The organism is Nocardioides mangrovicus (genome assembly GCF_003674065.1).
Classification (GTDB): Bacteria; Actinomycetota; Actinomycetes; order Propionibacteriales; family Nocardioidaceae; genus Marmoricola; species Marmoricola mangrovicus.
This window is the reverse complement of the sequence record NZ_RDBE01000006.1, coordinates 224,249-281,919: the sequence shown is the minus strand read 5'-3', so window position 1 is coordinate 281,919 and position 57,671 is coordinate 224,249. Positions and strand designations below refer to the sequence as shown.

Annotated in this window: 51 protein-coding genes and 1 tRNA gene (2 of these 52 running past the window's edge); 40 read left to right on the top strand and 12 right to left on the bottom strand. The window is 70.5% G+C overall.

The features are described from left to right. A protein-coding gene (gene clpX / locus D9V37_RS07260; protein WP_121805471.1) for an ATP-dependent Clp protease ATP-binding subunit ClpX crosses the window boundary here: on the top strand, positions 1-1,049 show its 3' portion. The gene continues 235 nt to the left of window position 1, outside the view; 1,049 of the gene's 1,284 nt are visible here — the last part of the coding sequence; its start codon lies beyond the left edge, outside the window; it ends in the stop codon at positions 1,047-1,049. 137 nt (positions 1,050-1,186) lie between these two features. Further along, positions 1,187-2,098 (top strand): hypothetical protein, encoded by a 912-nt coding sequence (locus D9V37_RS07255; protein WP_121805470.1) that lies wholly within the window; start codon positions 1,187-1,189, stop codon positions 2,096-2,098. Between the two features lie 116 nt (positions 2,099-2,214). Here D9V37_RS07255 and valS read toward each other — a convergent pair whose 3' ends face one another. Next, entirely contained in the window at positions 2,215-4,803 is a 2,589-nt protein-coding gene (gene valS / locus D9V37_RS07250; RefSeq protein WP_121805469.1) for a valine--tRNA ligase, read from the bottom strand. 80 nt (positions 4,804-4,883) lie between these two features. On the opposite strand from valS, the gene D9V37_RS07245 reads away from it, so the two are divergent. Then, positions 4,884-5,750: a GNAT family N-acetyltransferase gene (locus D9V37_RS07245; protein ID WP_121805468.1), complete on the top strand. Its 867-nt coding sequence runs from the start codon at positions 4,884-4,886 to the stop codon at positions 5,748-5,750. Between the two features lie 30 nt (positions 5,751-5,780). On the opposite strand, the gene D9V37_RS07240 is transcribed toward D9V37_RS07245, so the two are convergent. Continuing rightward, on the bottom strand, positions 5,781-6,209 hold the full coding sequence (locus D9V37_RS07240; protein WP_198412429.1) for a DUF2000 domain-containing protein: 429 nt from the start codon (positions 6,207-6,209) through the stop codon (positions 5,781-5,783). Between the two features lie 50 nt (positions 6,210-6,259). Between D9V37_RS07240 and D9V37_RS07235 the strand changes: the two genes are divergently transcribed. Genes D9V37_RS07235 through D9V37_RS07225 form a run of 3 tightly spaced genes read left to right on the top strand, consistent with a single transcriptional unit; the run spans position 6,260 to position 8,790 of the window. Further along, positions 6,260-7,042: a helix-turn-helix domain-containing protein gene (locus tag D9V37_RS07235; RefSeq protein ID WP_121805467.1), complete on the top strand. Its 783-nt coding sequence runs from the start codon at positions 6,260-6,262 to the stop codon at positions 7,040-7,042. 30 nt (positions 7,043-7,072) lie between these two features. Next, a complete protein-coding gene (locus D9V37_RS07230) occupies positions 7,073-8,434 on the top strand; it encodes a bifunctional folylpolyglutamate synthase/dihydrofolate synthase (RefSeq protein WP_408636187.1) in 1,362 nt (453 codons plus the stop codon). Then, entirely contained in the window at positions 8,431-8,790 is a 360-nt protein-coding gene (locus tag D9V37_RS07225; protein ID WP_121805465.1) for a DUF4233 domain-containing protein, read from the top strand. The genes D9V37_RS07230 and D9V37_RS07225 overlap by 4 nt, the downstream gene beginning before the upstream one ends. On the opposite strand, the gene D9V37_RS07220 is transcribed toward D9V37_RS07225, so the two are convergent. Further along, the gene (locus D9V37_RS07220) at positions 8,759-9,676 is read right to left on the bottom strand and encodes an NADP-dependent oxidoreductase (protein WP_121805464.1); all 918 of its coding nucleotides are present in this window, start codon (positions 9,674-9,676) and stop codon (positions 8,759-8,761) included. The genes D9V37_RS07225 and D9V37_RS07220 overlap by 32 nt on opposite strands. 49 nt (positions 9,677-9,725) lie before the next feature. Between D9V37_RS07220 and ndk the strand changes: the two genes are divergently transcribed. The 11 genes from ndk to D9V37_RS07165 all read left to right on the top strand — a co-directional run bounded on the left by ndk (position 9,726) and on the right by D9V37_RS07165 (position 22,869). Next, complete coding sequence (ndk, locus tag D9V37_RS07215) at positions 9,726-10,139, top strand: nucleoside-diphosphate kinase (RefSeq protein WP_121805463.1); 414 nt, start codon at positions 9,726-9,728, stop codon at positions 10,137-10,139. 115 nt (positions 10,140-10,254) lie between these two features. After that, positions 10,255-11,382 carry a hypothetical protein gene (locus D9V37_RS07210; protein ID WP_147455888.1) on the top strand — a complete coding sequence of 376 codons (1,128 nt, stop codon included), beginning with the start codon at positions 10,255-10,257 and terminating at the stop codon, positions 11,380-11,382. Positions 11,383-11,528: 146 nt separating this feature from the next. Next, positions 11,529-12,551 (top strand): rod shape-determining protein, encoded by a 1,023-nt coding sequence (gene mreB / locus D9V37_RS07205; RefSeq protein WP_121805461.1) that lies wholly within the window; start codon positions 11,529-11,531, stop codon positions 12,549-12,551. A gap of 7 nt (positions 12,552-12,558) precedes the next feature. After that, positions 12,559-13,488: a rod shape-determining protein MreC gene (mreC, locus tag D9V37_RS07200; protein WP_121805460.1), complete on the top strand. Its 930-nt coding sequence runs from the start codon at positions 12,559-12,561 to the stop codon at positions 13,486-13,488. Beyond that, on the top strand, positions 13,488-14,018 hold the full coding sequence (gene mreD, locus D9V37_RS07195) for a rod shape-determining protein MreD (protein ID WP_121805459.1): 531 nt from the start codon (positions 13,488-13,490) through the stop codon (positions 14,016-14,018). The genes mreC and mreD overlap by 1 nt, the downstream gene beginning before the upstream one ends. Continuing rightward, positions 14,018-16,150 (top strand): penicillin-binding protein 2, encoded by a 2,133-nt coding sequence (gene mrdA / locus D9V37_RS07190; RefSeq protein WP_121805458.1) that lies wholly within the window; start codon positions 14,018-14,020, stop codon positions 16,148-16,150. Before mreD ends, mrdA begins: the two co-directional genes overlap by 1 nt. Beyond that, a complete protein-coding gene (locus tag D9V37_RS07185) occupies positions 16,147-17,403 on the top strand; it encodes an FtsW/RodA/SpoVE family cell cycle protein (RefSeq protein WP_121805457.1) in 1,257 nt (418 codons plus the stop codon). Before mrdA ends, D9V37_RS07185 begins: the two co-directional genes overlap by 4 nt. A gap of 52 nt (positions 17,404-17,455) precedes the next feature. Then, complete coding sequence (locus D9V37_RS07180; protein ID WP_121805456.1) at positions 17,456-18,142, top strand: class I SAM-dependent methyltransferase; 687 nt, start codon at positions 17,456-17,458, stop codon at positions 18,140-18,142. Between the two features lie 168 nt (positions 18,143-18,310). Continuing rightward, positions 18,311-20,182, top strand: a complete 1,872-nt coding sequence (locus D9V37_RS07175) for a hypothetical protein (RefSeq protein WP_147455887.1) — start codon at positions 18,311-18,313, stop codon at positions 20,180-20,182. A 33-nt stretch (positions 20,183-20,215) separates the two neighbouring features. Beyond that, the gene (locus D9V37_RS07170; RefSeq protein ID WP_147455886.1) at positions 20,216-21,226 is read left to right on the top strand and encodes a class I SAM-dependent methyltransferase; all 1,011 of its coding nucleotides are present in this window, start codon (positions 20,216-20,218) and stop codon (positions 21,224-21,226) included. After that, positions 21,226-22,869 carry a glycosyltransferase family 2 protein gene (locus tag D9V37_RS07165; protein ID WP_121805453.1) on the top strand — a complete coding sequence of 548 codons (1,644 nt, stop codon included), beginning with the start codon at positions 21,226-21,228 and terminating at the stop codon, positions 22,867-22,869. The genes D9V37_RS07170 and D9V37_RS07165 overlap by 1 nt, the downstream gene beginning before the upstream one ends. 9 nt (positions 22,870-22,878) lie before the next feature. Here the strand turns inward: D9V37_RS07165 and D9V37_RS07160 are convergent, their stop codons facing one another. Both D9V37_RS07160 and ppc read right to left on the bottom strand, forming a co-directional pair. Continuing rightward, a complete protein-coding gene (locus tag D9V37_RS07160) occupies positions 22,879-23,970 on the bottom strand; it encodes a calcium:proton antiporter (RefSeq protein WP_121805452.1) in 1,092 nt (363 codons plus the stop codon). A gap of 78 nt (positions 23,971-24,048) precedes the next feature. Next, positions 24,049-26,883: a phosphoenolpyruvate carboxylase gene (gene ppc, locus D9V37_RS07155; protein WP_232524796.1), complete on the bottom strand. Its 2,835-nt coding sequence runs from the start codon at positions 26,881-26,883 to the stop codon at positions 24,049-24,051. Positions 26,884-26,921: 38 nt separating this feature from the next. Between ppc and D9V37_RS07150 the strand changes: the two genes are divergently transcribed. Continuing rightward, positions 26,922-28,850 carry a TIGR03960 family B12-binding radical SAM protein gene (locus tag D9V37_RS07150; RefSeq protein WP_121805451.1) on the top strand — a complete coding sequence of 643 codons (1,929 nt, stop codon included), beginning with the start codon at positions 26,922-26,924 and terminating at the stop codon, positions 28,848-28,850. Here the strand turns inward: D9V37_RS07150 and D9V37_RS07145 are convergent. Beyond that, the gene (locus tag D9V37_RS07145) at positions 28,837-30,018 is read right to left on the bottom strand and encodes a hypothetical protein (RefSeq protein ID WP_147455885.1); all 1,182 of its coding nucleotides are present in this window, start codon (positions 30,016-30,018) and stop codon (positions 28,837-28,839) included. The genes D9V37_RS07150 and D9V37_RS07145 overlap by 14 nt on opposite strands. 101 nt (positions 30,019-30,119) lie before the next feature. Then, the gene (locus D9V37_RS07140; RefSeq protein ID WP_232524795.1) at positions 30,120-31,325 is read right to left on the bottom strand and encodes a CynX/NimT family MFS transporter; all 1,206 of its coding nucleotides are present in this window, start codon (positions 31,323-31,325) and stop codon (positions 30,120-30,122) included. A 44-nt stretch (positions 31,326-31,369) separates the two neighbouring features. On the opposite strand from D9V37_RS07140, the gene D9V37_RS07135 reads away from it, so the two are divergent. Continuing rightward, a complete protein-coding gene (locus D9V37_RS07135; protein WP_121805449.1) occupies positions 31,370-32,551 on the top strand; it encodes a winged helix DNA-binding domain-containing protein in 1,182 nt (393 codons plus the stop codon). Positions 32,552-32,613: 62 nt separating this feature from the next. Here the strand turns inward: D9V37_RS07135 and D9V37_RS07130 are convergent, their stop codons facing one another. Further along, positions 32,614-33,708 carry a class I SAM-dependent methyltransferase gene (locus tag D9V37_RS07130; protein WP_121805448.1) on the bottom strand — a complete coding sequence of 365 codons (1,095 nt, stop codon included), beginning with the start codon at positions 33,706-33,708 and terminating at the stop codon, positions 32,614-32,616. 764 nt (positions 33,709-34,472) lie between these two features. Here D9V37_RS07130 and D9V37_RS07125 point away from each other — a divergent pair. The 6 genes from D9V37_RS07125 (at position 34,473) to D9V37_RS20030 (ending at position 42,350) form a co-directional block, all read left to right on the top strand. Next, entirely contained in the window at positions 34,473-35,723 is a 1,251-nt protein-coding gene (locus D9V37_RS07125) for a hypothetical protein (protein ID WP_147455884.1), read from the top strand. A 119-nt stretch (positions 35,724-35,842) separates the two neighbouring features. Continuing rightward, a complete protein-coding gene (locus D9V37_RS07120; protein WP_121805446.1) occupies positions 35,843-37,048 on the top strand; it encodes a nucleotide sugar dehydrogenase in 1,206 nt (401 codons plus the stop codon). Then, positions 37,045-37,827, top strand: coding sequence for a glycosyltransferase (locus D9V37_RS07115; protein ID WP_121805445.1), 783 nt, complete (start codon positions 37,045-37,047; stop codon positions 37,825-37,827). The genes D9V37_RS07120 and D9V37_RS07115 overlap by 4 nt, the downstream gene beginning before the upstream one ends. Continuing rightward, a complete protein-coding gene (locus D9V37_RS07110; RefSeq protein ID WP_121805444.1) occupies positions 37,824-38,861 on the top strand; it encodes an NAD-dependent epimerase/dehydratase family protein in 1,038 nt (345 codons plus the stop codon). The genes D9V37_RS07115 and D9V37_RS07110 overlap by 4 nt, the downstream gene beginning before the upstream one ends. A gap of 20 nt (positions 38,862-38,881) precedes the next feature. Continuing rightward, entirely contained in the window at positions 38,882-40,516 is a 1,635-nt protein-coding gene (locus tag D9V37_RS07105; RefSeq protein WP_147455883.1) for a hypothetical protein, read from the top strand. A 154-nt stretch (positions 40,517-40,670) separates the two neighbouring features. Beyond that, complete coding sequence (locus tag D9V37_RS20030; protein ID WP_158604402.1) at positions 40,671-42,350, top strand: ABC transporter permease family protein; 1,680 nt, start codon at positions 40,671-40,673, stop codon at positions 42,348-42,350. Here D9V37_RS20030 and D9V37_RS07090 read toward each other — a convergent pair. Continuing rightward, positions 42,233-43,120, bottom strand: coding sequence for a serine hydrolase (locus D9V37_RS07090; protein ID WP_121805440.1), 888 nt, complete (start codon positions 43,118-43,120; stop codon positions 42,233-42,235). The two genes, D9V37_RS20030 and D9V37_RS07090, sit on opposite strands and share 118 nt — an antisense overlap. 23 nt (positions 43,121-43,143) lie before the next feature. Here D9V37_RS07090 and D9V37_RS07085 point away from each other — a divergent pair, with 23 nt between their 5' ends. The 3 genes from D9V37_RS07085 to D9V37_RS07075 all read left to right on the top strand — a co-directional run bounded on the left by D9V37_RS07085 (position 43,144) and on the right by D9V37_RS07075 (position 47,736). Next, positions 43,144-43,758, top strand: a complete 615-nt coding sequence (locus D9V37_RS07085) for a class I SAM-dependent methyltransferase (RefSeq protein ID WP_121805439.1) — start codon at positions 43,144-43,146, stop codon at positions 43,756-43,758. An 11-nt stretch (positions 43,759-43,769) separates the two neighbouring features. Next, positions 43,770-44,549, top strand: coding sequence for a TIGR03936 family radical SAM-associated protein (locus D9V37_RS07080; protein WP_121805438.1), 780 nt, complete (start codon positions 43,770-43,772; stop codon positions 44,547-44,549). A 172-nt stretch (positions 44,550-44,721) separates the two neighbouring features. Continuing rightward, positions 44,722-47,736 carry an Rne/Rng family ribonuclease gene (locus tag D9V37_RS07075; protein WP_121805437.1) on the top strand — a complete coding sequence of 1,005 codons (3,015 nt, stop codon included), beginning with the start codon at positions 44,722-44,724 and terminating at the stop codon, positions 47,734-47,736. Between the two features lie 36 nt (positions 47,737-47,772). Here D9V37_RS07075 and D9V37_RS07070 read toward each other — a convergent pair whose 3' ends face one another. From D9V37_RS07070 to D9V37_RS07060, 3 genes are all read right to left on the bottom strand, one after another. Next, positions 47,773-48,630, bottom strand: a complete 858-nt coding sequence (locus tag D9V37_RS07070; RefSeq protein WP_121805436.1) for a lysozyme — start codon at positions 48,628-48,630, stop codon at positions 47,773-47,775. 120 nt (positions 48,631-48,750) lie between these two features. Beyond that, positions 48,751-49,200 carry a MarR family winged helix-turn-helix transcriptional regulator gene (locus D9V37_RS07065; RefSeq protein ID WP_232524794.1) on the bottom strand — a complete coding sequence of 150 codons (450 nt, stop codon included), beginning with the start codon at positions 49,198-49,200 and terminating at the stop codon, positions 48,751-48,753. Further along, entirely contained in the window at positions 49,197-50,978 is a 1,782-nt protein-coding gene (locus D9V37_RS07060; protein WP_232524793.1) for an MFS transporter, read from the bottom strand. Before D9V37_RS07060 ends, D9V37_RS07065 begins: the two co-directional genes overlap by 4 nt. 183 nt (positions 50,979-51,161) lie before the next feature. Between D9V37_RS07060 and rplU the strand changes: the two genes are divergently transcribed. From rplU to D9V37_RS07005, 12 genes are all read left to right on the top strand, one after another. Then, positions 51,162-51,473 (top strand): 50S ribosomal protein L21, encoded by a 312-nt coding sequence (gene rplU / locus D9V37_RS07055; RefSeq protein ID WP_121805435.1) that lies wholly within the window; start codon positions 51,162-51,164, stop codon positions 51,471-51,473. Between the two features lie 33 nt (positions 51,474-51,506). Next, on the top strand, positions 51,507-51,761 hold the full coding sequence (rpmA, locus tag D9V37_RS07050; protein ID WP_121805434.1) for a 50S ribosomal protein L27: 255 nt from the start codon (positions 51,507-51,509) through the stop codon (positions 51,759-51,761). Positions 51,762-51,839: 78 nt separating this feature from the next. Beyond that, on the top strand, positions 51,840-53,318 hold the full coding sequence (gene obgE, locus D9V37_RS07045) for a GTPase ObgE (RefSeq protein ID WP_121805433.1): 1,479 nt from the start codon (positions 51,840-51,842) through the stop codon (positions 53,316-53,318). Further along, complete coding sequence (proB, locus tag D9V37_RS07040) at positions 53,315-54,436, top strand: glutamate 5-kinase (RefSeq protein WP_121805432.1); 1,122 nt, start codon at positions 53,315-53,317, stop codon at positions 54,434-54,436. Before obgE ends, proB begins: the two co-directional genes overlap by 4 nt. A 111-nt stretch (positions 54,437-54,547) precedes the next feature. Next, a complete protein-coding gene (locus D9V37_RS07035; protein WP_121805431.1) occupies positions 54,548-54,898 on the top strand; it encodes a hypothetical protein in 351 nt (116 codons plus the stop codon). Positions 54,899-55,045: 147 nt separating this feature from the next. Beyond that, a complete protein-coding gene (locus D9V37_RS07030) occupies positions 55,046-55,501 on the top strand; it encodes a hypothetical protein (protein ID WP_121805430.1) in 456 nt (151 codons plus the stop codon). Positions 55,502-55,522: 21 nt separating this feature from the next. Beyond that, a complete protein-coding gene (locus tag D9V37_RS20195) occupies positions 55,523-55,666 on the top strand; it encodes a hypothetical protein (RefSeq protein ID WP_158604401.1) in 144 nt (47 codons plus the stop codon). A 7-nt stretch (positions 55,667-55,673) separates the two neighbouring features. Then, on the top strand, positions 55,674-56,297 hold the full coding sequence (nadD, locus tag D9V37_RS07025; RefSeq protein WP_269778371.1) for a nicotinate-nucleotide adenylyltransferase: 624 nt from the start codon (positions 55,674-55,676) through the stop codon (positions 56,295-56,297). Continuing rightward, complete coding sequence (gene rsfS, locus D9V37_RS07020) at positions 56,294-56,653, top strand: ribosome silencing factor (RefSeq protein WP_121805429.1); 360 nt, start codon at positions 56,294-56,296, stop codon at positions 56,651-56,653. Before nadD ends, rsfS begins: the two co-directional genes overlap by 4 nt. A 13-nt stretch (positions 56,654-56,666) precedes the next feature. Further along, complete coding sequence (locus D9V37_RS07015) at positions 56,667-57,287, top strand: histidine phosphatase family protein (protein ID WP_121805428.1); 621 nt, start codon at positions 56,667-56,669, stop codon at positions 57,285-57,287. A 131-nt stretch (positions 57,288-57,418) separates the two neighbouring features. Further along, positions 57,419-57,491 (top strand) — tRNA-Ala (locus D9V37_RS07010). Positions 57,492-57,627: 136 nt separating this feature from the next. Further along, positions 57,628-57,671 carry the start of a methyltransferase domain-containing protein gene (locus tag D9V37_RS07005; RefSeq protein ID WP_158604400.1) on the top strand. It continues 1,351 nt past the right edge of the window, so only the first 44 of its 1,395 coding nucleotides appear in the window; its start codon is at positions 57,628-57,630; its stop codon lies off the right edge, out of view.

Here is a 57,671-nt window from a genome sequence, read left to right as displayed (position 1 = left end):
AGACGGCGAAGAAGTCGCTGGCCGTGGCCGTCTACAACCACTACAAGCGGGTTCAGGCCGGCTCCGCCCCGATCGCCGGTCGTCACAACAAGGACGAGGTCGTCGAGGTCGCCAAGTCCAACATCTTGGTCATCGGTCCCACCGGCTGCGGCAAGACCTACCTGGCCCAGACCCTGGCCCGGATGCTCAACGTGCCGTTCGCCATCGCCGACGCCACCGCGCTCACCGAGGCCGGCTACGTCGGCGAGGACGTCGAGAACATCCTGCTCAAGCTGATCCAGGCCGCCGACTACGACGTCAAGAAGGCCGAGACCGGCATCATCTACATCGACGAGATCGACAAGGTGGCCCGCAAGGCGGAGAACCCCTCGATCACGCGCGACGTCTCCGGCGAGGGCGTGCAGCAGGCGCTGCTGAAGATCCTGGAGGGCACCACCGCCTCGGTGCCGCCGCAGGGGGGCCGCAAGCACCCGCACCAGGAGTTCATCCAGATCGACACCACCAACATCCTCTTCGTCGTCGGCGGTGCCTTCGCCGGGCTCGAGCACATCATCGAGCAGCGAGTGGGCAAGAAGACGCTCGGCTTCACCGCCGAGATCCGCAACGCCGAGGAGCGCGAGGCGGACCTGATGTTCGCCCAGGTGAGGCCCGAGGACCTGGTCAAGTTCGGGCTGATCCCGGAGTTCATCGGCCGGCTGCCGCTCATCGCCAGCGTCAACAAGCTCGACAACGCCGCGCTGGTGCAGATCCTCACCGAGCCGCGCAACGCGCTGATCAAGCAGTACCAGAAGCTCTTCGACCTCGACGGTGTGGAGCTGGAGTTCACCGACGACGCCATCGTGGCCATCGCCGACGCGGCGATGGAGCGGGGGACCGGTGCCCGCGGGCTGCGCGCGATCATCGAGGAGGCGTTGCTCAACGTCATGTACGACGTGCCCTCGCGCGGCGACATCGAGAAGGTCATCGTCACCGCCGAGGTCGTCACCGACCACGTCGCTCCCACGCTGGTCGAGCGCAGCGACGAGGCCAAGAAGAAGAAGTCGGCCTAGCGCGTACCGGCCCGCCGGCTCTGGGCTAGACCATGGGCCCCGGATTTGGGCGTTTGCCGGACGTGCCCGGTTTGTCGGCCCTACGGTGACCTCAACGTCACCCAGCCCGGGGTGACGATCTCGGAGTTGGCGGTTCGATGATCCAGCAGCATGCACGTCCCCTCGCGGCGTTCGTCGCCGTGGTGGGTGTGTGCGCCCTCTTCATGGTGCACTCGGTCCTCGACCTCGGCGGGTCGCGGGCCTCCGTCGCCCGCGAGGTGCCCTCGGCCAGCACCGGTGTCACCACCTCGACGTCGTCCTCGTCGTCCGACTCCACCACCGCCCCCTCCTCGGCCAGCTCGGCGAACGTCGCCCTCGCGGCCACGGCCTCCGCCGGGCACGGTGCGCGTGCGCACCGCGGTGCTACCGCGACGTCGGCCTCGGGCCAGCACCCGCAGGCCACCTCGGTGCCGACGCTGCCGGGTGACCTCGACCAGGTGCAGGGCGGTCACCACCACGTCGCGGTCCCGGCGAGCACGCCGCCGGCCGACCTGCGCGACCAGGCCGTGACGCTGGTCGGGCAGCTGCGTAGCCAGGGTCAGCAGCTCAAGGCTCAGGCCGCCGACCTGGACCGCCGGGCCAGCCAGACCGCCGCCGACCTCGCCGACACCGCCCGGGCGCTGGCCGCCCAGGCGGACGTGCTCTCGGCCCAGGGCGACGCGCTCATCGACTCCGCGGCGAAGCTCTCCGACATGGCCGACGCGCTGGGCCCCAGCGCCACCGTCATCCTGGCCACTCAGGTGGCCACGCTGGCTTCGCAGGTCTCCGACCTCGCCTCCCAGGCCGCCGACCTGGCCGACCAGGTGACCACGCTCTCGGGTCAGGTCGACGCCCTCGACCCGACCCCGACGGACACGCCGACCGACGGCTCCTCGCCGAGCACAACGCCCAGCGACCCCGCTACCTCCGATCCCGACGCCGTCGCCAATCCGGACCGCCAGGTCGCCTCGTCCGCCGACGACGGCACCGACGCCACGACCGACGCGGACGCGACCGTCAGCGGAAGCTGAGCGCCACCGACACCGAGGGCCGCCGACGGCCTCACTGGCCGGCGGGGAGCGGCGCCCAGTCCTCTGGTGCCCAGTCCTCGGGTGCTCAGTCCTCCGGGTGCTCAGTCCTCCGGTGCTCAGTCCTCCGGGACGGGGGCGAACTCGACCTGGACGGTGAGCGCGGCGTCCTCGGCGGCCTCGACCAGCTCGATGGTGCCGACGACCTTGCCCACCTTGCCCAGGTCGGACTGCGCGCTGCGGACGGCGGCCAGCGCCGCTGCTGAGCCGGTGATCCGCACATGGGAGAGCGGCGCGCGCATCGACTGCTTGGCCTGGCTCTTCGCGCCGCGGATGCCGGCCAGCGCGGCCGCTACGTGGTCGAGGTCGGCCGGGTCGCCGGGCGTCTCGCCACCGGCGTGCTCAGCAGGGTCGGGCCAGCTGCTGGTGTGCACCGAGCCGTCGTGCCACCACGACCACGCCTCCTCGGTGACGTAGGGCAGGAACGGCGCGAGCAGCCGCAGCACGGTGTCCAGCGCGCAGGCCAGGGTCGCGCGGGCCGACCGGCTCCCCGGCGCGTCGCCGTCGGCGTAGGCGCGCTCCTTGACCAGCTCGAGGTAGTCGTCGCAGAACTCCCAGAAGAACCGCTCGGTGACCTCGAGCGCGCTGGCGTAGTCGTAGGCCTCGAACCGTCGTGTGGCCTCGGTGCAGGTCTGCAGCAGCCGGGCCAGCAGCGCGCGGTCGATGGGCTCGGTGACGTGTTGCGGGTCGGGGTCGGTGGCCCCGACGGAGCCGAGCACGAACTTCGAGGCGTTGAGCACCTTCATCGCCAGCCGGCGGCCGACCTTCATCTGGGTCTCGTCGAAGGGGGAGTCCATGCCGGGCCGCACGGTGGCGGCACGCCAGCGGACGGCGTCGGCGCCGTACTTGTCGAGGATCTCGGTGGGCACGACGGCGGTGCCCTTCGACTTCGACATCTTCTTGCGGTCGGGGTCGAGGATCCAGCCCGAGAGCATGGCGTGGCTCCAGGGCGTCACGTGGTTCTCGTAGTGCGCGCGCACGACCCGGGAGAACAGCCAGGTGCGGATGATCTCGTGGGCCTGCGTGCACAGGTCCATCGGGAAGACGCGCGAGAACAGGTCGTCGTCGACGCTCCAGCCGCCGGCGATCTGCGGCGTCAGCGAGGAGGTGGCCCAGGTGTCCATGACGTCGGGGTCGCCGAGGAAGCCGCGCGGCTTGCCGCGCTGGTCCTCCTCGTAGCCCGCCGGCGCGTCGACCGACGGGTCGATCGGCAGCTGGTCCTCACGGGGCAGCAGCGGGTGGGCGTAGTCGGGATCGCCCTCGTCGTCGAGCGGGTACCAGACCGGGAACGGGATGCCGAAGTAGCGCTGCCGCGAGATCAGCCAGTCGCCGGTGAGGCCGGAGACCCAGTTGTCGTAGCGGACCTTCATGTGCGGCGGTAGCCAGCTGATCTGGTCTCCGTGGGCCAGCATGTCGGCGCGGATCTCGGCGTCGCGGCCGCCGTTGCGGATGTACCACTGTCGGGTGGCGACGATCTCCAGCGGCTTGTCGCCGCGCTCGTAGAAGTTCGCCATGCGGGTGGTGGGCACCGGCTCGCCGTCGAGGTCGCCGCTCTCGCGCAGCAGGGCGACCATCGCCTCGCGGGCCGAGAAGACCGTCTTGCCGGCCAGCTCCTCGTACGCCGCCGCTCCCGCGCCCTCGAGCCACGGCGGTACCTCGCGCGTGAACCGGCCGTCGCGACCGATGACCGTGCGCACCGGCAGGTCGAGCTCGCGCCACCACTGCACGTCGGTGAGGTCGCCGAAGGTGCAGCACATGGCGATGCCCGCGCCCTTGTCCATCTCGGCCGCGGGGTGGGGGAGCACCGGCACCTCGACGCCGAAGACCGGCGAGCTCACGGTGCTGCCGAACAGCGCCTGGTAGCGCTCGTCGTCGGGGTGGGCGATCAGCGCGACCGCGGAGACGACCAGCTCGGGGCGGGTGGTCTCGACGTAGACGGGCGTGCCGTCGGGGCGGTGGTAGGAGATCCGGTGGTAGGCGCCGGGGTACTCGCGCGCCTCGATCTCGGCCTGGGCGACGGCCGTGCGGTCGGTGACGTCCCAGACCGTCGGCGCCTCGGCCAGGTAGGCCTCACCGCGGGCGTAGTTGCGCAGGAACGCCCGCTGGCTGATCTCGCGGGCCTTGGGACCGGCGGTGGTGTAGGTCTGCGACCAGTCCACCGAGAGGCCGAGGGTGTGCCAGAGCTCCTCGAACGCCTTCTCGTCCTCGACCACCAGCTGCTCGCACAGCTCGATGAAGTTGGGCCGTGAGATCGGCACCTGCTTCTTGGGGTCGGGCTTCTCGGGCGGGGTGAAGTCGTGGTCGTAGGGGAGCGAGGGGTCGCACCGCACGCCGAAGTAGTTCTGCACCCGCCGCTCGGTGGGCAGCCCGTTGTCGTCCCAGCCCATCGGGTAGAACACCGACTTCCCGCGCATCCGCTGGAAACGGGCGATCAGGTCGGGGTGGGTGTAGGAGAAGACGTGGCCCACGTGCAGGCTGCCGGACACCGTCGGCGGCGGGGTGTCGATGGCGTAGACGCCGGAGCGGTCGCGGGTGCGGTCGAAGGCATAGGTGCCCTCGGCCTCCCAGGTCGCGGACCACTTGTCCTCCAGGCCCTCGAGCGCGGGCTTGTCGGGGACCGCGACGGTGCGTTCCGGGGCTTGGGTCATGACCTGAAATCCTACGGGCGCGGCGCCCGCAGCCGAAAACCAGTCACGCCCGCACCGGTCGCGGACCTACCGTCCGGGCCATGCAGTGCGAGTTCCTCACCGATCCCGCGGAGTTCTTGAGGGCCGCGCGCCCGCTCCTCGAGGCCGACCCGGTGCTGGCGACGGTGCCGGCGACGATCGCGGAGCGACGGGCCGACGGGCTCGAGGAGTCGCCGGCCGAGGACTGGTGGCTGCTCGTGCGATCGGGTGGCGAGCTGGTCGGTGCGGGCATGCGCACGGCCCCCTTCGGCGAGCGGCCGGCCTACCTCCTGGCGATGCCCGACGAGGCCGGCGTGGTGCTCGCCCGTGAGCTGCACCGTCGCGGGGAGGACCTGCGCGCGGTGAGCGGCGTGGCGGGGCCGGCCACCGCGTGCCTGGCCGAGTGCGCGCGGCTGAACGGTGGGCGCGTGGAGGTGCTGCACCACCAGCGCCTCTTCGAGCTCGGCACGCTGCGTGAGCCGGCCGACGTCGCGGGCTCGCTGCGCCTGGCGACCGAGTCCGACCTGGCGCTGGCCTCGGGCTGGTACGAGGCGTTCGCGGGCGACGCCGACGAGCAGGCCGGGCGGGTGCGCGGCGCCACCCCCCACCTGGTGCGGCGCGACGACATGCTGCGCCGGCTGCGCTCGGAGCTGGTGTGGCTGTGGGAGGTCGACGGCGAGCCGGTGCACCTGACCGGAGTGAACGCTCCCAGCCTCGGCGTGGTGCGGGTCGGGCCGGTCTACACCCCGCCGGCCCACCGTGGCCGCGGCTACGCCAGCGCGGCCGTGGCCACGACCTGTCGGCGGTTGCAGGCCGCCGGGAACCGCGTCTGCCTCTTCACCGACCAGGCCAACCCGACCTCGAACCGGATCTACGCCGCGCTCGGGTTCGAGCCGGTCACCGACACCGTGATGCTGCAGCTGGGTTAGCCCCGCCGTTCGCTGCGAGGTTCGGCTGCCTCACGGGTGCAGGTGTGCCCCCTTCACCACCTTGTCGACGGCGTTCCTGGGCCCGTGCACCGCCAGGCCCACGACGTCGAGTGCGTCGCCGGGCACGTCCGCGACGGCCGCGCGGTTGGCGGCATCGTGCCCGGTGCGGAACATGTCGCTGGTGTACAGCGCGATCGGCAGGTCGCGGCGCAGTGCCCGCTCACGCGCGGCTCGCAGCTGGTCGGCCGTGGCCTCGAACACCAGCACGGGCATGCCGAGCAGCGGGAGGTAGCGCGTGCCGTCGGCGTCCGCGTACGGCGCGCCGACGAGCTGCGGGTGCGCAGCGGTGATGCCGCCGGCCACGAAAGCGGTCACGTTGAGCCGCTGCCAGGACTCCAGGTCGTCGCGCACCACGACCGCCACCTTGGTCTGGAAGGGAGGCATCAGCACGTCGTCCATGGCTGCGATGGTGGCCCGGCCCGCCGCCGGAGGTCTTGTACGTTCCTGACATGGGTCCGGTGGTCCGCGCGTGGCGTCCGCCGGTCGCGGGTGTGAGCGAGGTGCTGCACGCCGACTTCCCCGACCACGCCTACCCGATGCACGTCCACGACACCTGGACGCTGCTCGTGGTGGACCGCGGCTGCGTGAGGTACGCGCTGGACCGCCACCAGCACGCCACCACGTGCTCGCACGTGACCTTGCTGCCTCCGGACGTCCCGCACGACGGGGCCGGACTGGCCGGTCGCGGCTTCCGCAAGCGGGTGCTCTACCTGGATGCCGGTGCTCTGGGATCCCAGCGGGTGGGACGGGCCGTCGGCCGGCCCGCGTGGAACGACCCGGCGTTGCGCGACGAGGTGGACGCCCTGCACGGCTCCCTGCTGCACCCCGGCGATGCCTTCGAGGCCGAGAACCGCCTGGCCCTGGTCACGTCCCGGCTGACTGCGCACCTCGACGGGCGTCGCGAGAGGACCACGGCGTCCGACCCGGCGCTGGTGCGTCGGCTGCGCGAGCTCCTCGACGACCACCTCGTCGACGGCATCGGCCTGACCGAGGCCGGTCGCCTGCTCGGTGTGCACCCGACCCACCTGGTGCGCGCGTTCAGCCGCTCCACCGGCATCGCTCCGCACCGGTACCTGACCGGACGCAGGCTCGATGTCGCACGGAGGTTGCTGCTGGAGGGGCGGGCGCCGGCTGAGGTGGCCGCCGCGGTCGGCTTCCACGACCAGGCCCACCTGGGCCGGCACTTCAAACGGCTCCTGGGTGTCACGCCGGCGGTGTACGCCGGACGTTGACCGCCGACGGCGGGCTGTCATCCTGAGGTGGTGCCCGATCCCGCCGACGCGCGTCTCGCCGAAACCTACGCCGAGGTCGAGGACGCGCTGCTCTCGCGGTGGCCCGAGACCCGGATCGACCCGACGCTGGACCGCATCGCCGACTTCCTCGAGCTGCTCGGCGAGCCGCAGCGGGCCTACCCGGTCATCCACCTGACCGGCACCAACGGCAAGACCTCGACCGCGCGGATGGTCGAGACGCTGCTGCGCACCCTGGGGCTGCGCACCGGCCGCTTCACCAGCCCGCACCTGGAGTCGATGACCGAGCGGATCGTCATCGACGGCGAGCCGATGAGCGAGGAGGCCTTCGTCGCCGCCTTCAACGACGTCGCGCCGTACACCCACCTCGTCGACGCCCAGCACGACCACCCCCTGTCGTTCTTCGAGACCATCACCGCCATGGCCTACGCGGCGTTCGCCGACGCGCCGGTCGACGTCGCGGTGGTCGAGGTCGGCCTCGGCGGCACCTGGGACTCCACCAACGTCGCCGACGGCTCGGTGGCCGTGCTGACGCCGATCGCCGTCGACCACGCCAAGTACCTGGGCAACACCCCGGCCGAGATAGCCCGCGACAAGTCCGGCATCGTCAAGCCGGGCGCGACGGCGGTGAGCGCGCTCCAGGACGAGGACGTCACGCTGGTCATCGGGGAGCGCTGCGTCGAGGTGGGCGCGACGCTGGTGCGGGAGGGCGTCGACTTCGGGGTCCGCACCCGCGTGCCGGCGGTCGGAGGGCAGGTGGTCTCGCTGCAGGGGCTGCGCGGCGCCTACGACGAGGTGTTCCTGCCGCTGTACGGCGCCCACCAGGCACAGAACGCCGTCGTCGCGCTGGCGGCCGTGGAGGCGTTCCTCGGCGGCGACGACCCGATCGACGCCGAGGTGGTGCAGGAGGCGTTCGGCGAGGTCACGTCACCGGGCCGGCTCGAGATCGTGAGGCGCAGCCCCACGGTCGTGCTCGACGCCGCCCACAACCCGCACGGCGCGCAGGCGCTGGTCGAGGCGATCGGCGACTCGTTCGTCTTCGACCCGCTGGTCGGCGTCGTGGGCGTCATGGAGGACAAGGACCACGAGCAGGTGCTCACCATCCTCGAGCCGGTGCTGGCCCACATCGTGTGCACCCAGAACTCCACCGACCGCTCGCTGCCGGCCGCGGCGCTGGCCGAGGAGGCGCGCGGCATCTTCGGCCAGGACCGGGTGAGCGTGGCGCCGTCGCTGGCCGACGCCATCGACCAGGCTGCCGCGCTGGCCGAGGCGGGCGGCTCGTTGAGCGACGCGATCGGCTCCGGCGCGGTGCTGGTGACCGGGTCGGTCGTGACCGTGGGCGAGGCGCGCGCGCTGCTGGTCCGGACGCGATGACCCGGCGGCTGTGCTCGGCGATCCTGCTGCTCGAGGCGATCGTCTTGGCCCTCACCACCCCGGTGCTGATCGGCGTCGCCGGGGTCTCCTCGGGTACCGCGCTGGCGATCGGGTTGGGACTCGCGGTGGCCTGCCTGGTCGTGGCCGGGCTGCTGCGGATGCGATGGGCCTACGTGCTGGGGTGGGCGATCCAGGTCGCCGCGATCGCGCTCGGGATCGAGATCGGTGTGATGGTGCTGCTCGGGGTGATCTTCCTGGCGCTGTGGGCCACGGCGTACTGGCTGGGCCGCAAGATCGAGCGAGAGCGGGCCGCGTGGGAGGCCGCTACGCCTGCGGCCGAGCAGGAGTCACGATGATCTTGCCGCCGGCGTGGCCGCTCTGGCTGAGCCGGTAGGCCTCGGCCGCCTCGGTCCAGGGGAACCGTGCGGCGACCTCGGCGCGGAGCCGGCCCTCCTCGACCAGCCGCGCGGCCGTGGCCAGCGCGTCCCAGGCCGAGTCGGTACCACCCTCGGACACGTGGACGCCGGGGACGGAGCCGGAGAAGTCGGCGATGGTGACGACTCGGCTCGGGTCATCGGTGAGCTCTGCCAGCTCGGCCAGACCGCCGTGGCCGGCCAGGTCCACCGCGCCGGCGACGGGCGCGTCGACCAGGGCGCGGACCCGCGCGGGTAGCCCGGGGCCGTAGGTGGTCGGCACCGCCCCGAGGTCGCGCAGCCGCTCGTGGTGGCCGGGCGAGGCGGTGGCCACCACGCGCAGTCCCTGGCTGACGGCGAGCTGCACCGCGGCGGTGCCCACGCCGCCGGAGGCGCCGTCGAGCACCACGACCTCACCGGCTCCCAGGCCGAGGATGCGCAGCACGCGCGTCGCGGTCTCGACCGCGACCGGCAGTCCGGCGGCGGCCTCGAGGCCGAGCCCCGCCGGCACCCGCGCGGCATGGTGCAGCACGGCGTACTCGGCGAGAGTGGCGCTGCCGCCTCCGAAGACCAGGTCGCCCACGGCAAGGTCGTCGACCCCCGCTCCGACCTCGTCGACCACGCCGCTGGCCTCCAGGCCGGGCACCCGCGTCGAGGCTGGTGCGGGCGCGTCGTCGAACGCGCCCGAGCGCAGCTCGGAGTCGAAGGGGTTGATGGCGGCAGCGGCGACGCGGATCCGGACCTCGCCAGGTGCGGCGTGCGGCTCCTCGACCTCGCCCAGGTGGAGCACCTCGGGGCCCCCGTACTCCTCGTAGACCACTGCTCGCATGACCCGGCCAACGCCGGTGGGCGCAGGGGTGTTCCGTAGGCTTCGCGCCATGTCGCGCACCTTGGTCCTGCTCAAGCCCGACGCCGTCCGCCGCGGATTGGTGGGGGAGATCCTCGGCCGGTTCGAGGCCAAGGGCCTCACCATCGCGGCGCTCCAGCAGCGCACCATCGACGCCGAGCTGGCCGACCGGCACTACGCCGAGCACGTCGAGCGCGACTTCTACCCGCCGCTGCGGGCGTTCGTGACCAGCGGGCCGCTGCTGGCCCTGGTGCTCGAGGGCGACGAGGCGATCGAGGTGGTGCGCGCGCTCAACGGCGCCACCGACGGCCGCAAGGCCGCACCGGGCACCATCCGCGGCGACCTGTCGCTGTCGAACCGGGAGAATTTGGTGCACGGCTCCGACGGCGCGGAGTCCGCCGAGCGAGAGATCGGGATCTGGTTCCCCGAGCTGATCTCGAACTGAGCTTGCGAAGTCCGAGATCAGCGAGGTCGCACCCGGGGCGGAGCGAAGCGACGGCGTGGGCCCGATGCTTGTGGTGAGCCGGTTGCGCCCGGGGCGGAGCGACGACGTGGGGCCGATGCCTGTGGTGAGCTGGTTGCGCCCGGCCCTGCTGCTGGTGGCCGTCGCGATGGTGGTCGCCGCCTGTGGCGGCTCGCCCTCGCCGGGACCGTCGCCCACGCCGTCGGGCGGTCCGTCGTCCTCGGGCAGCTCCACCGCCACGGCTTCGCCCAGCTCATCGCCCAGCACGTCGCCCAGCACGTCTGGTTCGCCGACGGCGGCCCCGGCTGCCTGCACCGGCGTCCGGTACGCCCAGGTGCTGGGCCAGGCGCCGGCGTACGGGCCGGGACGGCTGCGTCACTACCCCGTGGACGCCTTCGCGTGCGCCGCGTACTGGCTGGCCCAGAGCGACGACCTCTTCGTGCCGCAGTCGCTGGCCGTCGACGAGTCCGCCGGCGTGGCCTACGTCGGCGGCTACCGGTGGGCGAGGACCTACGGTCCGCGGCCCTGCCAGATCGCCGTCGTCGACCTGGCGACCGGTGCGGTACGGGCGTTCCAGTCGAAGTTCTGGGCCTCGATCTACCACACGGCGCCGACCTACTGCCGCCACGGCGGCGGGATGCAGCTGGTCTCCTCCGGTGACGGCGCCGGCCTGTGGGTGCAGGAGACGCAGCGGCTGTGGGTGCTGGACCCCTCCGCGCTCGGCGGCACGCCCGCCGCGCCGGTGAAGCGGTGGTGGCGGATGGGCGCCGGGTTGCGCGGCTCGGCCATGGTCGTTCAAGGCGACCGGGTCGGCGTGGCCAGCTTCAGCCCGCGCTACCGGGGCCGGATCTACTGGTTCGCGATGTCCGACCTGCTGCGCAGCGGCGTCACCGACCTCACGCTGGGCCGGGCCTCCGCCTCGGCGGTCCGTCCGGTCGCGTCGGGCCGGGTGCCGCGGCTGCTGCAGGGCATCGCGGTCGGTCCGGGCGGGCTCTGGTACTCCACCTCCGGCGGCGGCTGCGCCCAGCTGATCGGTCCCGACGGCCACCGCTACGACTTCGTCCCGGGCTCCGAGGGGCTGCAGTTCGCCGGCGACAGCCTCTACGTCACCAGCGAGTCCGGCGCCCGGCCCTACATCCGCGGCACCTCGAAGAAGAACGTGCCCGTCCTGGTCCGGCTGCTGACGGCGAAGGTACTGGCCACCTCGCCGAGCTGCCGGCAGTAGCGCGGGCTCAGCGACCTCACAAGTCACATCAACCCCGCGTGTCACTGACGCCCCATGCGTTGCCGCGCTCCTAGGCTGCTGGACACGGGGTCGGCGACGCGTCACCGGCCTTCTTCCCCCGGTAGACGAGCGCGAACGGATCACGCATGGCCAACAGCGTCATCGGCCGCGACATGGCGGTCGACCTCGGCACCGCCAACACGTTGGTGTACGTGCGCAAGAAGGGCGTGCTCCTCGACGAGCCGTCGGTGGTGGCGCTGAACACGACCACGCGCGACGTGCTCGCGGTGGGCAACGAGGCCAAGCGGATGATCGGGCGCACGCCGGACCACATCCGCGCGATCCGGCCGCTCAAGGACGGCGTCATCGCCGACTTCGACGCCGCCGAGCAGATGCTCCGCTACTTCATCGCCACTGTGCACCGTCGGCGCTACCTGGCCAAGCCGCGCTTGGTGGTGTGCGTGCCGTCGGGCATCACCACCGTCGAGCAGCGTGCGGTCAAGGAGGCCGGCTACCTGGCCGGCGCGCGGCGGGTCTACATCATCGAGGAGCCGATGGCGGCCGCGATCGGCGCCGGGCTGCCCGTGCACGAGGCCACCGGCAACATGGTCGTCGACATCGGCGGCGGGACCACCGAGGTCGCGGTGATCTCACTCGGCGGCGTCGTGGCCAGCATGTCGGTGCGCAGCGCCGGCGACGAGCTGGACCAGGCGATCATCACGTGGCTGAAGAAGGAGCACGGGCTGATGCTCGGCGAGCACACCGCTGAGGAGATCAAGATGACACTCGGCTCGGCCTACCCGCTCCCGCAGGAGGTGGACGCCGAGGTGCGCGGTCGCGACATGGCCTCGGGCCTGCCGCGCACCGTCACCGTGAGCACGCGCGAGATCCGGCAGGCGATGGAGGAGCCGATCACCGTCATCGTCGACGCCGTCCGCGAGACCCTGGACCAGACGCCGCCCGAGCTGGCCGGCGACATCATGGACCGCGGCGTCGTGCTGACGGGCGGGGGAGCGCTGCTGCGCGGGCTCGACGAGCTGATCCGCCACGAGACCGGCATCCCGGTACACGTGGCGCAGGACCCGCTGACCTCCGTGGCCATGGGCGCGGGCAAGTGCGTCGAGGAGTTCGAGGCCCTCCAGCAGGTGCTGGTCGCGGATCGGCGGTGAGCTGTCGATGACCGCCCGCTCCCGGCTGAGCCGACTCGTCCGCGACGGCCGCGACGCGCCTCGCAGCGCGGCCCGGCTGCTCGCCCTGCTGGTGCTGGCCTCGGCCGCCCTGATGGTCGTCGACGCCCGCGGCGGCACCTCGGGCGACTCGCCGATCGACCCCGCCCGCGCGGCCGTCGGCACCGTCGTCGGGCCCGTCGAGGCCGGCGCGAACAGCGCCGTGCGGCCCTTCCGCGCGCTCGGTGACGCCGTGCGCACCAACGGCCACCTGCGTGGCCGCGTGGCCACCTTGCAGGAGCAGAACTCCGACCTGCGCAGCCGGCTGGCCACCGAGCCGGTCGACCGCAACCGGCTCGCCGAGTACGACGGGCTGACCAGTGCCGCTCACGACACCGGCTACACCCTGGTGCCAGCGCACGTCGTCGGTATCGGCGCGGCCCAGTCCTTCACCCGCACCGTGACGCTCGACGCCGGCACCTCGGCGGGCATCCACGCCGACTCCACGGTCGTCAGCAAGGACGGCCTGGTGGGCCGGGTCGTACGCGCCACCCGCGACAGTGCGACGGTGCTGCTGGCCGTGGACTCCCAGTCGGTGGTCGGCGGCCGGCTGGCCTCGACGATGAAGATCGGCTTCCTGCGCGGCAACGGCAGCCTGGGCAACGGCGGCCGGCTCTCGCTGGACCTCGTCGACAACGCCGTGCCGCCGCAGGTCGGCGACGCGGTGGTCACCTGGGGCTCGGGGAAGGGCGGCCCGTACGTGGCGGGCATCCCGATCGGCCAGGTCACCAAGGTCTCCACCAGCCCGCGCGAGCTCTCGCGCACGGCCACCATCAAGCCGTACGTCGACTTCGGCGCGCTGGACCTCGTCGGCGTCGTCGTCGCCAAGGGCACCCACAGCGACCGGTCGCTGATCCAGGCCGACGGGAAGGTGCAGTGATGGGCACCGCCTGGCGGGCAGCCGGCGTCGCGGGACTGGTGCTGGTGGCGGTGGTGCTGCAGACCGCGGTGCTCAGCCAGATGCCGGTCTGGGGCGTCACCCCCGACCTGGTGCTGGTGGTCGTGGTGGGCGTCGCGCTGGTGCGCGGGCCCGAGATCGGCAGCATCACCGGCTTCTGCGCCGGCCTGGCCGTCGACCTGGCGCCGACGGCCGACCACGTCGCCGGCCGCTGGGCCCTCGCGCTCGCGGTGGTCGGCTACCTGGTGGGCCGGCTGCACGCGGAGCGCTCCGCCTGGGGCGGCGACCGTCCGCTGGACGCCGTGCTGGCCGTCGGCGCGGGCAGCTTCGTGGCCACCTCGATCTTCGCGCTCAGCGGCTTCGTGGTGCACGACGCCACCGGCAGCGTCGGCCGGATGCTCGTCGTCGTCGGCATCGGGGTGGCGCTCGACATGGTCGTCGCACCCATCTTGCTGCCGCCGCTGCTCTCCCTGCTGCGCCGGCTCCGCCCGGCCCACCAGGCCCTGATCTGATGGCGGCGATCCTGATCCGCCCGCACCTGGGCCGCAAGAGCCGGCTGCGCCTGCTCGTGCTGCAGGTGCTGATGCTCTCGCTGTTCCTGACGCTGCTCGCCCGGCTGTGGTTCGTGCAGGTGCTGACCGGCGACACCTACCAGGCGCAGGCCGCCGACCAGTCGATCCGCGAGCTGGTGGTGCAACCGGCGCGCGGCCTCATCGTCGACGACATGGGCCGGACGCTGGTGGCCAACCGCACCAGCTGGGTGGTCGGCGTCGACCGGACGCTCTTCCAGCGGCTCTCGACCCAGCAGCAGACCGACGTGCTGCACCGCGTCGCCAAGGCGGTCAAGCAGCCCTACCGCACCGTCAAGGCGCGGACGGTGCTGTGCGGCGACCCGGGAGCGGCGAAGGGCACCTGCTGGAACGGCTCGCCCTACCAGCCCATGCCGGTGGCCGAGGACGTCAGCCAGGCGGTCGCCGTCGACATCCTCGAGCAGGCCGAGGACTTCCCGAGCATCGTCACCCAGCAGCAGAGCGTGCGTGCCTACCCCTCGCCGTACGGCGTCAACGCCGCGCACCTGCTGGGCTACCTCAGCTCGATCACCTCCACGGAGATGGCCGCGGCCAAGAAGAGCGGCGACACCTCGGTGAACGGCGCCTCCGAGGTCGGCCGCGCCGGGCTGGAGAAGTCCTACGACCGCTGGCTGCGCGGCACGCCCGGCTACAAGCGGGTCACCGTCGACTCCCAGGGGCGCGTGATCGGCGACGACAGCGAGGTCTCGGCCGAGCCCGGCGACACCCTGGTCACCTCGATCGACGCCAAGGTGCAGGCCGTCGCCGAGCAGAACCTGCAGGGCGCCATCCAGACCGCTCGCAGCACCTACGACAAGGTCACGCACAAGAACTACGTCGCCGACTCCGGCGCCGTGGTGGTGATGGACGCCCACAACGGGCGCATCGTCGCCATGGCGAGCCAGCCCACCTACGACCCGAGCGAGTGGGTCGGCGGCATCACCCAGAAGCAGCTCAAGGCCCTGTACAGCAAGAAGAACGACTACCCGCTGGTCTCCCGCGCCACCCAGGGCCAGTACGCCCCGGGCTCCACCTGGAAGCCGATCATGACCGCCGGCGCGCTCTCCAACGGCTACAGCGAGGACACCCGGCTGGACTGCTCCTCGGGCCTGCAGGTCGGCAACCGGTGGTTCAAGAACTACGAGTCCGAGAGCTACGGTCAGATCAGCTTCGCCCAGGCGCTCTCGGTCTCCTGCGACACCTTCTTCTACCGCGTCGGCCTGGCCTACTGGCAGAAGTACGGCAGCGACCCCTCCAACGTCGACGCCAAGGACCCGCTGGTCAAGGAGGCCAAGTCCTTCGGCATGGGCAAGGCCACCGGCATCGACATCCCCGGTGAGGCCTCCGGACGCGTGGCCGACCGGCACTGGAAGGCCCGCTACTTCACGTCGATGAAGAGCTACTACTGCCACGTCGCCAAGAAGCGCACGACGAGCGATTACATGAAGCTCTTCGCCACCCAGTTCTGCGCCGAGGGAAACCTCTACCGCGCCGGCGACGCCGTCAACTTCGCCATCGGACAGGGCGACACCCTCGTCACCCCGCTGCAGCTGTCCCGGGCCTACGCCGCGATCAGCAACGGCGGCACCCTGTACGCCCCGCGGGTGGCCAAGGCCATCGTCTCGCCCGACGGTAAGACCGAGCGGGTCATCAAGCCTCAGGTCGTGGGCCACGTGAAGGCGAAGAAGTCGGCGCTGGACTACGTCGACCAGGCGCTCCAGGAGACCCCGAGGACCGGCACGCTGGCCTGGAAGTTCAACGGCTTCCCGCTGGACAAGGTCAAGATCCGCGGCAAGACGGGCTCGGCGGAGGTCCAGGGCAAGCAGAGCACCTCCTGGGTGGCCACCTACACCAAGGACTACGTGGTGGTGATGATGGTGACGCAGGGCGGCACCGGCTCGGGCACCTCCGGCCCGTACGTGCGCAACATCTGGCAGTCGCTCTACGGCGTCGACGGCGAGAAGGTGAACAGCGCCAACTCGGTGCTGCCCGACGCCAAGACCCCGAAGGGCCTACCGGTCTTCGCCCGCGACGGCTCGATCCTGCCGCCCGTCTCGACCAGGAGCGCCGAATGAGTCTGCGAGGTCTCGACCGGGCGCTGTTGCTCGCCACCGGCCTGCTGCTGGTCGTCGGCACGCTGCTGGTGTGGTCGGCCACCTCGGCCAACGAGGCGCTCACCCACGGCCACCCCCACTCCTACGTGGTCAAGCACGTGGTCAACATCGGCATCGGGCTGGTGCTCGGCGCGCTGGTGCTGGTCACCGACCACCGCTGGGTGCGGATCCTGGTGCCGGTGGTCTACCTGGTCTCGGTGGTCGGGCTGCTCCTGGTGCTGGTCATGGGCAGCACCATCAACGGCTCGCGGTCGTGGCTCATCCTCGGCGGCCTCTCCCTGCAGCCGGCCGAGCTGGCCAAGCCCGCGGTCGTGGTCGCGATGGCGCTGGTCCTGGCCGAGCGCACGGAGGGCCGCTCGATCGCGGGTCGCGCAGCCCTGCCGCGGATGACCGGTGGTCGAGCAGCTCTGCGAGCCCTGGCGAGCAGGCGCGTCGAGACCACCCCCCAGCGGACCTCGACCCCCGACGTCGGCTGGCGCGAGGTCGCGCTCATGCTCGCCATCGCCGGCCTGCCCGCCCTGCTCATCATCGCCCAGCCCGACCTGGGCACGCTGCTGGTGCTCTCGGCCACGGTGCTCGGCGTGCTCGGTGTGGCCGGGGTCGGCCGCCGGTACCTGGTGGGGCTCGCCGGCCTCGGTGTCCTCGCCGGCGTGGCGGCGGTGACGCTGCACCTGCTCAAGCCGTACCAGGTCGACCGGTTCCTGGCCTTCACCAACCCCGCCCTCGACCCCCGCGGCGCCGGCTACAACACCACCCAGGCCCGGATCGCGATCGGCAACGGCGGGCTCTTCGGCCAGGGACTCTTCCACGGCTCGCAGACCCGGGCGGGCTTCGTGCCCGAGCAGCACACCGACTTCGTGTTCACGGTGGCGGGGGAGGAGCTCGGCCTGATCGGCTCGGCCCTGATCATCGTGCTCTTCGGCGTGCTGCTCTGGCGGGCGCTGACCATCTCGCGAAAGGCCACCGACATGTTCGGCCGGGTCGCCGCCGCGGGCATCGCCTGCTGGTTCGGCTTCCAGGCCTTCCAGAACATCGGCATGTGCCTGGGGATCATGCCCGTCACCGGCGTCCCGCTCCCGCTGATGTCCTACGGCGGGTCGTCGATGTTCGCCTCGCTCGCCGCGATCGGGCTGCTGCTGAACATCGGTCAGCGTCCGGCGCCCGCCCAAGATCGCCACACGTCGCCGCCGGTCTACGTGTCGCAGGGAGTGTGACGACACGCCGACGACGGGCCCCATCAGACATCACGACGCCTAGGTTGGCCATATGAGGCTGCCGTGGCGACGACGTCGGACCAATCCCCTGGAGACCTGGTTTCGCCGCCACGAGGGGCGTCTGGTCCACAAGTGGATTCACTACTTCGAGATCTACGATCGACACTTTTCCAGGTTCCGTGGTCAGGACGTGACCATTGTCGAGTTCGGCGTGAGTCACGGCGGCTCGCTACAGATGTGGCGCGACTACTTCGGTCCTCGGGCGCGCATCTACGGCATCGACATCGATCCGCGGTGCGAGGCTTTCGGCGACGACGCCGGCACAACCGTCTTCATCGGTGACCAGGCCGACAAGACGTTCCTGAAGGACATCGCAGCGAAGATCGGCCCGGTCGACGTCCTCATAGAGGACGGCGGGCACCGACCCGAGCAGCAGATCGCCACCTTCCAGGTGTTCTACCCTCGCGTCCGTGCGGGAGGCGTCTTCTTGATCGAGGACCTCCATACCAGCTACTGGCCGGGCTACGACGGAGGTCTCCATCGTCCCGGCACCTTCATGGAGTTCGCAAAGGGCAAGACCGACCAGCTGAACGCGTGGCACTCCCAGCAAGACGACTTCGCGGTCTCGCGGTTCACCCGTACGACGCGGTCGATGCATTTCTACGACAGCATCGTGGTCTTCGAGAAGGGCAAGGTGGCGCCACCGCACCACGAGATGGTCGGTACAGCCCATTGGTAGACGGTTGGTGGCGGGCTAAAGGAACGGTCGTTGTTCTTGAGCGTCGCGACTGGCCGGGAATAGGCGACCGTAGGCCAGGCTCGACGTATGTTGATGGGGCTTCTGGGTCCTTAGCACCTTGCCCGGGTTGGCTCAGGCGCGGTGGGCTCGGGCGCGGTGGGCTCGGAGATGGTCGAGCTCAACAGCGATGCCGGTCGCCCAGGTAGAGGAGACGTTGGTGATGCGATGTTGCTGATCGCGCTGGCTCTTGCTCTGGGGTCGATCGGCGTGCTCGGTGGCGCCTCTGTGGTACTCACTCGGCGTTGGTGGTTCGACGCACCCGTTCTCGCCGGTACCTACGGCCTGCTGGGCGTCGGGCTCATTGCGCAGCTTGAGTGGGTCCTCTTCTGGATCGGGCCGCTATTGGGCATCGCCTGCTCCTTCGTGGTCACGACCGCCGCCATCGGCGTCGTGGTACGAGCGCGAGTGTGGCGTGCATGGCGGAGCTGGGCGCCAACGGCGCTGCTCGCCGTCGGCATCGTGGGTGCGAGCCTCGGACTGGCGCTCATGTACGGCGGCGCGTCACAGCCCTTCGTCACCGTCGCCGCCCGGTTTCGCTACGAGCCGCCTGACAATGTGCTGCAGCACCTCTTCGAGGACGCGCTGTGGCGAGGCGTGAACACGACCGGGTTCTTCGAACTGTGGAACGGCAGTGACCGCCCTCCGCTCCAGTCCGGTCTCTTGCTGCTCGATCGCTCGCTCGCGCTGCTGATCGGCGTGCCGCGCTCGGCGCAGGTCTACGCGCCGCACGTGCTGGCCGTCGCTTTCGCGACGAGCGTCGTCGCGCAACTTCTCGTCTGTGTAACGCTGACGGCGCTACTCCGCGTCATCGGCTTCTCGCGGCGGTCGGCTCATCTCACGTTGCTGTTCTGCGGCGTGACGCCTGTTTTCTTCCGCAACATCATCTATACCTGGCCGAAACTGATGTGTGCGGGCTTTGCGTTGGGGTGTGTGACCCTGCTGCTTCACGTGCTCATCCACCAACGTCGATTCGATTCCTCGCGATTCGTGGCGGCGGCAGTGCTGGCCGTCCTGGCGTACCTCGGCCACGGTGCGGTCGCCTTTTCCGCACCGATGTTCCTCTTGATCGGAATACTCACGCTTCGCCTGGCCGCCCGTCGCGAGCGGGTGGCGGCAGTTGCGGCGGCGTTGCTGGCGAGCGCGGCGGTCTATCTGCCATGGCAGCTCTACGGGACCTATCGCGACCCGTTCAGTGGACGCCTCATGAAGTTGTATTTCGCCGGCATCCGGCAACCGACGAACGAGGGTCTGCTTCACGCGATGGTGCGCCGCTACGACCAGCAGTCGGTCGGCGAAATCGTGGGGGCCCGGTGGCACAACCTCGGACACGTGCTGAACCTCGATCCCAGCGGCCACCTCGCCATCGGGGCTCAATGGGTGAGGAGCGTGCGCGATCAGGACTTCTACGACACGTCCTGGGCGTTGGGGTGGGGCTCGATACTAAGCGTGGGGCTGGTGATCCATCTGCTACGGAAGCGAACTACATGGTGGACACTTGCGTGGTCGCCGACCCGGGGGCCCCACGCATCGGCGGTCACTGTCCTTCTCCACTCGAGCCTTGCGTCGGTGGCGTTCTGGATAGTCACCCTCTACTCGGGCAGGGACGCGATCGTCCACCAAGGCAGCTATGTCTGGATCGTGATCCTGTTGGCGGTGCCCTTCGCGTGGTACAGCGAGCGGATAACCGGCCTGGGTGAGACCCTGATCGCGCTCTCGCTGGTCTACGTAGCCGTCTGCTACAGCGAGCGAGGCCCGACCGGCACGACGCCGCTGAACGCGTCGGGACTGACGATGATCTACCTCGGCGCCATGGTCGTGATCGGTTCGTTCGCGCTCCTGCGGCGAACAGAGTCCGTTACCCGACACGTACTGCAGGGGCCGGTCTACGAACAACCGGAGCCGAGCGCTGTCGCAGTGGCCTCCAACGATGGGGACGAGCATCGGCATGCCGAGGCGGCAGGGGCACGTCGTCTCGGGTAACGTGCCAGCAGCTGACCCCTTGACGACGGAGATTTGCTTCAGGCCATGTCGATACCCGAAGCCGCGACGCCGGAGACCACCTCCTCCGACTACTCAGCCCGCTACTACCTGCATTACGACCCCGTCGGTGGTGAGTACGCATGGGAGACTGAGCACTGGCGAAACTTCTTCCTCGGCGTCGCGGACCGTATCGTCGGTGCACTGGCTCCGACCACGGCGCTTGACGTGGGCTGTGCCAGGGGGATCCTGGTCCAGGCGCTGGTCGCGCGCGGCGTCGACGCTCGAGGCTTCGACATCTCCGAGGACGCGATCTCCGGCGCTCATCCGGACGTGCGCGACCGGCTTCGTGTCGGTTCGGCCACCGAGCCGATCGAGGGTCGCTACGACGTCGTGACCTGCTGTGAAGTCCTCGAGCACATGGAGCCGCGCGACGCGCAGAAGGCGATCGACGCGATGTGCGCGGCGACCGACACGGTCTTGTTCAGCTCCTGCCCCAACGACTACGAAGAATCGACGCACGTCAACACCAACCCCACCGCGCAATGGGCGGCCTGGTTCGCGGAGCGCGGCTTCTTCCGACGGGTGGACGTCGACTCCACGTTCCTAGCGCCCTGGGCGATCGTCTTCCAAAGGGCGGAGCTGGCTCCGCGAGCGCTGGTCGAACGCTACGAAGCGCGCATGGAGCCGATGCGTAACGAGGTGATCGAGAAGCGGCGCGCGCTGCTCGACCTGCAACGTCGTTACGACGAGGTCGAGGGCCCGGCCGATGAGGCATCGGAGTACGACACCATCCGAGCCGAGGTGGAGATCGACGACGACGCGCTGCTGGCCCGCCATGCCGCGCTCAGTGCGCGCGATCACGTCATCGGGCTCGAGGCCTCGCAGGTGCGGTTGCAGCGTGAGCTCGAAGCAGCCAGGAAGCGCAACCGCGACCTGCGAGATGCGCTGGACGACAAGGAGGACGAGCTCGAGAAGCTGCACGCCTCGAAGGCCTGGCGGGTGGGCCGCGCGGTAACGTACCCGACCCGGCGAGGCCGCGACTGATGACCGAGCCGCAGCGTCCGATGTTCTCGATCATCACACCGGTCTTCGACCCTCCGGTCGAGGCACTCCGCGAGACGATCCAATCGGTACGTGATCAGCGGTTCGAGAATTGGGAGCTCATCCTGGTCGACGACTGCTCGACCGACCCGGCCATCTTGCCGACGCTGCGCGAGGCGGCGGCGGCGGATTCTCGCATCCGCGTGATCGCACGCGAGACCAACGGACACATCTCGGTGGCATCGAACGACGGCATCGATGCTGCGCGCGGTGAGTTCATCGCTCTGCTCGATCACGACGACCTGCTCACCCCCCGCGCGCTGCGCGCGAATGCCTACGCGATCGCGGCCGAGGAGGACGTCGACTACCTCTACTCCGACGAAGAGATCACCTTCCCCGACGGCGAAATCATCGTCTTCAAGAAACCGGACTGGTCGCCAGAGAGGCTGCGCGCGCAGAACTACTGCAATCACCTGTCCGTCTACCGGACCACCCTGTTGCGGGAGGTTGGCGGTTTCCGGGAGGGCTTCGAGGGGGCCCAAGACCACGATCTCGTTCTCCGCGTGTCCGAGCGAGCCCGCCGCATCGTGCACATCTCGAAAGTGCTGTACCGCTGGCGGGCGGTCCCCGGGTCGACGGTGGGAGACGAGGAGGCGAAGCCCTACGCCTTCAGCGCGGGTCAGCGGGCGGTGCAGGAACACCTGGACCGAGTCGGCATCGAGGGACGCGTCGAGTTCCACGGTCCGGGGATCTATCGCATCGAGCGCACGCTGCCGGCCGAGCGGCGGGTCAGCATCATCGTGCCCACCATCGGCTCAACGGCGATGGTCTGGGGACGACCTACCGTCATGGTGCTCAACGCGTTGAGGACGGCGCTCGAGCACACCGAGCATCCAAACGTCGAGGTCGTGGTGGTCGCCGACGAGCCAACTCCACCGAAGGTCCTGCAGGAGATCCGCGCGATTGTGGGCGACCGACTGGTCCTGGTGTACTTCCGTGAAAAATTCAACTACAGCCGCAAAGTCAATTTCGGTGTGCTGCGAGCGACCGGCGACCGCATCGTCATCCTCAACGACGACACGGAGGTAGTGAGTGATCGCTGGCTGGAGACCCTGCTCGCCCCGCTGGAGGAGGAGTCGGTCGGCATGACCGGTGCGAAGCTGTCCTACAGCAGTGGCACTCTCCAGCATGCGGGCCTCGCGTGGAGTCGTGGCTATTACATCCACCCGTTCCGTGAGTGGGAGAGAGACGACTACGGCCCCTTTGGGATTCTCGGCATTAATCGTGAGGTGAGCGGCGTCACCGGTGCTTGTGTCGGTATCCGCCGCGAGACTTTCTTGGAGGTCGGGGGTCTCTCGGAGGAGTTGTGGAACAGTTTCAACGACGTCGACTTCAGCTACAAGATCGAGTTCCTCGGTTATCGGACCGTCTTCGTTGCCACCTGCGAGTTGTTCCACTTCGAGACGATGACGCGTAAAGGTGCGGTCGCCGATTGGGAGTATCGAGCGATCCGTCGTCGGTGGGGGCGACCCACGAACGACCGCTTCACACCGGATTTTCCAGAACTGCCTCCCACTGGTCAGGAACGCAGGGCTCGTGAGTCACGCGACAAGCGACGACGGGTTCGTCTCGAGAGTGCGCCATAGCCCCCGACATCAGGGCTGGATCGACAAGAACAGGAACGCAGCCAGCAGTACCAGGTGCACGCCGCCCTGCAACCGCGTCGCGCGTCCTGGCACGACGGTGAGCGTGGCCACGACCACCGAGAGCACCAGCAGCACGATCTGAGTGGCGCCCAACCCCAGGTGGAGCGGGGTGTCGAGCCAGATGGTGGCCACCGCCAGGGAGGGGATGGTCAGCCCAATGCTGGCCATCGCCGAGCCGAGCGCCAGGTTGAGGCTGATCTGCACCCGGTCGCGGCGGGCGGCGTTGGCGGCGGCGATCGTCTCCGGGGCCAATACCAGCAGCGCGATGACGACGCCGACGAAGGCCTGCGGGAAGCCGAGCTCGCGCACGCCGGACTCGATCGCCGGCGACTCGACCTTCGCCAGACCGACGACGGTGACCAGCGAGACCAGCAGCAGCCCCAGGCTGATCAGCGTCTCGCGGGTGCTCGGCGGGTCGGCGTGCTCCTCCTGGCGGGGCCGGCCGTCGTCGTCGACGGGCAGGAAGAAGTCGCGGTGGCGGACGGTCTGGGTCACCACGAACAGCCCGTAGAGCACTAGCGAGGCGATTGCGGCGAAAGCCAGCTGCGCGCCGGAGTACTGCGGTCCGCTGCGGGTGGTGGTGAAGGTGGGGAAGACCAGGCACAGCGCCGCCAGCGTGCCGACGGTGGCCAGGGCGGCCCCCGTGCCCTCGGGGTTGAAGATCGCGGTGTGGTGCCGCATCGCGGTCAGCAGCAGCGAGAGGCCGAGGATGCCGTTGGTCGTGATCATCACAGCCGCGAAGACGGTGTCGCGCGCGAGCGTGGTGGAGTCGTCGCCGCCGCTGACCATGAGCGTCACGATCAGCCCGACCTCGATGATCGTCACGGCGACGGCGAGCACCAGCGACCCGAACGGCTCGCCCACGCGGTGCGCCACCACCTCGGCGTGATGCACGGCGCTGAGCACCGCCGCGCCCAGCGCCAGGGCCGGCAGCACCAGCACCGGTCCGGTGGGGTGGGTCACCAGCGAGACCACCAGGACGGCGAGTGCCACCGGCGGGACGATCGCGTTGAGGCGGGTACTGGTCGCCGTGCCTGCCATGGCTAGAACCTATCGACCCGGTGGCGGCCCCGGGTCGCTCCCCGGTCCGACGTACCACTGCCCCCGAGCAGACCAGTCTCAGCCCGTGTTCCGTAGCCCGGCGGAGATGCCGTTGATGGTGAGCAGCAGGGCCCGCTGCAGGTCCGGGTCGGGCTCCTCGCCGTCGGGCACGGCGCGGGTGCGGGCCAGCAGCGAGACCTGGAGAGCGTGCAGCGGCGCGAGGTAGTGGTCGCGCAGCTCGAGGGTGCGGCGCAGCACGGGGGCGGACTCCAGAAGCTCGGCTTGCCCGGTCACCGCCAGCACCTCGCTCACCGTGCGGGCGTGCTCCTTGCGGATCGAGTCGAACAGGTGCGTCGCGGCGCCGGGCACGAGCGCCTCCACGTAGCGGGCGGCGATGTCGAGGTCGGTCTTGGCCAGCGTCATCGAGACGTTGGAGACGAAGGTGCGGAAGAACGCCCACGAGCCGTACATCTCGGCCAGCGTCTCGCCGCGGCCCGCCTCGCGCGCGGCAGCCAGCCCCGAGCCGACGCCGTACCAGCCGGGCAGGATGATCCGCGACTGCGTCCAGCCGAACACCCAGGGGATCGCCCGCAGGTCGTCCAGGCCGCCCGCGCCACCCGGGCGCTTGGAGGGCCGGGAGCCGATGTTGAGCTTGCCGAGCTCGTCGACCGGCGTCGCGCCGGAGAAGAAGGGCACCAGCTCGGGATCGCGCACGAGGGTGCGGTAGACCTCCTGGCCGCGGCCGGCGACCAGGTCCATCGTGGAGTTCCAGCCCTCGAGCACGTCGGGCGGCAGCAGCGAGGTGCGGTGCAGCAGCGATGCCTCGAGCACGGCGGCCAGGGCGGTCTCCAGGTTCTGCCGGCCCAGCGTGGGCAGCGTGTACTTGTCGGAGATGACCTCGCCCTGCTCGGTGATCTTGATCGGTCCGTCGAGGCTGCCGTAGGGCTGCGACATGATCGCCTCGCCGGTCGGGCCGCCCCCGCGTCCCACCGAGCCGCCGCGGCCGTGGAAGAGCCGCAGCACCACGCCGAACTCGCGGGCGATGTCGCGCAGCGCCCGCTGCGCGCGGTGGATCTGCCACTGCGAGGCGGCGATGCCGGCGTCCTTGGAGGAGTCGGAGTAGCCGAGCATGATCTCCTGCACGTCGCCGCGCGCGGCCACGACGCGGCGGTAGCCGGGGTCCTCCAGCAGGGTGCGCAGCAGCGGTCCGGCCAGCTCCAGCTCGGCCACCGTCTCGAACAGCGGCGCGAACCCGAGCCGGGCCGTGGTCGCGGCGGCGTCGCGCCCGATCTCCACCAGCCCCGCCTCGCGGGCCAGCAGCACCACGGCGAGCAGATCGTCGACGTCGTGGGTCATGGAGACGATGTAGGTCTCCACCACGTCGGGGCCGTAGGTGTCCAGGGCGGTGCGGATCGAGGCCATCAGGTCCAGCGACGCCGTGGCCGCCGGTCCGGGGTCGACGCCCGCACCGACCAGGGGACGCCGGCCGCGCAGCTCGGCCGACAGCAGCTCCTTGCGCTCCTCGCGGTCCAGCTCCTCGTACGGCGTGGACAGCTCGCCGAGCCGGTCGAAGAGCTCGGCCAGCGCCGCGTGGTGCTTCCCGCTGTGCTCGCGGACGTCCATCGTGGCAAGGCCCGCGCCCATCGCGACGGCGGTGCGGATCGCGCGCAGGATAGCGCCGTCGCCGGTGAGCCGGTCGCCGTCGGCGAGCATCGAGTCACGCACGAGCACCAGGTCGTCGATGAGCTCGGGGAGTCCCAGGTAGTCGCGGCCCGGCTCGTGCGCGGTGCCGGCGGCCAGCCGGTCGCGCGTGCGCTGCAGCCGGACGCGGATGAAGCTGAGCTTGAGCCGGTAGGGCTCCTCGGCGTTGAGTCGGCGCACCGACTCCCAGGTGACCGGCAGCGCAGCGGCGTCCTGCTGCAGGCTGCTCATGAGCTCCTCGCTCACCGCGACGATCCGCGAGGACGTCGTCAGCTCGCGCAGCAGGTCCTCGACCTGCGCGATGAGCGTGCGCAGCCCGAAGTCGTGCTGCAGCTCGAGCACCTGCAGCGTCATCTCGGGCGTGACGTTCGGGTTGCCGTCGCGGTCGCCACCGGCCCAGGTGCCGAACCGCAGCGGCCGCGCCGTGGCGGGCAGCTCGACGTCGATGCCGGCGAGCACGCGGTCGAGCTCGGCCAGCAGGCCCGGCACGACGTCCTCGGCCAGCGACTGCAGGTAGTAGATCGCCGTGCGCGCCTCGTCGCTGGGGTCGGGCTTGGCGATCCGGATCTCGTCGGTCTGCCAGAGCTGGTCGACCAGCTCGGCGAGCCGTCGCTCGGCCAGCGGCCGCTCCTGGGCCGGCCGGCTGGCGTCGGCCAGGGCAGTGGTCTGGTCGGCCACCTTGCGCAGCAGCTCCAGCACCGAACGACGGCTGGCCTCGGTGGGGTGGGCGGTGAAGACCGGGCGGTACTCCAGGCGCGCGAGCACGTCGGCGACCAGGTCGGCGTCGATGTCGCCACCGGCCAGTGCGGCGCCGATCCGCTCGACGGCGACCGCCAGCGGCCCCGCCTCTCCGGTCGCGAGCTCGGCGTAGCGGTGCTGCTGCTCGGTGACGTTGACCAGCTGGAAGTACGCCGTGAAGGCCCGGGCCAGCACCACCGCGGTGGCCGGGTCGACCTCGGCCAGCAGCGCGTGCAGGTCCTCGTCCTCGGGCTCGCGCGCCAGCCCGCGCACCCGCTCGACCAGCTCGAGCAGGTCGGCCCCCTCGTGCCGCGTGAGCGCCTCGCCCAGCAGCCGGCCCAGCAGCCGCACCGATGCGCGCAGCGCCGCGTGGTGGGCGTCGGAGGAGACGCCGCCGGCGAACTGGGCGACGTCGGGCTCGCGCCGGTCCGCCTCGATCATCTGCTCGGTCGTCTGGTCGCTGTGTCGGGGCACGGGGGGAACCTATCCGCAGAACATTTAGCCTGGGTGACATGGCGACACGCACCGTCTTCCCCGACCTGGAGCCGCTGCTTCCGCTCGTCCAGAAGCCGATCCAGTACGTCGGCGGCGAGCTGAACGCCTCGCTGAAGGACTGGGGCGAGGACGACCGCACTGTCCGCTGGACGCTGATGTACCCGGACGCCTATGAGGTGGGCCTGCCCAACCAGGGGGTGCAGATCCTCTACGAGGTGCTCAACGAGCGCGAGGACACTCTCGCCGAGCGCACCTACGCCGTATGGCCCGACCTCGAGGCGCTGATGCGCGAGCATGGGATTCCCCAGTTCACGCTGGAGAACCATCGGCCGGTGCGCGACTTCGACCTGCTGGGCGTCTCCTTCAGCACCGAGCTGGGCTACACCAACCTGCTCAACGCCCTCGATCTGGCCGGCATCCCGCTCCACGCCCGCGACCGCGGCGACGCCGACCCGGTGGTGCTGGCCGGCGGCCACGCGGCGTTCAACCCCGAGCCGATCGCGGACTTCGTCGACGCCGCCGTGCTCGGCGACGGCGAGGAGGTCGTGCTCGCCATCACCGAGGTGGTGCGCGAGTGGAAGGGCGTGGGCCGCCCGGGTGGCCGCGAGGAGCTGCTGCGACGCCTCGCGGTGAGTGGCGGCGTCTACGTGCCGGGCTTCTACGACGTGACCTACGCCGGCGACGGCGCCATCGCGAGCGTCGCCCCGAACCGGCCCGGCATCCCGCACCGCGTGGCCAAGCACACGCTGATGGACCTGGACTCCTGGCCCTACCCGGCCAAGCCGCTGGTGCCGTTGGCCGAGACGGTGCACGAGCGGTTCAGCGTCGAGATCTTCCGCGGCTGCACCCGCGGCTGTCGGTTCTGCCAGGCCGGCATGATCACGCGGCCGGTGCGCGAGCGTTCGATCACCACCATCGGCGACATGGTCGAGAACGGGGTGCGGGCCAGCGGGTTCGAGGAGGTCGGGCTCCTCTCGCTCTCCTCGGCCGACCACTCCGAGATCGCCGACGTCACCCGCGGCCTGGCCGACCGCTACGAGGGCTCGAACGTCTCGCTCTCGTTGCCGTCCACGCGGGTCGACGCCTTCAACATCGACCTGGCCAACGAGCTCTCGCGCAACGGCCGACGCTCGGGCCTGACCTTCGCTCCCGAGGGCGGCTCGGAGCGGATGCGCAAGGTCATCAACAAGATGGTCACCGAGGACGACCTGATCGACACCGTGGCCGCGGCGTTCGGCAACGGCTGGCGCCAGGTGAAGCTCTACTTCATGTGCGGGCTGCCGACCGAGACCGACGAGGACGTCCTGCAGATCGCCGACCTGGCCCGCCGGGTCATCGCCAAGGGCCGCGAGGTCTCGGGGCACAACGACGTCCGCTGCACGGTCTCGATCGGCGGCTTCGTGCCCAAGCCGCACACGCCGTTCCAGTGGGCCCCACAGCTCGACGTCGAGACCACCGATGAGCGGCTGCGCAAGCTGCGCGAGGAGGTGCGCTCCGACAAGCGCTACGGCCGCGCCATCGGATTCCGCTATCACGACGGGCAGCCCGGCATCGTCGAAGGACTGCTCTCGCGCGGCGACCGTCGCGTCGGCGCCGTCATCGAGCGGGTGTGGCGCGAGGGCGGCCGCTTCGACGGCTGGAGCGAGCACTTCTCCTACGAGCGCTGGATGGCCGCCTGCGCCGAGCTGCCCCAGCCGGTGGACCTGGCCTGGTACACCACCCGCGAGCGCGGCTACGCCGAGGTGCTGCCCTGGGACCACCTGGACTCCGGGCTGGACAAGGACTGGCTCTGGCAGGACTGGGAGGACGCGCTGGACCCCGACTCGGTCGACGTCGAGGACTGCCGCTGGACCCCCTGCTACGACTGCGGCGTCTGCCCGGAGATGGGCACCGACATCCAGGTCGGGCCCACCGGCCAGCAGCTGCTGCCGCTCAGCGTCGTCTAGCCCGGAGACGAGCGCGCCGAGCCGCCTCGACGGCCAGCCGGCGCAGCCGGTGCGACGGGCGCCGCTGCAGGGCCTCGGTCGCCTCCTGGAGCTCGCGACGGGTGCGCCGGATCTGCACCCGGGTGGTGCGCAGCTGCTGGCGGGCCTGCCGGAGCAGGCCGCGCGTGTTGCGCAGCCGGCTGCGGGCGTCGTCGCGCTCCGCGACCGCGTGCTCGAGCTGGGCCGCCAGCGTCACGCGCTCGGCCTCGCTCAGGGCCTTTCGGGCAGCGAACTCGGTGCGCAGCTCCTCGGTGGCGGCCGCGTGCTCGTGCTGGGCCGCGGACAGCAGGGGTGCGCCGGCGTCGAACGCCGCGCGGATCTCATCGATGCGGGCCAGTGCCTCGGCGTCGTAGCCGTCCACCGCCAGGCGGTCGAAGGCGGCGAGCAGGTCATTCAGCCACTCCTGGGCGAGGCCGGCCTGGCCCGGGCGACGCTGGTGGTGTCGCTGGTCCGCGGCGATGACGGCCTCGATGCAGTCGGCCCGGCTCGTCACTGCCGCGGGGGCCAGGAGCGCCGTCTGCTCGACGAGGCGGCTCGCGGTCTCGACCGGTGCGTCCAGCAGCTCGTCGAACCGGCAGAACGCGCGCGGGAGCCCGCGGGTGTTCAGCTCGGCGTCGAGCAGGTAGCGCAACCAGAGCGCCGTGGCGTGCGAGCGCGTCATGCCGTCGCGTGCCGCGAGCGAGCCCGCCACCTCCCACGCGTCGCGATAGGGGAGGAGCGCCACCGTCCTGCGACCGTGCAGGTCGAGCGCGGGCACCACGAACGGCAGGACCCTCGCCAGCCGCGGATCCTTGATGACGATGTGCGGCGCAGGGCCGAACTCGGCGTCGATGACCCGGGCCACCTCGCGCACCAGCTCGGGATGGGCCCGAACCTTGGCCGCCGGGTCCTGGAGCGGTTCGATGTCGGCCCAACCCAACCCGAACGTCTGCAGGATGCGCTCGTCGAGCTCGACCAGGTCGCTCGGCTCGAAGAAGCCCAACGGGTTGTCTTCCGCAGCGGGCAGCATCGACTGCGGCAGCGCGACGTCCAAGATGCTGACCAGCCTCGTCAGCGCCGACGTGCCGCTGCGGTGCATGCCGACCACCAGCACCGCCACCGGACTGTCGTCCACAGCGACGTTCGACACGAATCCCCCTCCTGGTCCCGACGGTGCAGGATCAGGACGCTAGGGCCGTCACCTGGTCGTCTAGTCAGGTTGGGCTGAGGGAGGGCTGTGAGATTAGCGGTCTACGTCAGCTGGTCCTCGACGAACACCGGCTTGGCGACTCCCAGGGTGGCCAGGAGCATCGGCGCCACGACGACCGCGAGACCCAGGATGGGCACGGTCCATCCGCCGCTCAGGTCGTGCAGCAGCCCGAACCCGAAGGGGCCGAGCGCGGCGATCAGGTAGCCGACCGACTGGCTGAACCCGGAGAGCGCGGCCGTGCCGGCGGGGGTCCGCGCCCGCAGCCCGATGAGGGTGAGCACCAGCGGGAAGGTGCAGGTGGCGACGCCGATGACGACCGCCCACAGCCAGCCCAGCGCGTGCGGCGCCAGGATCAGTCCGACGAATCCGACCGGGTAGCACAGGACGAGCACCCAGACGATGAGCGTGACGTCGCCCAGCCGCCCCGCCAGGGCCGGAATGAACGACGACAGCGGGATGCTGGTGCCGGTGATCACGCCCAGGAGCAGGCCCGCCGTGCTCGGCGAGAAGCCCGCGTCGCGGTAGACCTCGGCGAACCAGCCGAAGATCGAGTACGCCAGCAACGACTGCAGCCCGAAGGCGAGCGCCAGCAGTACCCCGACCCGGGTGCGGGCGACCTGGGCGAGCCCGATGCGCTCGCCCGCCGACGTCTCCACCTCGCTGGTGGAGTCGTGCCGCGACAGGGCCAGCCAGGGCACCAGCGCGACCAGGGCGAACACCGACCAGGCCGCCAGCCCGTCGCGCCAGGTGCCAGTGGCCTGCGAGATCGGCACAGTCAGCACCGAGGCGGCGGTCAGGCCCACCGCGAGCGAGGTGGAGTACACCGCCGTCATCTGGCCGACGCGACGCGGGAAGTGGAGCTTGACCAGGGAGGGCAGCACGACGTTGGCGGTGGCCATGCCGGCCAGCGCGAGCAACGAGAGGGCGAGGAAGGACGCCACGTCGTGCACCCGGCTGCGGCCGAATAGCCCGACGACGACACCGACCAGCGCGACGGTGGCGAGGCGGTGCGGTCCGACCCAGCCGGCCAGGCGCGGCGCCAGCGCGCCGAACATCGCGAACGCGATCACCGGCAGGGAGGTGAGCACCCCGGCCTCGGTGTCGCTCATGCCCAGGCCGTCGCGGATCTCGCCCAGCACCGGGCCGACGCTCACGGCGGTCGGCCGCAGGTTCAACGCCAGCAACACGATGCCGGCCAGCACCAGGACCTTCGCGGCCCGGCCCTCGCGCAGGCTCGTTCCGGTCACTTGCTCGATTGTGGCATCCGGCACGCGCGGCGCAGGATCGGGGGATGCGCACCGTCAGCGACGCCGAGCGGCGCGCCCGACTGGGGCGGCGCCACGCCCTGGCGGCGCCCGAAGCCGACGCCGAATCGGCCACCCGTGCGGTCGTCTGCCTGCACGGGACCGAGCCGGCGAGCGTCTACCTCTCGGTGGCCGCGCGGACGCCGTCGTCGATGACCGACGTCGAGCATGCGCTCTACGAGGACCGCAGCATCGTGCGCAACCTGGCCATGCGACGCACCGTCTTCGGCTTCCCCCGCGATCTGCTGCCGGCGGCCTACGGCAGCGCGGGCGCACGGGTGGCCGGGATCCAGTACCGCCGGCTGCTGGCCGAGGCGGCGCAGGCCGGCGTCGCCGACCCCGAGGCGTGGGCCGTCACCCAGACCGACGCGCTCCTCGCGCTGCTGGCCGAGCGTGGTCCGATGCCGCTGGCGGCGGTGCGCCGTGAGCTGCCCGAGCTGGGCCGGACAGTGACCCGGTCGGCAGGCAAGTCGTACGAGGCCCAGACCTCGCTCGCACGGGCGCTCCTGGTCGTCCTCGACGCCCGGGGCGTGCTTACCCGTGGGCGCAACACCGCCGGCTGGAAGACGTCGCGCCCGGCGTGGGTCCCGGTCGGCGACTGGGTCGGCGCACCGGTCGAGCCGCTCGCCGAGCAGGAGGGCTACGCCGAGCTGGTCTCGCGCTGGCTTCTGCGGTTCGGCCCCGGCACCGAGGACGACGTCGTCTGGTGGCTCGGCGCCACCAAGGCGGCGGTGCGCCGAGCCCTGGCCGACGTCGGCGCGGTCGCGGTCGCGCTGGAGGACGGGACGCCGGCCTGGCTGCACCCCGACGACACCGACGAGGTCGACGCGCCTGAGGCGTGGGCGGCCCTGCTGCCCTCGCTGGACCCGACGACCATGGGGTGGAAGGGGCGCGGCTTCTACCTCGGCGAGCACGCCGAGCACATCTTCGACCGCAACGGCAACGGCGGCCCCACCGCCTGGTGGAACGGTCGCATCGTCGGCGGCTGGACGCAGGACGACGACGGTCGCGTGGTGGTCGTGCCAGTCGACGGCTGGCCCCGGGGTGCGAAGCGTGTTCTGGAGGACCGGGCGGAGGAACTCACGGCCTGGCTAGGTGGCGACGTAGTCAGGTCGATCTACCAGTCGCCGTTGATTCGCTCCTACGCCGCCGGCGGCTCGCCGACGTGATCAACCGAACGGCGATCCCCAGTCGTCGGAAATGTGTCTGCGTGTGCCAGCTGGAGGCGGCGTCACGATGGCCGCCGGGTCAGAGCGCGACGCAACGGCGACAGTGCCCGACGGCCGGCCTTGCTCAGCAGGTTCGGCTGCAGCCGACGTGACCGTGGCGAGGCATTGAGTCGGGTCTGAAGCCGCTCGATTCTTGCGCGCTGCCGCTCGATCCGCTGGCGCTGCCGATCGATGCGGTCGCCTTGCCGCTGCACCTTTTTTCGGAGTTGATCGACTTCTGCCGCGTCCTGTCTCCAAGCCATCCAGTCCGGCCGCGTCTCGGTCGAGCGGACCTCCTGCTCGGCTTCCCAAGCCGCCGCGTCCGCACCACGAGGAACGCGGCGCAGGCGGACAAGGAACTCTAGTTGGTTAGGAGCAGTCGGAAGGAACCGATCGACGTACCAGTGGGACAGACCGAGGTCACGAAGCTCGGACATCTGGGACAGGAACTGTTGTTCGGAGAAGACCCAGACGTGGCAGTCGGTGTACACCTGCGCCGCCTGTGCCACCTGGTCGTTGACGTAGGACGAGTCGTGGATGCGCGCCTCGAAGCCCGGTAGCGCGCCCGCCCACAGGTCGGTGGATGTAGCCGCCACTGCTTCTCGGTGGTGGTCGTAAACCGCCCGGACCGAGGGCACGACGTCTTGGTCCAGATGCGCCTGCAACATGGCGCCTACCGTCGTACTCGGCCGGTGCAGGTCGAAGGAGTAGCGCTTGTCCGGCACGGCGAGGACCACCGATCCGCCGTCGACCGTCAGCTCGGCAAGGTCGGCCAACCATCCGATCACGTCGGGCACGTGTTCGATGACGTGGGACGCAACGACCCAGTCGAAGGGACCGTGTGATCCGACCGCCTGCGCCATCGAGATGACCACGCCGTCGACCGTCATGGGAAAGTCGACGTCGACGATGTCGTCGACCGGAATCCCGACGTGCTCGCGGTAGGTCTCCACCAACGACTCGCGGTCGGCGATGTCGAGGTAGCGCACGTCGGCTTCTTCACGACGAACCAGCGGCCGGAAGAGGGGTCCCACCTCGATGCCCCGACCACTTCCGAAGTCGTGCAGGTCCCAAAACGACTGGGTCCGTGGGTCGCGTGGGTCGCGTAGGTCGCTCACGGCGTGCTCACCTCGTCAGTTGCCGGCTGCGGTGTCTCCTGCTGTCCGCGAAGGGTGTCACAGCTGCAGCTGGTCCTCGACGTATGCCGCCCGTGAGGAACCGAGCGTGGCGAACAGCAACGACACGTTGCCGGCTGCGAAAGCCAAGACCGGGAGGTTTGAGCCGCCGCTGACGCAGCTTCACCGCGACGAGGCCGACCGTGGCGAAGAGGTCACCGAGGGACTGAATGGAGTCGGAGACCGCTGCGGTTCTCGGGGGCGTCCGCGCGCAGCACGATGAGGGGCGCTGGCAGCAAGGTCCAGGCGGTCACGCCGACCAGGATCCCGGCCGGCGGCTGGACGCCGCCCGGTCGTCGTGATGCCCGCCGGCGGCCGGGCTCGCGCGGGACGCTCGAGGCGCAGGCCTCGGAGCCGACCGCCTGGCTCGGTGGCGGCCTCGTCCGCTGGATCCACCGATCACCGCTGGTGCACGGCTTCGATAGGGCCGACGTCTCCGCGCTCTCAGGTAACGTTCGGCCCCTGAACGGTGACGCCCGAGCCTGTGCTCGAGCCGGGGACGGTGAGGACCTCCAGCTCATGGTCGTGAACTCTCGGGTTTGCCTGGGTCCGAGCTTATGAGTAGCAGCCGGTTCCAGGAGCACTGGCAGCGAGGGGCGGCGCCTTGGAGTGGGCGCTCCCCGGTGGAACCAGGTGGCATCCCTCCCAGCTCGATGCTTGAGCTCCTCCGACCTGCCGACCCGATGCCGGCGCGACTCTGGGAGCTCGTGGCGGTATTCGTGCTGGGGTCTATTCTCGCCGCGTTGCGCATTCCTGTCCGGGCGTGGGAGTCGCCCTGGGCCGAGGACGCCTACGAGTTCCTGCATCGGGCGTCCACGCATCACGGCCCGTTGGGGGGTCTCGCCGAGCTGGTCCATCCGTACGCGGGCTACGCGGCCGCCTATCAGCGAGTGGTGGCCTGGCTCGTGACCTTCCTGCCTGTGCCCTCCCAGGGTGTCGCGATCTCGTTGTCCGGCGCTCTGACCCAAGCCGGTGTCGCGGTCCTGGCCTACGTCACGGTGAAGGCGATGGCCGGGTCGAGGGCCCCCGCGGCGTTCGTCGCGGCATGGGTCGTCGCTTTGCCGCTGGGTCAGGAGGTCGTCGACAACCTCGCCAACACGGCCTGGTTCCTCCTGTTCGGCTCAATACTCGTGGTGTTCTGGCGACCACGCGGTACGACGGGCGCCGTGACAGCAGCCCTCGTTCTTGCCTTTGCCGCGTTGAGCACGCCCTTCGGCGTCGGCTCGGTAGTGCTTGCGGCGCTGGTGTGGTGGGTTACCCGGGACGCCGAAATGAGGCCCATGGTGCTGGCCGGCATCGTGGCCGCGGCGACACAGGTCGTCGTGATGCTGACGGCTCCGGCGAGGACCATGGGCACTTATCCGAACCCGCCGCTCGAGCTGCTGCGCGGATGGCTGCGCCGCGTCGCGGGCGACGGGGTGCTCGGAGTCGGTCGGTACGACCCCGAGCAGCACGTGCACCCCGACGTCACCGTGGGGGTTCTCGTCGTCCTGGTGGCGGCACTCATGGCGGCGCTCGTGGCATGGTCCAAGGGAGTCGCTGCCGTGTCGCTGCCCGCCGTGCTCCTCGCGGGGTCGCTAGTCCTGTTCACGGTCACGCTGCTGCCGCTGAAGGTGACTACCGTCTTGGTTCCGGAGGCGAGCCGATACTTCGTCGTACCCGCTCTGATGTTCCTGACGGCGCTGGCGCTGCTGGTCAGCACGCTCCACCGGGCCCCGACCTTAAGCAGGCTGCTGCGATCCGGCGTGGCGCTGGCCGTAGCAGGTGCGTGCCTGTTCGGTGTGCTCTCGTCGTGGCACGCCAACGACATGGGGAGGTCCGCGCGGCCGACCTGGCAGTCGCAGGTCGCTGTCGCACGGGCGGATTGTGCCAACCACAGCGCGCGGCACCGCGAGGTCCTTGCCGTGTCACCTGTAGGGTGGCGCGCGGTCTTCAGCTGTCGCTACCTCACGCGATGACCTGGTCGAGCGCGTCGTGTCGATGTGCATTATCGATACGCGGTTCATAGACTCACGGCGATCAGGGGCCGGGGACGTCACGGCCCTGGTGCCTGTCGGCGATACGAACGGTGACGAGTGTGACGAGCGGACCTGAGCACGAACTCGATGTGGTTGTCGTCGGCGGATGCGGACATGTGGGACTGCCCCTTGCGATCGCCTTCGCGGATCGAGGACGCAGGGTCGGGATCTACGACATCAACGACCATGCCGTGAAGCAGGTCGGCGGTGGTCAGCTGCCTTTCCACGAGGAGGGGGCACAGGTCGTTCTCGACCGAGTACTCGAGCAGGGCTCGCTCGAGGTGAGCAGCGACCCCGCCATCATCTCGCGGGCCGAGCACGTCGTGGTGGTCATCGGCACCCCCGTCGATGAGCATCTGAACCCCAACCCGCACGCGGTCACGCGGTCACTGGCCGAGACCCTGCCCCAGTTCCACGACGGCCAGATGGTCGTTCTGCGCAGCACGCTGTACCCGGGCGTGACGGCAGGTGTGGAGCGGGTGTTCGCCGAGGCCGGACTCAGCGTGGACGTCGCGTTCTGCCCCGAGCGGATCGCCGAGGGCAAGGCCATGGTGGAGCTCTTCGCGCTGCCGCAGATCGTGTCGGGCCGGACCGCCGAGGTGCGCGAGCGTGCCGGGCGCCTGTTCCGCTCGCTGACCGACACCATCGTCGAGCTCGAGCCTGAAGAGGCGGAGCTGGCGAAGCTATTCACCAACACGTGGCGCTACATCAAGTTCGCCGCCGCCAACCAGTTCTATGTCATGGCCAACGACCACGGGCTCGACTTCGACCGCATCCGCACCGCCCTCGCCACCGACTACCCGCGAGCCGCGGACATGCCCGGAGCCGGCTTCGCCGCCGGCCCGTGCCTGTTCAAGGACACCATGCAGTTGGCGGCCTTCACCGACAACTCGTTCGTGCTAGGTCACTCGGCCATGCTGGTGAATGAGGGCCTGCCGCTATACATGGTGAGCCAGCTGGAAAAGAAGTATGACCTCGCTACCCTGCGGGTCGGCATCCTCGGCATGGCGTTCAAGGCCGAGAGCGACGACATCCGATCGAGCCTGTCCTACAAGCTGAAGCGGATCCTGGAGTTTCGCGCCAGGCAGGTGCTCACGGCGGATCCTTACGTCCGCGTGGACGACACCCTCTCGCCCACCGAGGCCGTGCTCGCGCAGTCCGACATCATCGTCATTGGAGCCCCGCACGCCGAATACCGCGACCTGCCCATCGAGGTCCCGGTCGTCGACGTCTGGAACCTACGGGGCGGGGGCAGCACGATATGACCCTCGGCGTCTCGGTCGTCATCCCCGCCTACAACGAGGGCGACAGCGTCGTCCCCGTCCTCGAGCGGCTCGGTGAGGCGGTGCAGCTGCCCTGCGAGATACTCGTGGTGGTGGACTTCGCTGAGGACACCACGATCCCGTATGTCGAGAAGATGGCCGCCGTCGACTCGCGTGTGCGGTGCGTCGTCAATACCTACGGACGGGGCCCGGCCAACGCCGTCCGGTTCGGCATCGACGTTGCTACCCACCCCGTCGTTGTGGTGACGATGGCTGATGGCAGCGACGACCCTCGTCAGATCGACGACCTAGCGCGGCTGGTCGAGCGTGGGGTCGTGGTGGCTGCGGCCTCGCGGTACAGCCCCGGCGGCCAGCAGGTCGGTGGACCGCTGCTCAAGGGTTTGATGTCTCGTACCGCCGGCCGATCGCTCGGCCTGGCCGGGCGGGTCGGAACCAAGGACGCCACTAACAGTTTCAAGGCCTACTCTCGTGCGTTCATCCAGGAAGTCGGTATCGACAGCCGCAGTGGTTTCGAGATCGGACTGGAGCTCACGGCCAAGGCTCGACGGCTGCGCCGACCCGTCGCCGAGCTGCCGACCATCTGGCTCGACCGGACGCTCGGTGAGTCGAACTTCGACCTGCAGGGCTGGATCCCCAAGTACCTGCGCTGGTACCGCTTCGCCTTCGGGCCCGCGCTGTCGCTGGACCAGGTGAAGCGCGAAGCTCGGCAGATCGCCGACCTCAACAATCGACCCCCCAAGGAACGGAAAGCACGAGTATGAGCGAAGAGAAGCAGCAGGTCCTGGTCTCCGGATCGGCCGGCTTCATCGGTGGCTACGTCGTCGAGGAGCTGCTCAAGCGCGGTTACTCCGTCGTGGGCATCGACAACTACTCCAAGTACGGGCCGGTCACGAAGTCCTACGACGACCACCCCGACTACCACTTCTACGAGGACGACGCTCGCGACGTGCAGCTGATGACCAAGCTGCTCGCCGACTGCGACCACTTCATCGCCGGCGCGGCGCTCATCGGGGGCATCTCCTACTTCCACGCCTACGCGTACGACCTGCTCGCCACCAACGAGCGGATCATGGCCGCCGAGTGCGACGCTGCTATCGAGGCGCACCGCAACGGCAAGCTGAAGAAGGTCACGTACCTGTCCAGCTCGATGGTCTTCGAGTCCACCGAGCACTGGCCCTCGAAAGAGGGTGACGAGCGCAAGATCCCGCCGCCGCTGTCCTCCTACGGCTTCCAGAAGCTCGCGGTGGAGTACTTCGCCAAGGCGGCCTGGGACCAGTACCAGCTGCCCTACACCATCGTGCGGCCGTTCAACTGCGTCGGCATCGGCGAAGGACGGGCCGTCGGCGACGTCGAGGTCTCCTCGGGCAACGTCAAGCTCGCGATGAGCCACGTCGTGCCCGATCTGGTGCAGAAGATCGTCAAGGGCCAAGACCCGCTGCACATCCTCGGCGAGGGCAACCAGATCCGCCACTACACCTACGGCGGCGACCTGGCTCGCGGCATCGTCGAGTGCATGAGCCAAGAGGCCGCGCACAACAACGACTTCAACATCTCCACCCCGGAGTCGACCAGTGTGCGTGAGCTGGCCGAGGTCATCTGGCGCAAGATCAAGGGGTCCGACGTGCCGCTCTCGATCGTCAGCGACCCGGCGTACGAGTACGACGTGCAAAGGCGCGTGCCCGATGTCGGGAAGGCCAAGGACGTGCTGGGGTTCGAGTGCTCGACCTCGCTCGACGAGATGCTCGACGAGGTGATCCCGTGGGTGACCCATGCTGTGACTGACGGTCGTCTCTGAACCGGCCTGTCTCGCGCGTCGTGCGGCAGGCACTGAGCCGTGCAGGCCGTCCTGGCATTGCTGTCGTAGCGACGGTGCTCGCTTCTGCGGTTCTGCTGCTGCAACTGTCGCGATCGCTGTGGTTCTTCGGCGACGACTGGGAGTTCTTGCTGCACCGCAGCGTGACCGAGACGCCGCTGCACACACTTTTTCGCCCACACAACGAGCACTGGGTCACCATTCCGGTGATCGAATATCGAATCCTCTATTCGCTATTCGGAATCCGCTACCTGCCATTCGCTGCCGTGGTTGTGATCTTGCACGTCCTGGTCGTGTGCACGCTCTACCTGCTGCTGCGAAGGGTCGGTGCTTCGGCGTGGCCCGCTGTGATTGGCACCGTCACGGTCGCATTCGCCGGCGCAGGAGCCGAGGATCTGCTCTGGGCCTTCCAGTCGGAGTTCGTGGGGCCGGTTCTCCTGGCGCTGCTGGCGCTCACCGTCACTGAGTCGATGTCGCCCGGACTCCGACGGACCGGGGTGGTCTGGGTACTGCTGGTGGCGGGGCTGATGTGCTCGGGAATGGGGGTGACGATGACCTGTTGGGTCGCAGCCTTCGCGCTGGTCCGCAATGGCTGGCGCTCGGCGGTCGCGACGGCATTCGTGCCGGCGGTGGTGTACGTATCCTGGCTCCTCACCTTCGGCTCAAGCAGCACCGATCACAGCTCGGCGCTGCGCATGTACATCCCCTCAGCGATGTTGACCGGTGCCGCCAACATCTGGCAGCAGGTCGTGCCCCTTCCCGGTGTCGGCGGCCCGATGATCTTGGTGCTCGCCCTGGCGAGTCTGGTTGCGCCGGCGCCGGCCGCACTACGGGCGCTCGCGCGGGCCGGGATGCTGGCGCTGGTTCCGTTCCTGCTTCTTCTCAGCTACTCGCGGGTCGCGCTGGCCGGCGAACAGGCGGCGACGGCGTCCCGCTACGTCTACCTCGGCTTGGTATTGACGATTCCCGCCTTCGTGGTGGCGCTGTCGTGGCTGGCTGCCGCCGTGAGTCCGGAACCCGTGGTGGCGGTCATCGGTGGTGTCCTCATCGCCGCCTTGCTCATGACGAGTGGAATCGGATCGTTGCTCGTGTTCCACCAGCAACGCGAAACAGCTATCGGCGACAGCCGGGCGCGCCTGGTCGCTGGGGTTGGGATCGCACAGGGCGGCGCGGTCGTGGTCGGGTCGCTCGATCCCACGTACAGCCCTGACATCACGACCGCGAGCCTTCGCGATCGGGTACTTCGCTCGCGGCTACCCCAGGTGCGAACCGGCCCCCAGTCCCGCCTGGACGCTGCCGGCGGACTTCAGGTCGGCATCGGCGCCGAACGCCTCGACGACGTGCCGACGACGTCCAGCCTGACCTTCCGTGGTCCGGGCCAGGTCACCGAACGGGACCGTTGTCTTTCGGGCTACTCCACCGGTGGGCACCTGCAGTTGACTGCTACCGACGGCGGCGGTCAGTTCTCGCTGGAAACCTCCGGCACGACCGTCTCGACACTCTTGATCCGCGGGCGCGTCAAGAGCCATCCCGTCGCTCGTGGCGTCCCTCCCGGCACCTCTGTGTGGGTCGGCACGTCGGCCGACGCCGAGCTGAGGGTTCGGCTGCCGTCGGGCTACTTCCGCGCATGCCGCTAGGAGTTCCTGCCCATCGCGCTGTCTCGACCTCGGCAGTGTCGAGTGCGATGAGTCGAAACGCCCCCTAGCGGGCCCTGCTCGTGCTTCACTCGTCTCACCTGCCAGTTCTATACGGGTTTAGACGTGTTTGGGCGCGCTCGAGAGGACCTGATCCGTGCTGCAACCTCGCCCGCTCGGTCGCGCCCGGCTCGATACCGCGACGCGGTGCGCCCTGTTCCTATGCGGTCTAGCCGGCCTGTGGGAGGTCTGGCTCGTTCGGAGACTGTGGTTCTGGTACGACGACTGGTCGTTCCTGCTCAAGCGGCACCTCTCGCACGACACGTGGTGGAACCTGTTCCACCCGCACAACGAGCACTGGTCGACGATTCCCGTCGTGCTGTGGCGCGCGATGTTCACGCTGTTCGGGTTCGACTACCTGCCCTACGCGCTGATGCCGATCAGCGCGCATCTGGTGACGTGCCTCGTCCTGTTCGTTGTGCTCCGACGCACCGGCGCTGGGCCGGGTCCGGCGGTGGCGACCATGGCTCTGCTGCTGTTCTTGGGAGCCGGTTCGACCACGATCTTCTGGGCGTTTCAGATCGGCTTTCTAGGAGCGGTGGCGCTGGGGTTCGGCGCGTTGGCGATGATCGCCGACTCGGCTCCGACCGGCCGACGCCGCGCGCTTGTCTGGGCGATGTTGAGTGCCAGTCTGATGTGCGCGGGTGTTGGCATCTCGATGGTGGCGTTCGCAGCGTTCTTCTCTCTCATGCGCCATGGCCTGCGGTCGGCCCTGCTGGTCGCCTCGGCGCCGACGGCGGCTTACGTCGTCTGGTACGCGGCCATCGGGCATGTGGGCAACAGCGGGCAGTACGCCAACCCGATGCTCATGGTGCCGGCCATCCTGATCGGCCTCGCGGTGCTCTGGGAGCACATCGTGATGGTCCCGCACACCGGGTTGCTGGTCTTCGTGCTCTTCTGCGTCGTGGCCTGGCGCGGGCGCCGGCACCCGCGGCTGAGGATGCTCGCCGTCGCCGGGTTGGCCGCGTTGCTGGTGAACCTCATCCTGATCACGCTGACACGGGCCGTCGACGGGTTCGTCTTCGCGGCGGTCGCCGACCGCTATGCCTACGTCGGGATCTTGCTGACCCTTCCCGCCTTCGCCTACACGACGCAGCTCGCCTGGGAGCGGATCCGCGAACAGATGCTGGGTCTCCGATTACTGGGCCTGGCGCTGGTCGCGGTGCTCATCGTGCCGGGAGCCTGGATGCAGTACGGCTACACGGCCAAGCAGGTGGTCCTCGAGGCCGGCTTCAAGCAGCGCATCGCCGCCGCGCGGGCGATGCTGGCCGACGGCGAGCCACTGGTCTCGCGCCAGGTGGATCCCCTCGTCGCGCCCGATCTGACCACCGGTTTCCTGCGCGACCCGGCGATCACCGGGCGGTTGCCGACATCTCGAGCCTCTGCTCGCCAGCGGCTGAACGAGGCCGCGAACCTGCAGGTGGCGGTCGGCGATCGCTCCCTGCACCTCGGCGGACCAGCTGCGGTGCGCGTCAGCGATGTGGTGGAGCTGCACTCGTCCGGTGGGTGCGTGCGCGGAGCGGCCACCGGACGCACGACGATCGAGCTCTCGGCCACAGAGCCGGCACAGGTGTGGCTCTCGACCGCGGCCGGCGATCTCGGGGTGTCGCTGATCCGCGATGGACTCACGAGCAGCACACGTCACTGGCAGAGGGAGGCCTACGAGCCGTTCTGGGTGGGTTGGTCAGCGGCGTCGTCGACGGTGAAGCTGTCCCTCCCGGCGGGGCGCTTCACGATGTGCGGGATCGGCGCCGCCGTGGAGACCTCAGCTCGTTGAGCCTCGAGGGCGATGGCCCGCAGCCTCGCCAGCACACGATCCTGGGCGACGATTCGAGCGCCGTCCACTCGCCACCCCGCGATCGCCGCGTACACCACCGGCCGCTCGCCGGTGACGATCCCGACGTCGGCCCGCACGCCGTCGTCGGTGCCGGTCTTGTTGAGGACACGACCGGTCGCCACCAGCGGGTCCTGCGCCCAGGCGGCGGCCACCATCGAGTGGTCGACGCTGGTGGCCAGCCACGCTCGTAGCTGCTCGCTGACCTGGCGGTTCACCAGGATGCCCTGGTGAACCTGGAGCAGGAACTCGACCCACTCCGCCGCGTTGCCGACGCTCAGGGTCGGCGGGTCGGCGGGGGTGCGCGCGTCGCGGACCCGGTCGAGGAGCCGGGTGTGCACCATCCCGAGCGACTCCGCACGCGCCGTGACGGCGTCGAGGCCGACCACCTCCAGCAGGGCGTTGGTGGCCCAGTTGTCGCTCACCGCCGCCACCAGCAGGCACACGTCGGCCAGCGGCAGGGTGTCGAGGCGCATCAGGTGCCACAGACCTGAGTCGGCGACTGGGGGAGTGGTGTTGCGCTGTACGGGCTGGTCGGCGTCGAGGGTTCCTGCGGCGAGGCGGGCCGCGACCTCGGTCAGCAGCAACAGCTTGGCCACGCTGGCGGTCCCCAGGACGCGCTCAGGATGCTGGTCGACGAGGCGCTCACCGGTCGTCGCGTCGACGACGAGGACGGACCAGGCGGTGCCCATCGTGTCGGAGCCGAGATCCACGAGGATGAATCTAGGCTGATCGGGTGACCGATGACGGCACCGCTCACGGCGAGCAGACCAGCGGCACCGAGTACGCCGAACGCCTCAGCCGGCTGCAGCAGAAGTGGTGGAAGCGGCTGCTGCCGGTGCAGGCGCCGTACCGGTGGAACATCAGGCGGCTGCGGCTGGGACGCGTGCTGGACATCGGCTGCGGCCTGGGACGCACCCTGCACCAGCTCGACGGCCACGGCGTCGGCGTCGACCACAACCAGGCCTTCGTCGACCACTGCCGCGCCACCGGGCTCGTGGCCTACACGCCGACCGAGTGGCCGACCGCGCCGGAGGCTCGGCCGGAGAGCTTCGACGGCCTGATCCTCTCCCACCTGGTGGAGCACGTCACGCCTGCGGCTGCGGACGAGATCCTGCAGTCGTATCTGCCCTACCTGCGTCCGGGCGGACACGTGCACTTCATCACCCCCCAGGAGCGGGGTCACGCCTCCGACCCGACGCACCTGGCGTTCACGGACTTCGACGCGCTGCGCGAGCTGGCCGCACGCAACGGGCTGGCAGTGGAGAAGGCCTTCTCCTTCCCGTTCCCGCGCTCGCTCGGCACGCTGTTCGTCTACAACGAGTTCAACGTCTTGACCCGCAAGCCCTAGGCTCGACCGCCGTGCGTACGCAGCCCGAGCAGCAGGCACCTCCGGTGCAGCGCCTGCGGATCCGCTACGCCAAGCGCGGCCGGCTGCGGTTCACCAGCCACCGCGACTTCAGCCGGGCCTTCGAGCGGGCGCTGGTGCGCGCCCGGGTGCCCATGGCCTACTCCTCGGGCTTCAACCCGCACCCGCGGATCTCCTACGCCGGAGCCTCGCCGACCGGGGCGGCCAGCGAGGCGGAGTACCTCGAGATCGGGCTGGCGGCCGTGGTCGAGCCCGAGGAGGTCCGCCGCGTGCTCGACGAGGCGCTGCCGCCGGGCCTCGATGTGCTCGAGGTGGTGGTCTCCGGCGGTGGGTCGCTGACCGAGCGGCTCGAGGCCAGCCACTGGCGGATCCGGCTGCCCGACGTCGCCGTCGAGCGGCTGAGCGAGGCGGTCGAGAGGTTCCTGGGCACGGCGGAGGTGCCGGTGGAGCGGATGACCAAGAAGGGGCTGCGCAGCTTCGACGCTCGAGCCGCCGTCCTGGCGCTCGCGGCGGCGCCGGAGGTCGGAATCGCCGGAGAAACCGGGGACGAACGCCCGCCAGACGCCCGGTATGCGATACTCGACGCGGTCCTACGGCACGGCACGCCGTCCGTGAGACCCGACGACATCCTCGCCGGACTGCGCGGGATCGCCGGACTGGAAGCGGGCGCTGCGGCAGTGTCGCAGCGTGTGGCCCAGGGCCCGTTCGATCCCCGCGACGGCACGGTGGGGGATCCGTTGGCACCCGACCGCGACGCGGCCGGAGGCGGGTGACAGCCGCCCCGGAGAGTCGACCGCGGCACGGTGTCGCCAGGAGCCCCCAGCGGCAGACACGGAGGGCGTCGCCGCCACTGAAGGCTTTGCCGGACCGGGCGTGCTCGGGACGGACGACACCGCACCCGAGCTGCCCTGAACCATCGGTACGCCGGGTGCCTAGGAGAGCACCGTGCTCGACGACGACAACCCGACCACCACCGACGACCAGGCCCCGACCGAGGTCGCGACGGAGTCCGGCGAGGCCGCGGCCCCGGCCAAGAAGGCGGCGCCCCGCAAGCGTGCGGCCGCCAAGAAGACGACCACCAAGACCGCGGCGAAGCGCACCAGCAAGAAGGCCGTCGCTGCAGCGGAGCCCACTGCCGCGCCTGACGCCGCGCCTGACTCCGATGCCCCCCCGGCGGAGGCCGACGCGGCCAGTGCGCCGGCCGCGAAGAAGACCGCCCGCAAGCGGGCGGCGAAGAAGACGGCGGCCGCGCCCCCGGTCGCTGAGTCGGACGAGGCTCCGGCCAAGGACACAGAGGACACCGGGGACACCGAGAGCACCGACGACACCCCTCGCGCCGGCAGCGCCGCGGTGTTGTTCCAGGCCCCCGAGCCCACGACCCCCCGCAAGCGGGCCTCGCGCAAGAAGGCGCAGCCCAAGGCGGTGGAGCCCGCCGAGCAGGCTGCGGACCCCGACGAGGCCACTGAGACCGCCGAGACCGCGGAGACCGCAGCGCCCGCCGCTGAGGTTTCCGACGCTGGCGCCCCCGAGACTGTCACCGAGTCCGCCACCGAGAACGCCACGGAGAACGCTGCCGAGAACGAGGGCGGCGAGGCGGCCGAGGAGTCCGGCGAGGAGGGTGGCGCCCGTCGCCGCTCGCGTCGCCGGGGCGGTCGCCGGCGCCGTAAGTCCGGCGGTGACTCCGCAAGCGACTCCGGGAGCGACTCCGGCGGGAGCGGCGAGGCCGAGGACAGCAGCGACGACGACTCCGACGAGGACGGTTCGGGCAGCGGCTCGGGCAGCCGCCGCCGGCGTCGGCGGCGTCGTGCCGGGGAGGACGGCAGCAGCTCCGCGGACGACCCCGAGAACACCGTCACCCGCACCCGCAAGACCCGCAATCCCGAGGACGAGATCACGGCGCTCTCGGGCTCCACCCGGCTGGAGGCCAAGAAGCAGCGCCGCCGCGAGGGCCGCGAGGCGGGCCGTCGTCGCGCCCCGATCGTCAGCGAGGCCGAGTTCCTCGCTCGCCGCGAGTCGGTCGACCGCTCGATGGTCATCCGGCAGCGCGAGGACCTGACCCAGATCGCCGTGCTCGAGGACAAGGTCCTCGTCGAGCACTACGTCGCCCGCGCCTCGCAGACCTCGCTCATCGGCAACGTCTATCTCGGCCGGGTGCAGAACGTGCTGCCCTCGATGGAGGCGGCGTTCATCGACATCGGCAAGGGCCGCAACGCGGTGCTCTACGCCGGCGAGGTCAACTGGAAGGCGCTCGGCGCCAAGGACGGCCAGCCCCGCAAGGTCGAGTCGGTGCTCAGCTCGGGTCAGACCGTGCTGGTGCAGGTCACCAAGGACCCGATCGGGCACAAGGGCGCCCGGCTCACCGGCCAGATCACGCTGCCGGGCCGGTTCCTGGTCTACGTGCCCGACGGGACCACGAGCGGTATCTCGCGCAAGCTGCCCGACACCGAGCGCGCCCGGCTCAAGACGCTGCTGCGCGAGGTAGTGCCCGACACCGCCAGCGTCATCGTCCGCACCGCGGCCGAGGGCGCCTCGGAGGACGAGCTCACCGCCGACGTCGAGCGGCTCAAGGCCCGCTGGAGCGACATCGAGGCCAAGATCGCCGGCGGCCAGTCGCCGCAGCTGCTCTACGGCGAGCCCGACCTGACGCTCAAGGTCGTCCGCGACCTGTTCACCGAGGACTTCGCCAAGCTGGTCATCCAGGGCGAGGACGCCTGGTCGCTCGTCGAGGGCTACGTCACCCACGTCGCCCCCGACCTGGCCCCGCGCCTGGAGAAGTACGACCCGACCGAGCACGACGACGTCGACCTCTTCGCCTCCTACCGGCTCGACGAGCAGATCGCCAAGGGCCTGGACCGCAAGGTCTGGCTGCCCTCGGGCGGCTCGCTGATCATCGACCGGACCGAGGCGATGACCGTCGTCGACGTCAACACCGGCAAGTTCACCGGCTCCGGCGGGAACCTGGAGGAGACGGTCACCAAGAACAACCTCGAGGCGGCCGAGGAGATCGTGCGCCAGCTACGGCTGCGCGACATCGGCGGCATCGTCGTCATCGACTTCATCGACATGGTGCTGGAGTCCAACCGCGACCTCGTGCTGCGCCGCCTGGTGGAGTGCCTGGGTCGCGACCGCACCCGCCACCAGGTGGCCGAGGTGACCTCGCTGGGCCTGGTGCAGATGACCCGCAAGCGACTGGGCACCGGGCTGCTGGAGGCGTTCAGCGACGAGTGCGAGCACTGCAAGGGCCGCGGGCTGGTCGTCCACGACCACCCGATCGAGCCGAGCACCAAGCTCGAGGAGCCCGAGCGGCGCGGCGGCCGCCGTAGCCGCGGCGGCGGCCGCAGCCGTACCGGGAACGGAACCGGCAACGGGACCGGCAATGGCAACGGACCTGGGTCTCACGCCCCCTCACCGGCCGACATCGCCGCGATGCCGCGTCATGAGGCCCCGCCGACCGACGACACCGACACGACCGACGAGTCCGACGAGTCCGGCGAGACCATCCCCGACACGCTGGCCGGTGCCGCCGCCGAGGCGGCGGTCGAGGCGGGTGTCGAGCCTGCTGTCGAGAACGACCCAGTTACCGAGCTGGACAACGCCCCCGCGACGTCCCCGGTCGAGTCCCCGGTCGAGTCCGCTGCCGAGCCCGCTGCCGAGGCCGAGCCCGCTGCCGAGGCCGAACCTGCTGCCGAGCCCGAGCCGGCCGAGGACACCCCGGCCGACCCCGCGCCGAAGCTGGTGACCACGCGTCGTCGCAGCGCCCGCCGCGCCGCCGGGCCGCCGCAGCCGCTGCCCGACTCGGCGGCCGACCGGCCGGCAGACGAGCCGGTCGACCAGACCGAGCCGGACAGCGACGCGGGGATCGGGGCGAAGGGGGAGTCCGACCCAGAGTCCGAGGACGAGTCCTCGGGTGGCTCGCTCTTCCACGTGCCGATCAAGCGCAAGGGCTCGCGTCGGCACTAGAAGCAGCGGCGATCGACTCCCGGTCGCTGCTAGCCGCTACCCGTTGGCCAGCGCCTCGAGCCGGCTCTCGTCGCCGTTGAAGACGTCCTGGTCGATGGGCGAGGACGAGTTCTGCCAGATCGTGTAGTAGCCCCACCCCGCCGGGAGCGTGCCCGCCGACGAGGCGTACCGAGCGATCCACAGCGGGTTGCTGGCGGCGAAGGCCGAGGAGTTGCCGGTGCACGTCGTCCACCAGTCGGTGGTGGAGTAGATCACGGCGTCGCGCCCGGTCAGCGACTTGTAGGTGGACACGAAGTCGCTGATCCAGCTCACCATCGCAGCCTGCGAGAGGCCGTAGCAGGTGCCGCCGTCGTAGGGGTTGTACTCGATGTCGAGCGCACCGGGCAGCGTCTTGCCGTCCTGGCTCCAGCCGCCGCCGTGCTCGACGAAGTACGTGGCCTGGGCGGCGCCGCTGGAGTCCGACGGGTTGGCGAAGTGGTAGCTGCCCCGGATGAACCCGGCGTCGTAGGAGCCGGTGTACTGCGAGCTGAACGACGGGCTCGTGTAGTAGGTGCCCTCGCTGGCCTTGACGTAGGCGAAGCGCTTGCCCTGGCTGTAGGAGGAGGCCCAGTCGACGCTGCCTTGGTAGTTCGAGACGTCGATGCCGGCGACGGTGGCGCTCAGGGTCGGGTCGGCGGCTGCGGCTTGCGGGTTGGCGCTGCTCGAGGAGCGCCAACCCATCTGGCCGCCGTCGGCGGGCGTGAGACCGGCCGCCTGGGCCGTGGCGTTGAGGCCGAGCGGGTCCCGGTGGTCGTCGCGGTGGTCGTCGTCGTGGCCGGCGGCGGTGGCCGGTGCGGAGACGGCGATCATCGCGGCCGCGGCGGCAGCGGCGGCCAGTGAGCGGGTCGTGCGCATGGGTGTACCCCCTGCAGGAGTGCGGGGAGCCGGCCCCGAGTGGCGGCTCCCTCGTCCTGGTCCTACCCGGGATCGGGCGCGGCAGACTTGCGGGTCTGAGCAGGTGCAGGTTCGTGCAGGTCAGTCGGCGGCGAGCGCCTCGAGCGCGGGCAGTGCCGCCGCCAGCGCGTCGCGGGCGTCGGGGTCGAGCCGCTCGATCCGGGTCCGCAACGCGGACAGCTTGTCACTGCGCCGACCCGCCACGAGCTCGCGACCGGCGTCGGAGGCCCCGACCAGCGCGGCCCGGCCGTCGTCGGGATCGGGCGTGCGAGCGACGTAGCCCAGCTGCTCCAGGCTGGCCACGATGCGACTCATCGACGGCGCCGAGACGCCCTCGGTGCCGGCCAGCGTGCCCAGCCGCTGGGGCCCGTCCTGCACCAGGGTGGCCAGGGCGCTCAGGGCACCGTGGCCGACGGAGGCGTCGGGGCTGTCGCGGCGCACGGCACGGCTGATCCTTCCCAGCGCGACGTAGAGCCGCCCGGCGTCGGCCCCCGTGTGGGTGCGGGTGTCGGTACTCATGTCGGTGCTCACCGGTGGGCCGCCTCGGGCACCTCGCGCCCCAGTGCCTCGCCCGCGGCGGGAGCGCTCTCGTCGGGGTCGGCATCCTCGTGGACGTACTTACCGCCGGCCAGCCACGAGCAGGCTGCGCCCAGCAGCGACATCACGGCCGCCGCGGTGAAGACGATGACCAGGCCGTGGTGGAACGGGTCGGCCATCAGGTGCGGGAAGAACTCCTTGCCGGTGAGCACCGAGCGGTGCTGGTCGCTGAGCGTGCCCAGGACGCCGAAGGGCTTGAGCAGCGACTCGATCGGGTTGAACCCCAGGAAGGCTGCGAACAGCGAGCCGACCGGAGGCAGCTCGGCCACCTGGTGGGCGATCCGGTCCGGGACGCCCTGGGTGCTCAGGCCGCGGAAGAGCGAGGTGGGCAGCACGTTGGCCAGGCCGGCGATCATCAGCGAGAAGAACAGCCCGATGGACAGCGACGTGCCGGAGTTGAAGACCGTGCCGCGGATGCCCGAGGCGGCGCCGCGCTCCCAGGCCGGCACCGAGTTCATGATCGCGGTGGCGTTGGGCGCGGAGAACAGACCCGACCCGATGCCGTTGAGGGCGGTGATGAGCGCGAACTGCCAGTAGGAGAAGTTCACCGGGATCACCAGCAGCGCGATGAAGGTGACCGCGACCAGCGTCAGGCCGCCCGTAGCGAACCACCGGGCGCCGTAGCGGTCGGAGAGGAAGCCCGAGACCGGGCCGGCCACCAGGAAGCCGATGGTGAAGGGCAGTAGGTAGATGCCGGCCCACAGCGGCGTCGACTCGTAGGAGTAGCCGTGCAACGGCAGCCAGATGCCCTGCAGCCAGATGATGAGCATGAATTGCAGCCCGCCGCGGCCGACCGAGCCCATGAGCCCGGCCAGGTTGCCGAGGGTGAACGCGCGGATCCGGAACAGCCCGATCGAGACCATCGGGTGCTCGGCGCGCGCCTCGACCCACACGAAGGCGGCCAGCAGCACCAGACCGCCGACGATGCCGGTCACCACCCAGGGGTTGGTCCAGCCGGTGGAGTGGTCGCCGTAGGGCTGGATGCCGTAGGTGATGGCGACCAGCAGGGCGGTCAGCCCCACGCCGAAGGTGATGTTGCCGGGCAGGTCCAGCCCGGAGTCGCGGCGCTCGCCGAGCTCGTGCAGCGAGCGGTAGCTCCACACCGTGCCGGCGATGCCGATCGGCACGCTGACCCAGAACACCGCGCGCCAGTCCCATTCGGACAGGACGCCGCCGATGATCAGGCCCAGGAAGGACCCGGCGATGGCCGCGACCTGGTTGATGCCCAGCGCGGTCCCGCGCTGGTGGGAGGGGAAGGCGTCGGTGAGGATCGCGGTGGAGTTGGCGAACAGCATCGCCCCGCCCACGCCCTGGCCGATGCGGCCCACGATCAGCCACATCGCGCCGGTGCCGCCGTGGAACGGGTCCACCGAGAGCAGCACCGAGAACACGGTGAAGATGACGAAGCCGAGGTTGTACATCTTGACCCGGCCGAACATGTCGCCCAGCCGCCCCAGCGTCACCACCAGCACGGCGGAGACCACGAGGAAGCCCATGATGATCCACAGCAGGTAGGACACGTTGCCCGCGCCGAGGGGGTCGAGATCGATGCCGCGGAAGATCGCCGGGAGCGAGATGATGACGATCGAGGAGTTGATGGTCGCCATCAGCATGCCCAGCGTGGTGTTCGACAGGGCCACCCACCGGTAGCGGGGGTGGTCGCGGTCGAAGCGGACCAGACGGGTGCGACGCGAGGGAGCGGGCGAGGTCACGATGGATGACGTTAGTTCACATCTACTAACTAAACTCGGGCGGGTCGGCCGTTTTGACCCGGCCTGGCGCCGTCCGTAGACTTGACCGCTGGTGTGCGAACACCCCCCGAGCCGGTCGCCAGGCCCCTTCTCGTTCCACCCGAGGGCAGCCGCGACCAACCCGTGCCAGCAAGGAGAATCCCCGTGGTCTATGCCGTCGTGCGCAGTGGCAGCAAGCAGCAGAAGGTGACGGTCGGTGACGTCATCGAGATCGACCCGGGCAGCCACGCCGTGGGTGACTCGCTGAGCCTGCCGGTGGTCATGGTCGTCGACGACGGCAAGGTCACCAGCGACGCCGCCGCCCTGGGCAAGGCCTCGGTCAGCGTCGAGGTGCTCGGCGCCTCCAAGGGCCCCAAGATCGTGATCCAGAAGTACAAGAACAAGACCGGGTACAAGAAGCGGCAGGGTCACCGCCAGAAGTACACCCAGGTCAAGGTCACCGACATTTCGCTCTAGCCGGCACCCGGCGCAACCGACAGGACTACCGACATGGCACACAAGAAGGGCGCGGCCTCCACGCGCAACGGTCGCGACTCCAACGCCCAGCGCCTCGGCGTGAAGCGGTTCGGCGGCCAGAACGTCAACGCCGGCGAGATCATCGTCCGCCAGCGTGGCACCCACTTCCACCCCGGCAGCGGCGTCGGCCGCGGCGGCGACGACACGCTGTTCGCGCTGATCCCCGGTGCGGTGGAGTTCGGCACCAAGCGCGGTCGTCGCGTCGTGAACATCGTGCCGGTGGCCTGAGCCCGGTCCACCGTCGCTGAAGGGCGTCCCCGGGATCACCGGGGGCGCCCTTTCCACGTCTTCGAGAGAGTTGTCGTCATGGCCGTTCCCAGCTTCGTCGATCAGGTGAGGCTGCACGTCGTCGGCGGCCGCGGCGGCCACGGCGTCGCCTCGGTGCACCGTGAGAAGTTCAAGCCGCTCGGCGGTCCCGACGGCGGCAACGGCGGACCCGGCGGCTCGGTGGTGCTGCGTGTCGACCCCGACGTCACGACGCTGCTCGACTACCACCACACCGGCAGCCGCAAGGCCGAGCACGGCGGTCAGGGCGCCGGTGGCCTGCGCAACGGCAGTCACGGAGCCGACCTGGTGCTGCCCGTGCCCGACGGCACGGTCGTCACCGACGCCCAGGGCGAGGTGCTGGCCGACCTGGTCGGTCCGGGCACCGAGCTGGTCGTCGCCGAGGGCGGCCGCGGCGGCCTGGGCAACGCCGCGCTGGCCTCCTCCAAGCGCAAGGCCCCTGGCTTCGCGCTGCTCGGCGAGCCGGGGGAGGAGCGCGACATCTCCCTGGTGCTCAAGGTGGTCGCCGACATCGGCCTGGTCGGCTTCCCCAGCGCCGGCAAGTCCAGCCTGATCGCGGCACTGAGCCGCGCGCGGCCCAAGATCGCCGACTACCCGTTCACGACCCTGGTGCCGAACCTCGGCGTCGTGCAGGCCGGCGACGTCACGTTCACCGTCGCCGACGTGCCCGGGCTCATCGAGGGCGCCAGTGACGGTCGCGGTCTGGGCCACGACTTCCTGCGCCACGTGGAGCGCTGCGCGGCGCTGGTGCACGTGGTCGACCTCGCCACGCTCGAGCCCGGCCGCGATCCGCTGGCCGACCTCGACGTCATCGAGCAGGAGCTCGCCTCCTACGGCGGCCTGGAGGACCGGCCGCGGCTCGTGGCGCTGAACAAGCTCGACGTGCCCGACGGACGTGACATGGCCGACATCGTGATCGACGACGTCCGGGCCCGCGGCTGGGACGTCTACCGGGTCAGCGCCGCCAGCCACGAGGGGCTGCGGGAGCTGTCGTTCGCGATGGCCCGCATCGTCGCGGCGCGACGAGCCGCTACGCCGGTGGTGGCCCCCGAGCGCGTCGTGGTGCGCCCGACCCCGGTGCGAGGCGGCGGCCCGGAGTTCACCGTCACCCAGATCACGGTGGAGACCGGCGCCGGGTGGCGGGTGCGCGGTGAGAAGCCCGAGCGGTGGATCCGGCAGACCGACTTCGGCAACGACGAGGCCGTCGGCTTCCTGGCCGACCGGCTCAACCGGCTCGGCGTCGAGGCCCGGCTGGTCTCGATGGGTGCGGTCGAGGGCGACTCGGTGCTCATCGGCGACCCGCAGAACGCGGTCGTGTTCGACTTCAAGCCCGGCCTGGACGCCGGCGCGGCGGAGATGCTGGGACGACGCGGCGAGGACCACCGCTTCGCCGAGGACCGGCCCGCCGCGCAGCGTCGCCGTGACATCGACGAGGCGATGCCCGAGCGCGGCGAGACCGAGACCCGGGCCGACGTCGCCCGCCGGCTGGGCGAGTCGTGAGTGAAGGCGTCGGGCGGGTCGTCGTCAAGGTCGGCTCGTCGTCGCTGACCACGGCCGAGGGCGGCATCGACCCCGAGCGGGTGCGGACGCTGGTCGACGCGCTGGCCGGGGTCAGGCTGCGCGGCGTCGAGGTGGTGCTGGTGTCGTCCGGCGCCATCGCGGCCGGGCTGTCCCCGCTGGGCATGGCCAAGCGGCCGCGGGCGCTCAACAGCCAGCAGGCGGCGGCCTCGGTGGGGCAGGGGCTGCTGGTGCACCGCTACACGGAGGAGTTCCGCCGGCACGGCATCGTCACCGGGCAGGTGCTGCTCACCCTCGACGACGTCACGCGCCGCAGCCACTACCGCAACGCGTTCGCCACCTTCGCCCGGTTGCTCGAGCTCGGCGTCGTGGCGATCGTCAACGAGAACGACACCGTGGCCACCACGGAGATCCGGTTCGGTGACAACGACCGGCTGGCCGCCCTGGTGGCGCACCTGGTCCACGCCGACGCGCTGCTGCTGCTCAGCGACGTCGACGGTCTCTACGACGGCGACCCGTCGCGGCCGGCATCGCGGCGACTGGCCGAGGTCCGCGACGCCCACGACCTCGACCACGTCGACCTGGGCCGTGAAGGCCGCTCCGGCGTCGGCACCGGCGGGATGCGGACCAAGGTGGAGGCGGCCCGGATCGCCACCAGCGCCGGCATCCCGGTGCTGCTCACCTCCGCCGAGCAGGCCGTGGCGGCGCTGTGGCGCCTGGTCGACGGCTCCGCGGACGTCGGCACGTACTTCCACGCCACCGGCAAGCGTCGCCCGGCCCGGCTGCTGTGGCTGGCCCACGCCACCGAGGCCAAGGGCGCCGTCCACCTCGACGCCGGGGCGGTCAGGGCGCTCACGGAGCGGCGGGCCTCGCTGCTGGCGGCGGGCGTCGTCGGGGCCAGCGGGCAGTTCGTCGCCGGCGACCCGGTGGACCTGGTCGGGCCGGACGGGACCGTGGTCGCACGGGGTCTGGTCAACTACGACGCGACCGAGCTGCCGCAGCTGCTGGGCCGCTCCAGCCACGAGCTGGCCCGCGAGCTCGGAGCCGCCTACGAGCGCGAGGTGGTCCATCGAGACGACCTCGTCGTCCTGCCCACCTGACCCATCCGTCACACTGGTGGCTAAGTTCGGGAAACCTCGGGTCCCGGCCTCTCGGCTGCAGCACACTGCTGCCATCGGTCGCGCCCGGGCCGATGAGCGAAAGGTTGTGCGTTGGTCGACTCCCAGGGACGTCACTGGCACGTCACGGTCACCGTCGCCGGCGAGCAGGTCGAGCCGTTGTTGATGCGCTCGGCCCTCATCCGGTTCTCCGAGCAGCGCCCGTTCCTGGAGTCGATGCGCTTCACCGGGACCGGCGCCGAGATCACCTTCTGGGACCAGGCCGACTCCATGCTCGACGTCGCCTCGCTGGCGCTGCGGGTCTGGAACGAGCACCGCGACTCCGCCGGCCTGCCGCGCTGGGAGGTCGTCGGCCTCGAGGTCGTCGAGCGCGACCTGCACCACAACCGCACCGAGGGACACCAGGTCCTCGTCGGGGGACAGGACGTGCGGCCGAGCTTCTAAGTTGGTGATGGGCCGGTTTCGCGCGCCCACCCCGGTCACACATCCGTTTCGTTCCAACGACCCGCGCCGAGGCCTGCCGGGTACCGGAGACCGGCTCCGCAGTCAGTAGCCTGATGCCGTGGTCGCGCCCCGACGGCTGAGCCAGCGGTGAAGCTGCTCCTGGTCACGCTGGTCTACGCCGCGTTGTCCTCGGTCGTACCGGTCTTCAACATGGAGGCCTACATCGTCGTGGCCTACGCCAAGTCCGACCACGCCGCGCTGGAGATGGCACTGGTCGGATCGTTGGGCCAGAACCTCGGCAAGCTGGCCTGGTACTACGTGTGCCGGCAGTCGCTGGACCTGCCCTGGTTCCAGCGCCGCCTGCAGACGCCCAAGCGGCAGGCCCAGCTGGCGCGGTGGGGAGCCATCGCGCAGGAGAACCAGCTGATGACCGGGCTGCTGACGTTCATCTCGGCGCTGGTCGGCGTGCCGCCGTTCTTCGCGATGGCGATGATCGCGGGGTCGCTGCGGATCAACGTGCTGGTCTTCTTCGTCACCGGCTTCCTCGGTCGCACGCTGTTCTTCTGGGCGATCCTGGGGGGGACGCATCTGATCCTGCGGTGAGGGTCCACTAGGATCGACCGCATGCAGAGCCTCGTCGTCGCGCCGCTGGACATCACCGAGGGCGCGGGCGCCTGGCCGATCGTCATCGGCGGCGCGGTCCTCCTCGTCCTGGTCGCCGCGATGCTCGTGCTGCTGGCCATCGGCAAGGGCCGCGAGCACAGCTGAGCCTCGCGTGAGCACCCTCGACGCCCCCGACGGGCGACGCCGTCGGCTGGGGGTCATGGGCGGCACGTTCGACCCGATCCACCACGGTCACCTGGTGGCCGCCAGCGAGGTCCAGTCCTGGTTCGACCTCGACGAGGTCACTTTCGTGCCCACCGGCCAGCCCTGGCAGAAGGTCGACCGCGACGTCTCGGCCGCCGAGCACCGGTACCTGATGACGGTCGTCGCGACCGCCTCGAACCCGCGCTTCACCACCTCGCGCGTCGATATCGACCGCGACGGCCCGACGTACACCATCGACACGCTGCGCGACCTGGCCGCCGAGAACCCAGAGACCGACCTGTACTTCATCACCGGCGCCGACGCCCTGGCCCAGCTGTTCACCTGGCGTGACGTCGACCAGCTCTTCGAGCTCGCCCACTTCGTGGGCTGTACCCGACCCGGCTACGAGATGGACCCTTCGATGCTCGCCACGATCCCGCGCGAGCGGGTGACCCTCATCGAGATCCCCGCGCTCTCGATCTCCTCCACCGACTGCCGCAACCGGCGCGCCAAGGGTGAGCCGGTCTGGTACCTGGTCCCCGACGGCGTCGTGCAGTACATCGCCAAGCACGACCTCTACACCTCCGCATGAGCGCCACCCCCCGCGCCACCGAGCTGGTGCGCACCGCAGCTCAGGCGGCGCACGACAAGCTGGCCACCGACCTGCTCGCCTTCGACGTCTCCGAGCAGCTGGTCATCACCGACGCCTTCCTCCTTTGCTCGGCCTCCAACGAGCGGCAGGTGCGTTCGGTGGTGGACGAGATCGAGGACAAGCTGCGCGAGGTCGGCGCGAAGCCGGTGCGCCGCGAGGGCGAGCGAGACGGCCGCTGGGTGCTCATCGACTACCAGGACATCGTCGTGCACGTGCAGCACACCGAGGAGCGCCAGTTCTACGCCCTCGAGCGGCTGTGGCGCGACTGCCCCACGATCGACCTCGACCTGACGTGACCCCCGGACCCGCATGAGGCGCCTGGTCCTGCTGCGGCACGGACGGACCGCCTGGAACGCCGACCTGCGCGCCCAGGGCCAGACCGACGTCCCGCTCGACGAGACCGGCCGCGAGCAGGCAGCGCGGGTGGCGCCCGGCATCGCGGCCCTGCGGCCGTCGGCGCTGTGGTCCAGCGACCTGGCCCGAGCAGCCAAGACCGCCGACGCCGTCGCTGCGGCCTGCGGGCTAGACCTCGTCCTCGACCCGCGGCTGCGCGAGCTCGACGTCGGCGACCGGTCGGGCCTGACCCCGGCCGAGTTCGCCGAGCGCTTCCCCCTCGAGCACGCGGCCTGGGCCCGCGGCGAGGACAGCCCGCGGGTGCCGGGGGAGGAGAGTCTCGAGCAGCTGGTCGCCCGGGTGAGTGCCGGCCTGCGCGCCCTGCTGGCCGCTCTCGGCCCCGACGACCTCGGCGTCGCCGTCCTGCACGGCTGGTGCGCCAAGGCCGCGATGGTCGACCTGCTCGGCCTCCCGCCCGGTTCGCACGCCGTCGTGCGCGGCCTGGACAACTGCCACGCCGCCGTCCTGCTCGAGCACGGCACCGGCCTGCGGCTGCAGGCCTACAACGTCGACCTCGGGGCGGCCACGCCGAGCTGAGCCGGCGGAGCGGTGCGTGGGACCGGGTCCGGCCCGTCGATTCCCGGTCTGGCGCACCGCAGCCTGGCCGGCTCGACCCGATTTCGTCTCCGGGCCGGCGGGCGGCTAACATTCTCGACTGTTGTCCCTACGGGGCTGTGGCGCAGTTGGTAGCGCACCTCCATGGCATGGAGGGGGTCAGGGGTTCGAATCCCCTCAGCTCCACCGATCGTGTTTCGCGTGGTCGCGCGGGCGCAGTTGGTAGCGGCTGTTCATCTCCGGCCGATGGCATGGAGGGGCTCCAGCGATTCGCTCAAGCGCCCCATTGCCGGACCCGGCGCCAGCCACGATGATCGCCGGCATGGAGCAGTGGGAGACGGTCGACGCCGGTTGGGGCCGGCTGGC

Excerpts from the sequence above, each read along its gene's own strand:
- D9V37_RS07175 (WP_147455887.1), top strand. The coding sequence starts at position 18,311 with ATGGTCGAGCTCAACAGCGATGCCGGTCGCCCAGGTAGAGGAGACGTT.
- D9V37_RS07185 (WP_121805457.1), top strand. The coding sequence starts at position 16,147 with ATGAGTCTGCGAGGTCTCGACCGGGCGCTGTTGCTCGCCACCGGCCTG.
- obgE (WP_121805433.1), top strand. The coding sequence starts at position 51,840 with ATGGCCGTTCCCAGCTTCGTCGATCAGGTGAGGCTGCACGTCGTCGGC.
- mreD (WP_121805459.1), top strand. The coding sequence starts at position 13,488 with ATGGGCACCGCCTGGCGGGCAGCCGGCGTCGCGGGACTGGTGCTGGTG.
- D9V37_RS07165 (WP_121805453.1), top strand. The coding sequence starts at position 21,226 with ATGACCGAGCCGCAGCGTCCGATGTTCTCGATCATCACACCGGTCTTC.
- D9V37_RS07245 (WP_121805468.1), top strand. The coding sequence starts at position 4,884 with ATGCAGTGCGAGTTCCTCACCGATCCCGCGGAGTTCTTGAGGGCCGCG.
- D9V37_RS07070 (WP_121805436.1), bottom strand. The coding sequence starts at position 48,630 with ATGCGCACGACCCGCTCACTGGCCGCCGCTGCCGCCGCGGCCGCGATG.
- D9V37_RS07115 (WP_121805445.1), top strand. The coding sequence starts at position 37,045 with ATGACCCTCGGCGTCTCGGTCGTCATCCCCGCCTACAACGAGGGCGAC.
- D9V37_RS07255 (WP_121805470.1), top strand. The coding sequence starts at position 1,187 with ATGATCCAGCAGCATGCACGTCCCCTCGCGGCGTTCGTCGCCGTGGTG.
- D9V37_RS07135 (WP_121805449.1), top strand. The coding sequence starts at position 31,370 with ATGCGCACCGTCAGCGACGCCGAGCGGCGCGCCCGACTGGGGCGGCGC.
- ndk (WP_121805463.1), top strand. The coding sequence starts at position 9,726 with ATGTCGCGCACCTTGGTCCTGCTCAAGCCCGACGCCGTCCGCCGCGGA.
- D9V37_RS07220 (WP_121805464.1), bottom strand. The coding sequence starts at position 9,676 with ATGCGAGCAGTGGTCTACGAGGAGTACGGGGGCCCCGAGGTGCTCCAC.
- rpmA (WP_121805434.1), top strand. The coding sequence starts at position 51,507 with ATGGCACACAAGAAGGGCGCGGCCTCCACGCGCAACGGTCGCGACTCC.
- rsfS (WP_121805429.1), top strand. The coding sequence starts at position 56,294 with ATGAGCGCCACCCCCCGCGCCACCGAGCTGGTGCGCACCGCAGCTCAG.
- D9V37_RS07240 (WP_198412429.1), bottom strand. The coding sequence starts at position 6,209 with ATGGACGACGTGCTGATGCCTCCCTTCCAGACCAAGGTGGCGGTCGTG.
- D9V37_RS07210 (WP_147455888.1), top strand. The coding sequence starts at position 10,255 with ATGCCTGTGGTGAGCTGGTTGCGCCCGGCCCTGCTGCTGGTGGCCGTC.
- mrdA (WP_121805458.1), top strand. The coding sequence starts at position 14,018 with ATGGCGGCGATCCTGATCCGCCCGCACCTGGGCCGCAAGAGCCGGCTG.
- D9V37_RS07180 (WP_121805456.1), top strand. The coding sequence starts at position 17,456 with ATGAGGCTGCCGTGGCGACGACGTCGGACCAATCCCCTGGAGACCTGG.
- D9V37_RS07110 (WP_121805444.1), top strand. The coding sequence starts at position 37,824 with ATGAGCGAAGAGAAGCAGCAGGTCCTGGTCTCCGGATCGGCCGGCTTC.
- D9V37_RS20195 (WP_158604401.1), top strand. The coding sequence starts at position 55,523 with ATGCAGAGCCTCGTCGTCGCGCCGCTGGACATCACCGAGGGCGCGGGC.
- D9V37_RS07150 (WP_121805451.1), top strand. The coding sequence starts at position 26,922 with ATGGCGACACGCACCGTCTTCCCCGACCTGGAGCCGCTGCTTCCGCTC.
- mreC (WP_121805460.1), top strand. The coding sequence starts at position 12,559 with ATGACCGCCCGCTCCCGGCTGAGCCGACTCGTCCGCGACGGCCGCGAC.
- D9V37_RS07015 (WP_121805428.1), top strand. The coding sequence starts at position 56,667 with ATGAGGCGCCTGGTCCTGCTGCGGCACGGACGGACCGCCTGGAACGCC.
- D9V37_RS07235 (WP_121805467.1), top strand. The coding sequence starts at position 6,260 with ATGGGTCCGGTGGTCCGCGCGTGGCGTCCGCCGGTCGCGGGTGTGAGC.
- valS (WP_121805469.1), bottom strand. The coding sequence starts at position 4,803 with ATGACCCAAGCCCCGGAACGCACCGTCGCGGTCCCCGACAAGCCCGCG.
- D9V37_RS07225 (WP_121805465.1), top strand. The coding sequence starts at position 8,431 with ATGACCCGGCGGCTGTGCTCGGCGATCCTGCTGCTCGAGGCGATCGTC.
- D9V37_RS07160 (WP_121805452.1), bottom strand. The coding sequence starts at position 23,970 with ATGGCAGGCACGGCGACCAGTACCCGCCTCAACGCGATCGTCCCGCCG.
- mreB (WP_121805461.1), top strand. The coding sequence starts at position 11,529 with ATGGCCAACAGCGTCATCGGCCGCGACATGGCGGTCGACCTCGGCACC.